The sequence below is a fragment of the Streptomyces sp. NPDC087428 genome, from assembly GCF_044744085.1.
Lineage (GTDB): Bacteria > Actinomycetota > Actinomycetes > Streptomycetales > Streptomycetaceae > Streptomyces.
The window spans coordinates 1-57671 of the sequence record NZ_JBIUXR010000025.1 but is presented as its reverse complement, the minus strand read 5'-3'; the positions used below and the strand labels follow the sequence as shown (position 1 = coordinate 57671).

The following is a 57671-nucleotide window of genomic DNA, read 5'->3' as shown; positions in this document are numbered from 1 at the left end:
GAACCGTTCCGCGGTCAGGGCCGGCCGGCCGACGTAACCCCGCCCCAGTGAGGCACCGGCCACGTAGATCTCACCGGCGACCCCGGCGGGGACCGGCCGGAGGCGTTCGTCGAGGACGTAGACACGGGCCCCGGGCACGGCGCCGCCGAGCGCCACCGGCTCGCCGGGGGTGAGGTCCCCGGTGGTCGCGTAGACGGTCACCTCGCTGGGTCCGTACGCGTTCACGATCCGCCGGCCGGGCGCGCTGAGCCGTCCGACCAGCTCGGCGGGGCACGCCTCGCCGCCGACCGCGACGGTCCGCAGGTCGGGCAGTTGTCCGGTGAGGTCGGGGAGCAGCATCGCGGCGGACGGAGGCAGGAACACATAGGTGATGCGGGAGTCCCGCAGCCGCTCCAGCAGTGCTTCGCCGATCCGCTCGTCCTCCCGCGGGATGTGCAGCTCCGCTCCGGCCACCCAGGGGAAGAACAGGTCGGAGACGGCGACGTCGAAGCCGAACGAGACGAACTGGAGCACGCGGTCGTCGGCGTTCACCGGGAAGGAGTGCCGGACCGCCCGGGTGAGATTGACCAGCGCCCGGTGCTCGACGGCGACGCCCTTGGGGACGCCGGTGGAGCCCGAGGTGAACAGGACGTAGGCGAGGTCCCCGGGCATCGGCGCGGCGGCCGGGGCCGGCGTGGGCATGACGGGGTCCGTGACGGCCGGGCGGTCGACCCGGATGCACGGCACCTCCAGACCCGCCCCCTTTCCCGCGGTGTCCCGGGCGGTCAGCAGCAGACCCGTGCCCGAACTCTCCAGCATGTGGCGGAGCCTGGCCTCCGGGTGGGCGTGGTCCAGCGGTACGTAGGCGCCGCCCGCGCGCAGGACGGCGAGGGCCGCGATGCCCTGGTCGGCCGAGCGGGGCAGGAGCAGGCCGACCCGGAAGCCGGGCCGCACCCCGGCCGCGCGCAGCCGGGCGGCCAGCGCGTCCGCCCGGCCGAGCAGTTCGGCGTAGCTCAGCCGGAGGCTGCCGCAGACCAGGGCCGTGGCGTCGGGGTGTTCGGCCGCCCGGTCGGCGATCAGGTCCGGCACCAGGCGGTCCGGCGGAGCGGCCTCGGCGAGGCGGTCGGCGCCGTCGAGAGTCCGGCGGCGCTCGTCGGCCCCCACCAGCTCCACGGCGGACAGCGGCGCGGAGGGGTCCGCGAGGAGCCCGGCCAGCAGGGTCCGGAAGTTGTCCGTCCAGCGGCGGACCGTCGCGGCCTCGAACAGGTCGCTGCGGTAGATGAACTGGGCGGCGAGCAGATCGTCCCACCGCTCCACGAACAGGTGGAAGTCGAACTTGGCGGTGTCCAGCGTCAGGGCGAGCCGCTCGGTCGTGGCACCGGCCAGCCGCAGACCGGGCGCGGCCTCGTCCTCGTAGCTGAGCGCCACCTGCACCACCGGGTCGTGACTGGTCTCGCGGACCGGGGCGAGGGTGTCGACCACCGCCTCGAACGGTGCGTCCTGGTGCGGCTGGGCCGCCAGCAGGGAGGCCCGCACGCGGCGGGTGAGCTCGTCGAGCGACGGATCGCCGGACACGTCCACGCGCAGCGCCAGGGTGTTGGTCAGCATCCCGACCATCTCCTGGAGCTCGGGCCGCTCGCGCCCCGACGCCGGGTAGCCGACGACCAGGTCCTCGCCGCCCGAGAGACGGGAGAGGAACGCGGTGTACACCGCGAACACCGTCATGAACGGGGTGGCGCCCTGGGCCGAGGCCACCTCGGCCAGCCGTTCCCTGATCCCGGCACCGAGCAGGAAGCGTTCGGTGCCGCCCGCGGCGGTGCGGACCGGCGGGCGCGGGCGGTCCAGTGGCAGTTCCACGGCGGTGGGCGCGCCGCGCAGCCGGTCGGCCCAGTGCTCCACCGACGCCTCGAACGCGCCGTCGGCGGTGCGCTCCCGCTGCCAGGCCGCGTAGTCGGGGAACTGGAGGGGGAGTTCGGCCGGCCGGTACGCCGAGCCCCGGCTCTCGTGCCCGTATCCCTCGGACAGCCCGTCCAGTATCAGGCCGAGCGACCAGCCGTCGCAGACCAGGTGGTGGGCGACGAGGAGCACCCGGTGGCTGCCGTCGTCCACCGCGTACACGGCGCAGCGCAGCAGCGGTCCCGCCGCGGTGTCGAAGGGGCGGGCGGCCTCGGCGCGGATCAGGGAGTCCACGCGGCCCGCGGGCACGTCCCGGTGGATGGCCGGCCGTACCCGCCCGGCGGCCGAGACGCGCTGCGCCGGGGTGCCGTCCTCGGCGGTCCGGAAGACCGTCCGCAGCGCCTCGTGGCGGGCGACGAGCGCGTCGAGCGCCCGGCCGAACGCGTAGGTGTCGAAGGGCCCGCGCACGGCGAAGGCGACCGGCACGTTGTACTGGGCGGTGCCCGGATTCAGCTGGTCGAGGACCAGCAGACGGCTCTGGGCGTCGGAGGCGGGGAACTCGTACTCCTCGTTTCCGCCGCCCTCCCCGGCGTAGAGGTCGATGAGATCGACGGTGTCGACGGTCATGGGTTTCAGTCCCTTCTGAGGGCGGATTCGAGGACCGCGGCGATCTTCGCCGCCGGGCCCGGGTTGAGGACGTCGCTGTGGCCGCAGTCCAGTTCGTGGACGTCGAGCGAGGCGGCCACGCGCCGCCAGGCGCCGGTCTTCTCGGCCGTGCTCGGCCAGGTGTCGTGGGTCGCGGAGAAGAGGGTGATCCCGCCCCCGTAGTCGGACGGCCGCCACCCGCGTACGAGCGCGCTGTGGTGCGCGCCGATGTCGACCAGGGTGTGCAGACGGGCCTCGGAGAGGCCGTCGAAGGCGCCCTCGTGGCTGGTGGAGAACACCGTGGTGCGGTTCAGCGGCCCGTCCGGGACCGGTGCGCCGGGCGCGTGGGAGTGGAGCAGGATGCGCAGCATCTCGTCCTCGACGGCGGCGGGGTCCAGCGGGGTGTCGAGGATCCCGTCCGGCATCGGCATGGCGTCCACCACGGCGAGCATCCGCACCTCCTCGCCGGCCCGGCGAAGCCGTACCGCCAGCTCGTGGGCGAGAGCACCGCCGAAGGACCGGCCGAGGAGCAGATACGGACCCCTCGGCTGGAGTTCACGGATGCGCGGCAGATACAGGTCCGCCGTCTCGCCCATGGACGGCGGGAGCCGGTCCACGCCGGTGAGCAGCGCCGGGCTCTGGAGGGCGTGTACGGGACGGGCCGGATCGAGGTGCGGCAGCAGGTTCACGTACGACCAGCCGAGGCCGAGCCCCGGGTGCACGCAGATGAGCGGGGTGAGGTCCCCGCCGGCCCGCAGGGTGAGCACGGGCGCCAGGCTGGTGTGCTGCGGATCTGCTGTCGCTGTCGCTGTCGCTGTCGCTGTCGCTGCGGCTGTGGCTGTGGCGGTCGCGGTGCGGTTGCGGGCGGGGCGCAGCGCGATGCGCGGCGCCGGGTCCTTCCCGGACGCCGGCGCGTCGAGCCGGGCGGCGAGAGCGGCCGGGGTGGGCGCGTCGAACAGCGCCGACAGCGGGATCCGGACCCCGAGCACCGTCTCTATCTTCGACTTCAGGCGCAGCGCGGTCAGCGAATGCCCGCCCGCCAGGAAGAAATCGGTGTCGGGCCCGACCGCCGGGATGCCCAGCACCGTGCCGAACAGGGCGCACAGTTCGCGCTCGCGCGGGGTGCGCGGAGTCCGGTGGACCGCCGGTTCACCGGTGGGACCGGGGTCGGGGAGCGCGGCCCGGTCGACCTTCCCGTGGCGGGTGAGCGGCACCTCCTCGATCCGGGCCCACAGGGACGGCACCAGGTGCGCGGGCAGGTGCTCCGCGGCGTGCGCCCGCGCCCGGTCGAGCGTGCGCCGCCACCGCTCCGCCTCGTCCGGGAGCGCACCGGAACCGTCCCGCACGCCCTTCGCCGGCACCAGCCAGGCGGCCAGCAGCTTGCCGCCCGCCGCGTCCGGCCGGGCGCCGGCCACGGCCCGCGCCACGCCGGGGCAGCCGGCCAGCACGGTCTCGACCTCGGCGGGCTCCACGCGGAAACCCCGCACCTTGACCTGGTCATCGGCCCGGCCCGCGAACTCCAGGGTCCCGTCGGGCAGTCGGCGCACCAGGTCCCCGGTGCGGTACATGCGGCTGCCCGGCGGCCCGTAGGGATCGGCGACGAACCGCTCGGCGGTGGACACCGGCCGCCCGAGGTAGCCCAGCGCGAGCCCGGTGCCGCCGATGTACAGCTCGCCGGTGGCGCCCGCCGGGACGGGACGCAGCCGGTCGTCCAGGACGTGGGCGCGGGTGTTGTCCAGGGGGCGCCCGATGGGGACGCCGCCCGGGTGGGCCGCCGACTCCTCCGTCGCGGTGTGCGCGGTGGCGAACACCGTCGTCTCGGTGGGCCCGTACCCGTTGACGACGACCGTCCCCGGGCAGTGCTCGTGGAGGCGGCGCACGGTGCCGGGCGCGAGGACGTCGCCGCCGGACCACACCTCGCGGAGCCCGGAGAGCGCGTCGGGCGCGATCTCCGCGACGGTGCGCAGCAGTTCGGGGGTGAGCATGAGCGCGGTGACCCCCCGGTCGGGGACCACCCGCTTGAGCAGGTCGGGGGTGATCGCCTCCGCGGGGGCGACGACCACGGTCCCGCCGTTCAGGAGCGGGACCCACACCTCGTACGTCGAGGCGTCGAACGTGTACGGGTTGTGCAGCAGCACCCGGTGGTGGGCGCCGCCCGCGAAACGGGCGTCGGCGGCGAGTTCGGTGATCGCCCGCTGCGGGACGACCACTCCCTTGGGCTCTCCGGTGGAGCCGGAGGTGTAGAGCACGCAGGCGGCGGCCCCGGGATGGATGGTGACCCCGTCGAAGGGCGCCGGGCCGGACTTCTCCGTGACGTCCAGTACCGCGGTACCGGCGGGCAGCCGGGTCGCGGTGGAGCCTTCTCGCGCGGTGAGGACGAGGACGGGCGCCGCCGCGGTCAGCAGCCTGGCCAGCCGCTGCGGCGGATGCGCCGGGTCGAGGGGGAGCCAGCAGGCGCCCGCCTTCAGGACCGCGAGCTGGGCGACGACCATGGACGCGGAGCGGGGCAGCAGCAGGCCCACGGTCCGCCCCGGCGCCACACCGGCCCGGACGAGCCGGCCCGCCAGTTGGTCGGACGCGGCGTCGAGCCGGGCGTAGCTGAGGATCTCGCCGTCCGCGTCGACGGCCGGCGCGTCCGGGGTACGGGCCGCCTGGGCGGCGAACCGACCGGTCACGGTGGCGGGCGCGGCGAGCGCTCTGTCCGGTCCGTCGGCCAGTGCCAGCAGCGCGTGCTGCTCCGCCACGGGCAGCGCGTCGATGCCGTCCACGGGTGACCGCGGAGAACGGGCCAGCTGCTCCAGTACGTGGGCCAGGCGCCCGGTGACCGCTGCCGCCGAGATGCCCCGCCGGCAGCTCACCGAGAGCAGCAGCCGGTCCTCTGCGACCACCGCGATCGTGACCGGGTAGTGCGTCGCGTCCGTCACCTTCGCCAGGCGCACCGCGTCGGGTGCGTCCTCGCTCCCGTCGGTCCGGGGGAAGTTCTCGAAGGCGATGATCGAATCGAAGAGCTCACCGACCCCCACGGCGCGCTGCACCTCGGCGGCGCGGGCGTGGTGGTGGGCCAGCAGCCGGGACTGCTCGTCCTGGATCCTGCGCAGCAGCTCGTCCACCCGCTCGCCGTCCCGCAGCCGGACCCGTACCGGCAGGGTGTTGATGAACAGGCCCACCATGGACTCGACGCCGGGCAGGTCGTGCGGGCGCCCCGAGACGACCGCGCCGAAGACCAGGTCGCGGGAGCCGGTCAGTCTGGCCAGCACCAGCGCCCAGGAGACCTGCACCAGGGTGTTGAGGGTGACGCCCGCGTCGGCGGCCCGCCGGACCAGCGTCGCGGTGAGATCCGTGGTCAGCCACATCCGGGAACGGTCGGGTGCCGTGTCCGGCCCGGTGGGGGCCAGCAGCGCGGGCCGTTCCAGGCCCTCCAGCGCCTCTGCCCACGCGGCCTCGGCCCTGTTCCGGTCCTGACCGCCCAGCCACACCAGATAGTTCCGGTAGGGCGCGGCGGGCGGCAGCGGCCGCCCCGCCACCAGGGCCGCGAGATCCCGTTCGACGACCGGCATCGACCAGCCGTCCAGGAGGATGTGGTGGAAGGACACGATCAGTTCGCCGCCGGTGTCGTTCCGCAGGAACGTGGCACGCACCAGCGGCGGGCGGGCCAGGTCGAAGCGGAGTGCCGCGTCCTCGCGCAGCGCCTCCTCGGTCCGTACGTTCACCTCGTCCGGGGCGAGGCCCGTCAGGTCCACGTCGGCCCACGGCACCGTGACCGCCTTCGGCACGACCTGGACCGGCCGGTCCAGGCGCTCGTGCCGGAAGCAGGAGCGCAGGTTGGGATGCCGGTCCAGGAGTGCGGCGACCGAGGCCCGTACCGTCTCCCGCGCGGTTCCCGGTCCGGTCCGGAACCGGGCCTGCACCAGATAGGGGTCGGGTCCTCCGGTCTCCCGGGCCGCGTGGAAGAGCAGGCCCTCCTGGAGCGGGGAGAGCGGCAGTACGTCCGCGATGCGCGCGTTCATCGTCGATCCCCTTCTTCTTCGTCGTGCACGGCGTCGAGGCCGTCGAGATCACCGAAGTCCATGTCCTGCGCGAGCAGTTCGAGCTGGTCGCCGGTGAGGTCGACGAGCGGGAAGTCGGACGGGGTGTGGACGGCTCCGCCGTCCGGCCCGCAGTGGTCGGCGAGGACGCCGAGCGCCTCGGACCACGCCCCGGCCAGCGCGTGTGCCTCGTCCCGCGTGAACACCCCCGACGGGTACGAGAAGCTCGCCTCCACCAGGAGCTCGCCGTTCTCCTCGCGGGCCAGCACATCCACCTCCAGGGTGTGCGCGAGCGGCACGGCGTCCGGCCCGAGGTCGAGCAGCCGCCCGCCCGCCGCGTCGGTCGCGGTGAACCGGCCCAGGTAGTTGAAGCGCACATCGGGTGCGGGCAGTGCGGCGAGTGCCGGGCCGGTCTCCGGGTGGAGATGGCGGAGCAGTCCCCAGCCGAGTCCGCCCGAAGGCACCTCCCGCAACTGCTCCTTGACGGACTTCAGGGCCTCGCCCGGCCGGCCGCCGGGCTCCACCGAGGCGGCGCCGAGGTCCAGCCGGACCGGGTACTGCGTGGTGAACCAGCCGACGGTGCCCGACACATCGACCTCGGTGGAGATCGCCTCGCGCCCATGGCCCTCCAGATGGACGAGCAGAGCGGATCCCGTTCCCCGCCGCTGGACGGCCGCCGCGGTCAGCGCGGTCAGCATCACCGCGTCAGGACGGCAGTTGAAGTCGGCCGGCAGGGTCACCAGGACACTCCGGGAGAGCTCGGGGCCCAGCTCGAAGGTGAGCGTCTCGCGGTGCCCGCCCGGCTCCCGGCCGCCGGTGAGCCGTGCCGCACCGTCCGCCAGCTGCCTATCCCACCAGGGGAGTTCACCGGTGCGCAGCGCGGCCTCCCGGGACAGCAGCCGGGACCACCGGGTGAACGAGGCGGTCCTCGCGGGCGCCGTCCCGTCCCCGGCGCGCCGGTCGAGCGCGGCGGCGAGTTCCTGGCCGAGCACCCGCCAGGAGAACCCGTCGACGGCCAGGTGGTGCACGGTCAGGACCAGGGCCCCGGGCCGGCCGGACCCGGGGTCCAGCCACACCGCCCGGACCATCTCGCCGTCCTCGGGGCGCAGCGTGGCGGTGCGGGCCAGCTCCGTCGCCCGGGAGTGCAGATCGGTGTCCGCCGCGACGGCCAGCCGGACGGCTCGCGCCCCGGCCGGTGCGCCCTCGGCGGGCACCTCCAGCTCCCATCCCGCGTCGCCGTCGCGCACCAGCCGCATCCGCAGCGCGGCGTGCCGCTCGGTCAGGGCGGCGACGGCCTCCTCGACCGCGGCGAGTCCGGTGCCTGCCGCCAGCGGGAACAGCATGGACTGGGTGAACGCCGAGGTGTCCACGGCCTGTTCGCGCCACCAGTGCATCACCGGGGTGAGGGGCAGCCGCCCCGTTCCGGTGTCCGCCTCCGCCGGGGCGTCGGCGTCGGGCGTCCGCGCCAGCACGGCCAGCCGGGCGGGGGTGCGGACGGTGAACACGTCGTGCGGCGAGAGCACCAGACCGGCCGCCCGCGCCCGCGCGGCGAACTGGATCGCCATGATGCTGTCACCGCCGAGACGGAAGAAGTCGTCGTCGGCACCGGCCTGATCGAGATCCAGCAGTTCGGCGAAGAGCCCGCACAGGATCTCCTCGCGCGCCGAGCCCGGGAGCCGGACGCTGTCCCCGGTCCGCTCCGCCGGCGCCGGCAGGGCGGACCGGTCGAGCTTCCCGTGGGACGAGAGCGGCAGCGCGTCCAGAGTGACCACGGCCGCCGGGACCATCGCCGCGGGCAGGCGCTCCGCGGCGTGCAGGAGCAGCGCGTCCGCGTCGCTCCCCGCTCCCCGGGCGGGAACCACGTACGCGACGAGCTGCGCGGTGCCCCGGTCGTGCCGCACGACGGCCACCGCCTGTTCCACGGACGGGTGTTCCACCAGGGCGGCGGCGATCTCGCCCGGCTCGATCCGCAGCCCGCGCAGCTTCACCTGTTCGTCGCCGCGCCCGAGGTAGTACGTGAGGCCGTTGTCGTCCCGGTGCACGAGGTCGCCGGTGCGGTACATGCGGCTGCCGGGCGGACCGTAGGGGTCGGCGACGAACCGCTCTGCGGTGAGCGCGGCACGCCCCAGGTAGCCGCGGGCGAGCGCGTCACCCGCCAGGTAGAGCTCGCCGCCCGTCCCGGCCGGTACGGGCCGCAGCCGCTCGTCCAGGACGTAGGCCGTGGTGCCCGCCACCGGTGTGCCGATGGGCGGCACGGTTCCGTCGGCGTCCAGCGGCCCGGAGACCGTGGAGACGACGGTGGATTCGGTGGGCCCGTAGGCGTTGTGGAAGCGCCGTCCCCGGACGGCCCAGCGGGCCACCAGGTCGGGCGGGCAGGCCTCCGCGCCGACGACGAGCGCGCGCAGCCGCGGGTGCGGTCCGGCCGGCACCGTCGCGAGCACGGACGGCGGGACGAACGCGCAGGAGATCCGCCGCTCCTCCAGCACCGTCCCGAGGACGGCGCCCACGAGCGGTCCGGGGGGCGGCAGCACCAGGGTGCCGCCCGAGCCGAAGGCCAGGCACAGTTCGCCGACGGAGATGTCGAAGGAGGGCGGCCCGAGCTGGAGCACCCGGCTGCCGGCGTCCAGTGCGACGCCGTCCACCAGGCTCCGGGTGAGCGCGGCCACCCCGGCGTGGGTGACCAGCACGCCCTTGGGCGTGCCGGTGGAGCCGGACGTGTGGATGACATGGGCGACGTCGTGGGCCGCCGGGCCGCCGGGCGGCAGCGGTGCCCCGGCCCAGGCGTCCTCGTCGAGGACCAGCGTCGGGAGGTCCGTCCCCAGGGACGCGGCGCCCGGTTCGGTGATCAGGAGGACGGGCGCGGCCTCGGCGAGGACCCGGCGGATGCGCCCGGCCGGGTGGGCGGGGTCGAGCGGCAGATACGCGGCGCCGGCGCGCTGCACGGCCAGCGCCGCCACCGGCCAGTCGCTGCCGCGGGCGAGGGCGAGCGCCACGGTCCGCCCGGGGCCCGCGCCGAGGCGCACCAGCCGGCCGGCCAGCCGGGCGACCCGGTCGTCCAGTTGGGCATAGCTCAGGGTGTGCCCCGCGGACTCGACGGCCGGCGCGTCCGGCGTGCGGGCCGCCTGCCGGGCCACCAGACCGGGCAGCGAGAGGGGGGCGGGGGCGGCGGCCCCGGCGGAGCCGGCCAGGAGTTCACCGCGCATGGCCGCGGGCACCAGGTCGATGTCCCCGACGAGCGCCGTGGGGTCGGCGGTGATCTGCCGCAGCAGCTCGACGTAGCACTGCGTCCAGCGGGCCACCGTCGCCGGGCTGAAGACGTCGGTGCGCAGACCGAAGCTGCCCTCCATGCCGTCGCCGCTGTCCTTCACCACACCGACGAGGTCGTGCTCGCCACCGGTGTGGATGCGCTCGGGCTCCGCGAACTCCTTCATCACCGTGACGCTGGGCTGCTGCGTCAGGTGCATGAACACCCACTGGTAGAGCGGGGCCCGGCCCGCGCTGCGCTCGGGCGCGGCCGCCGACACGATCCGGCCGACGGGCACGTCCGCGTTGGCCATCAGGTCCGGGAAGTCGACGGCGAACCCGGCGAGCACATCCGCGAACGACCGGTCGGGGCGCACCTGCCAGCGGGTCGGCACGGCGTTCATGACGTACCCGATGACCTGGTCGAGGCCCTTGGCCGCACGGTTGGCGATCGGGGTACCGATCACCAGGTCGTCGGCGCCGCTGACGCGGTGCGCCAGGACGGCGAAGGCGGCCATGAGGACGACGTAGACGGAGGCGCCGCGCTCCCGGGCCAGGGCCCGTACGGCGGCGGTGGTCGCCGCGTCGATGTGGAAGGGGACGTTCGCGATGCCGTCGCCCCCGGTGGTGGTGCCGGTGCCGGCACCGGGCACGGTCAGCGGACCGGGCGGGTCGGCGAGGTAGCGGCGCCAGAAGTCGAGCCGGTTCCCGAAGACCCCGGCCTCCACCAGTTCGCTCTGCCAGGACGAGAAGTCGGCGTACTGGACCTCCGGCCGGGTGAGGGGCGGCTCCAGACCGTCGCGCAGGGCGCCGTACGCCTGGGCGAACTCGTTCTGCAGCACATCGAACGACCACCAGTCGCTGATGGTGTGGTGCAGGCTCAGCATCAGGGTGGAGCGCTGCCCGCCGACCCGGACGAACCGGGCCCGGATCAGCTTGTCCCGGCCCAGGTCGAAGGGGCGGTTGCGGAAGGCCTCGAAGGCCTCGTCGATCGTCCCGCCGGTGCCCCGCAGATCCTCGTGCTCCAGGGCGAAGGCCCCGTCGTCGGGGAACTCGACATGCAGCTCTCCCGACGGGTCCGTCACGATCCGGGTCCGCAGGATGTCGTGGTGACGCTGGATCAGCGTCAGCGCCGCCTCCAGATGCGCCGGGTCGACGGGCCGCTCGAAGTGGTAGGCGGCGCACAGATTGAGGGCCGGGGTGCCGGGATACAGCGAGTCGTACACCCACAGGTCGTGCTGCGCGGGGCTGAGCGGCACCCGGCGGGCCGGGTCGCGCGGCGGTATGACGGCGGGTATCTCACGGGCCCGCCCCGCCTCCAGGAGACGGCGCATCAGCCGGACCCGTTGTTCGCGGCCGAGCGCGCCGAACCGGTCGGCCATGGAGGGGGATGCCGCGCCCGGAACGGGTCGCGAGACGGTGGGGGCGCTCATCACAGGTTCTCTTTCAGTTCGGCCAGCCGGTGCAGCCCGGCCAGTACGTCGTCCCGTCCGATACCGAAGTCGATGAAGCAGGCGACCTCGTCGACGCCCAGCTCGGCCAGATCGGCGAGCATCTTGGCGCAGTGGCCGGGAGAGCCGAGCAGACTGCCCCAGCTCAGATAGCGCTCGAAGGCGAAGTCGGCCATCATCGCGGTCTGTTCCTCGGTGAGCTGTGCGGTCGTGGGGTCCGCGGACCGGTTGGCCGCCGTCTGGCGGACGTACGAGGCGAGATAGGTCTTGAGCGGGGCGCCCGCCATCCGGCGGACCTCCGCGTCGTCGGCGCCGACGTAGGTGTGGGCCATGAGCGTGACCCGGCCGTGTGCGTCGGTGCCCCGCTGGTCGGGGGCCGCGGCACAGGCGGCGCGGTAGCGGGCGATCTTCTCCGCCAGCTCCTCCCTGCTCTGCCCGACCGTCGCGCCGAGCACTCCCGCGCGCAGCCCGCCGGCCGCCTCCCAGGTCTCCGGGTTGCCGGACGTGGTGACCCACAGCGGCAGGGTGTCCTGCACGGGCCGGGGCTGGGGTGTCACGGATACCGGGGTGCCGGTGCCGTCGGGGTACTCGGCTGCCTCGCCCGCCCACAGCGCCCGCAGCCGGGGGATGGTCTCCAGGGCGGTCCGCCGCCGGTCCGCGTACTGCTCCGGGGCCAGCGTGAAGTCCTTGGAGTGCCAGCCGGTGGCGACGGAGAGGCCGACCCGCCCGTGCGAGAGGTTGTCCACGACGGCCCAGTCCTCCGCCACCCGCAGCGGGTGGTGGAGCGGCAGCACGACGCTGCCCGCCCGGATCCCGATCCGCTCGGTGGCGACGGCGAGTGCCGCGCTGAGCACCGGAGGGCTGGGGAAGACCTGCCCCACCTGCTGGAAGTGGCGTTCGGGGGTCCAGACGGCGTGGAACCCGAGCCGGTCGGCCGTACGGGCCACGGCGAGGATGTCCTCGTACGTCTCGGTGTGCCGGGCCTCGCCGGCGGTGGTGCTGTCCGCACCGAAGAACATCACACTGAGGTCCACTGCCGCTCCTCCTGCTTCCTGCTGGGCTGGGTCTGGGTCTGGGTCGGTGTCTCGGGGCGCCGGGGCACCCGGGGGCGGCGCGGGATGGGGGCGGGGGCGACCGGTCCGGGCAGGGCGGACGCCCGTTCCAGCTCGGCCGCGAAGGCGGCGACCGTGGGCGCGGCGAACAACTGGGCCACGGTCACCGGCCGTCCGGCGCCGAGCCGGGCGACGACGCGTACCGCCCGCAGGGAGTTGCCGCCGAGGGCGAAGAAGTCGTCGTGCGGGCCGGCGCCCGGCACGCCGAGGACCTCGCACCACACGGTGGCGATCTCCTGTTCCAGCGCGGTCAGCGGGCGCTCCGCGGTGCCTGCGCGCCGGGCCGGTGCCGTGATCCGGTCGTCCCGGCCGGCCCGCCGGGGCGGCGCGGTGAGCCCCAGCCGCGACAGCGGCGTGCCGGGAGCGGCCGCGGCCGCCTCCAGGGCCTGCGGGAGTGCGCGTGCGAGCCACTGGACGAAGTCCGCCTCCAGCGCCTCCCCGCGGTACTCGAAGGTCAGGGTCAGCCCGTCCGGCGCACCGTCCGCCGTGGTGGAGTCCGTGACGTCCACGAGGAGTTCGAACCGGGCGGCGCCGGTGCGCACGACCTCGACCCCGTGTTCGGCACCGGGCAGGGTGACCTCGGCCCGTGCGTTGTTCTGGAGCGCGAGGACCACGTCGGTGAACGGCTGACGGCCCGGGGAGCGCGGTGGGTTGAGGGCCCCGACCACGTCCTCGAACGGCACGTCCTGGTGGCCGAACGCGGCCAGGTCCGTCTCCCGCACCCGGGCGAGCAGCTCCGCGGCCGTGGGGTCGCCGGACAGATCGGTGCGCAGCACCAGCATGTTGACGAAGAATCCGACGACGTCCTCGACGCCGCCGTCCCCGGCCCGGCCGGCCACCGGTGCGCCGACCGCCACGTCCTCGTCCGCACCGGCCCGCACGAGCACCGTGGCCAGCGCGGCGTGCAGCGCCATGAAGAGGGTGGCGCCCCGGGCGCGGGCCGACTCGACGACCCGGGCGTGGGCCGCCGCGTCCAGCCGGCACACCACGGTCCCGGCGGCCGGGCCGGGTACGGCGGGCCGCCCGGCGCGACGGGGCAGCAGCGGACCGCCGGCCGCCAGCCCGTCCAGCTCCTTGCGCCAGTACGTGAGCTGGCGGGCGGCGAGCGCGTGCGGATCGGACGGCGAGCCGAGCCGGCCGAGCTGGTGACGGGCGTGCTCCCCGTACGGGACGGCGAGCGGCGGGAGTCCGGCGTCGGCGCCCGCGACCCGTGCCGCGTAGGCGCGGGACAGATCGCGGAAGAGCGGCCGCAGGGACCACCCGTCACCGGCGATGTGGTGGACCAGCACCAGGAGCGCGTGCTCGTCCGGCCGCTCCCGGGTGGTGAACAGGGTGGCGCGCAAGGGGAGTTCGGTGCTCAGGTCGAAGCGGTGGCGGGCCTCCCGCGCGATCTCCCGGTCCACCGAGTCCCCGGCGACGCGCAGGTGACGCAGCGGCGGCCGCGCGGCCGCCCCGCTCAGCACCCGTCGCACGGGGGCGCCGTCGGCCTCCTCGAAGACGGTCCGTAGCACTTCGTGCCGGTCGGCGACCCGGGCCAGGGCGTCACCCAGCGCGGCCGCGTCGACCGCGCCCCGCAGCCGCACCAGCATCGGCAGGTTGTACGCGGCCCCGGCCCCGGTCCGGTCCAGGAACCACAGCCTGTGCTGCGCGTGCGAGACCGGAAGCGCGCCGGAGGGGGTGCCGGGCGTGGGAGCGGCGACGGGCGCCGGGGGAGCGGTGTCGACGAACGGGGCGAGCAGCGCCGGGGTGGGCGCCTCGAAGAGCCCGCGGATGTCGATCTCGGCGCCGAGCACGGTACGGATCCGGCCCAGCAGCCGTGCGGCGAGCAGGGAGTGGCCGCCGAGCGAGAAGAAGTCGTCGTCCGGGCCGACCGCCTCCGTGCGGAGCACCTGGGCGAAGAGACCGCACAGATCGGCCACGGTCCCGCTCGCCGCCGCCCGGCCGGCCGGGGCCGCGGAGACCCCGGGCTCCGGCAGCGCGGACCGGTCCAGCTTCCCGCTGGGGGTCAGCGGCAGCGCGTCCAGCGGTACGAAGACCGCCGGCACCAGGTAGTCGGCCAGCACGCTGCTCGCGTACGCCCGCAACTCGGCCTCCCGGAAGCCCTGTCGGACGCCGCCGCGCGGCACCACGTACGCGGTCAGCTGGCGGTCGCCCGCCGGGTGTTCATGGGCGACGACGGCCGCCCGGTCGATGCCGGGATGCCTGGCCAGTACGTTCTCGACCTCACCCGGCTCCACCCTGAAGCCCCGGATCTTCACCTGGCTGTCGGCCCGTCCCAGGTATTCGAGGACTCCGTCCGCGCGGCGCCGTCCCAGGTCACCGGTGCGGTAGACGCGCTCACCGGACGGGGCGGCGACGAAGCGCTCCGCGGTCAGCGCGGGCCGCCCCCGGTACTCACGGGCGACGCCCGCCCCGGCGGCGTAGATCTCGCCGGTCCAGCCGTCCGGGACCGGACGCATCTCCTCGTCGAGGACGAGCAGCCGCTTGCCGGCCAGCGGACGGCCGATCGGCACCGGGCCGTCGCCGAGTCCGGCGAGGGTCACCGGGTGGACGGTCAGGAAGACCATGCACTCGACGGGTCCGTACCCGTTGCTCAGCCTCAGCTCCGGGCTGTGTTCCAGGGCGCGGGCCGCATGAGGTGCGGACAGCGCCTCGCCGCCCACCACGAGTTCCCGCAGCCCGTCCAGTACCCGCGGGTACTCGTCGACGACGACGTTGAAGAGGGAGGCGGAGAGGTACATGGACGTGATGCCGTGCTCGGCGACGAGCCGTGCCATCAGGAAGGGTTCGGGCCGCCGGCCCGGGTGCAGGACGCAGGTCCCGCCGTTCATGAGCGGCCCCCACAGTTCCAGGGCGAACGCGTCCCAGGACAGCGGTGCGCACTGGAGCCAGACGGCGCCGGGGCCGAAGGACGCGAAGTCCTGTCCGGTGAGGGTGGACGTGAGCGCGTGGTGCGACGCGGCGATGCCCTTCGGCCGCCCGGTCGATCCGGAGGTGAACATCACGCACGCGATGTCGTCCGGCCGGACCGGGACGGTGCCGCGCGGCAGCGGCCGCGCCCCCGGGGCGTCCTCGATGTGCACGTGTGTCACGCCGAGCCCCTCGGGCTCCGTGCCCCGGGCCGACACGACCGCGGCCGTTCCCGCGTCCTCGGCCATCGCGCGCAGCCTGGCGGCGGGGAAGCCGGGGTCGAGCATCACATAGCCGGCTCCCGCCTTGAGGATGCCGAGCACCGCCACGACGAGCGCGGCCGAGCGCTCCAGGTACACCCCGACCGTGTCACCGGAACGGATGCCCCGGGCGACCAGCAGCGCGGCCAGCCGGTCGGCCCGTACGTCGAGTTCGGTGTAGCCGATCCGCTCGTCGCCGTCGATCAGCGCGGTCGCGCCGGGCGCCAGCGCCACCTGCTCCTCGAACAGTTCATGCGCGCACCTCATCGCGTTCACCTCCCAGGCGTTCGCTCGGTCCGACCGGCTCGCCAGGGGCGTCGAGATCGGGCAGCAGGGTGTCGATGTCCCTGATGGAACGGCTGGCGAGCCCCCAGATCGCGACCCCGGTCCCGCCGACGCCGGCCAGGAACAACATGGCCGCCATACCGCTGCCCGGTGAGTCGCCGACGAGGGGCCCGAGCACGGTGAAGAGGCCGGAGCCCTGGGCGGCCTGCGGTTCGAAGACGTGGTCGGCGAGCGGTCCGGAGATCGCCATGGCCACGGGCACGGAGATCTGCGACAGGAACATCACCGCGCCGAAGACCCGGCCCTGCCATTCGTGGGGGACCTTGGTCTGCACGATCGTCTGCATCGAGGCGTTGACGAGGGTCATGAGGAGCGCGCCGACCAGGATGGCCAGGCACCAGCCGGTCACCCCGCCCACCAGGCCCATCACCACCAGGCCGGAGAGGCACATGCCGACCACGCCGAGCATCATGCCCCGGCCCCGGTTCGCGGGGCCGCCCCAGGCGGCCATCAGCAGGGCGCCGGCCACTCCGCCGACCCCGACCGAGGTGTTGACGGCGGCGAGTGCGCCGTTCCCGGCCCGGAGCAGCACCATCGGCGAGATGAGGGCGAAGCCGAAGACCATGACCAGGTTGACGACACAGAAGTTGATGATCAGGTCGCGCAGACTGGGCACCCGGAACAGATAGCGCAGCCCCTCGACGGAGTCGGCGGTGATCCGTCTGCGCGGGGCGTCGGGCCTCTTCGCCGGCACGTGGTCGCCCGCGAAGCGCACGATCCGGACGCCGACGAGGGCGAAGGCGTAGCTCGCCACGTCGACCAGGAGGGTCGGGCCGATCCCGAAGAGCGCGAGCAGGAGACCGCCCAGTGCCGGGCCACCGATCCCGGCGGCGCTCTTCGCACCCGCCAACAGGCCGTTGGTGCGGTCGAGCTGGTCCTTGCGGACCAGCAGCGGAACGGCCGATGACAGGGCCGGGAACTGGAAGGCGGCGCAGACACCGAGCAGTACGGAGGCCGGATAGACCTGCCAGGCCTGGAACGCGCCGACGTAGTGGGACAGGGCCAGTGAACCCACGACGAGGAGCCCGCCGGCATCGGCTATCTGCAGCGCGGCGCGCTTGGATATCCGGTCGACGATTGCGCCCGCAATGGGACTGAACACGGCCTGCGGCAGCATCGCGCACAGCGAGAGGATCGTGACGGCGGTCGCCTTCTGACCGGACGACCACACCTCGACGATGAAGGCGAACCGGACCGCCGCGCTGCCCGCCAGGGATACCGCCTGACCCGACCAGACAAGGAGAAAGGGGCCCATTCCCGAGAAACGGCCGGGAATGTCATGTGATGTTCGGGCGCCCATCAGGATTCGGGTCCGTTGTGTACCGGCTTCCGGCACCTCGTGCCGCCGCCGTCGAATGGTTTGGTTACCACGCCTCAATCTCCCGGATGTCGCATCACCTGCGGATCACCACGGATCCCTGTCTCAATCGAACGGGGTCATCATGCGGCCACCGATTACCGCTGCGTTCCCTTAGCGAACGAGGGAACGGGAACGAAGCGGGAACGGATCGGGAGGGAAGCGGGAGCCGGGACGGCAAGGGTCGTTGCGTAGTTGTCTGCAGTGAGGAGTACTCAAGTGAAGGACCCCAGGGATCGCTCTCCCGACGGGACGGAGCTGCGCCAGGCCTTCCAGGACCTGACCACCGTGGAGCGGTGGGCCGAGCACGTCGCGTCCGGCGGTCATTCCCACCCGTACGCCGCGCCGGAGTCCTTGGAGGGCCCTCAGCTCAGCGTCGAGACCAGAACCGAGGACGGCATGCACACGGTGGCCGGGATCGTGGAGTGGCCGCCCGGGGGCGACGCCGGGGTGGCCGTCCTGGACGAGGCGGAGCGTGCGGTGCTCCGCTCCCTCGTGAGATCGCTGCTCGACCTGGCCGGCCACGAGTCGGGCGCCGCCCGCACCCGTGTGGTGCTCACGCCCGTCGGTCCCCGCGTCACCGCCTGCCAGCTCGACGTGGACTAGTCGTGTTCTAGAAGCCCCCTGGCACAGGCGATTCCGGTCCGTTCCCGCGGCAGTTCCCGGCGGCGGTATCGGGGCAGGAACGGACCGGGAACGCCTGTCAGCAACATCAGTGGTGTCGGGAAGCGGAACACCGCAAAAACCCACAAACACCACTTAGGGGCGGGACCATGGGACACAAGCTTGCTGGGCTCTTCGGAATCATCGCGGCGACGCTGGCCTTCGGTATCGGCGTCACGGTTGAGGCGGGGCAGTCGCACAGCCCCCGGAGCACCCAGCAGGTTGTGGCCGACGACAAGGGCCCGACGGTGATCGGCACCCACACGCTCGCTGACGACAAGGGCCCCACGGTCATCGTCGCCACCCCCAATGACGACAAGGGCCCGACGGTGATCGGCACCCACATACTCGCTGACGACAAGGGCCCCACGGTCATCGTCGCCACCCCGAACGACGACAAGGGCCCGACGGTCATCACCGACACGACCAACGACGACAAGGGCCCGACGTCCCCCACTGTGTGAGATCCCGCGCCTCGACAAGCACGCCCCGCACCGGAGCCTCGGTGCGGGGCGCGGTGCTGTTCCGGGGCGGTGGGACGACGTGCGGTGGCGGGGTGCCGCGACGGTGGCCGGCCGTCAGCCGCGACGGTGGCCCTTCAGCACGCCCATCTCGGCGAAGAGTTTCTCGGCCTCGGCCCGGTACCGGACCGCGTCGGGCGTGTCACCGAGGGCGTCGGCCATGCCCGCCAGGGCGTAGGCCTCCTCGATGCGGTAGCTGAGGGACGAGGCGAGTTCATGGGCGTGGGTGTGCAGCGTGAGCGCCGCCGCCATGTCGCCCTGGCGCCGGCGCAGCCGGCCCACCACGTTCTCCACCTTGGCCCGGCGCAGGGGAGAGGAGTTCGTGCGCATCAGGCCGAGGGCCCGCTCCGCCTGGTCCGGGTCCCGGGCCGGCCGGCCCAGCAGGTTCTCCACATCGGCGGACAGCGCCAGGGTCAGGGCGAGGTTCACCTCGTTGCCGGCGTCCCCGTACAGTCCGCGGGCCTCCGCCAGGCAGCGGTCGGCCTCCTCGTAGGCGCCCAGGCCGACATGGGCGAAGGCGAGGTCGGTGATGGCTCCGGGCAGTCCCTCGTGCTGCCCCAGCTGCCGGCTCAGTTCGGCCGACCGCAGCGCCGCGTCCCGCGCCTCCTCGTACCGTCCCCACTGTTCGTAGAGCGTGCTCAGGATGGTCAGGCTCTCGGCCTCCGCGCGCGGCATGTCCAGGTCGCGTTCGTGCGCGATCGCCGTCTCCATGTGGCCCAGGGCCGCGGAGAAGTCGCCGAGAAGGCTGTTGAACTGGCCGAGGATGCTCTCGCTGTGGGCCTGGGTGTGCAGATCGCCGAGCCGGATCGCGACGTCCCGGCTCTCCCGGGCGGCTTCGAGCCCCTCGGCGAGACGGCCGAGTTTCCAGCAGGCGACGCCCAGATTGGAGAGGCTCACCCCCAGCAGCGCCAGGTCCTGCAAGCGTCCGGCGGCGGCGACCGCGACCCGGCTCAGCTCGCCGAAGTCCTCCAGGAGACCGAGGTCGTTGAGCTGGAAGACGAGATTGCGCGACAGGCACACCACATAGCGGTCGTGGCCCTTGCGTTCGGCGAGCGTGACGGCAGCGAGGAGCGCCGTCTGCTCGCGCAGGAACCACTTGCGTGCCCGCTCCGCGGTGCCGAGGTCGGGCAGTTCGGCCGTGGAGGGCGGGATGCCGGTGCTGCGCCTGCGCCGCCCGGAATAGAGAAGGTCGCACGCCACTTCGGTGGCGGTCAGGTAGTAGCCCAACAGCCGCTCCACCGCACCGGAGTCCTCCGCGGACTCGACGAGCAGGCTCTGCGCGAAGCTGCGGACCAGGTCGTGGAAGGTGTAGAGGCCGATCTCCGGCTGCTGTACGAGATGGACGTCGAGCAGCATCTCCAGCAGGTCTTCCGCGTCCCGGGCACCCGTGCCGAGGAGCGCGCCGGCGGCGTGGATGTCCATGTCGCTGCCCGGGTGGAGCGCCAGCGTCGAGAACGCGTTCCGGCACTCCTCGTCCAGAGCCTGGTACGACAGGCGCAGGGTGGCGGAGACGCTGCGGGCGCCCGAGCTGAGCTCGTCGAGTCTTCGGGTCTCGTCGCGCAGCCGCTCGGCCAGGTACTGGAGGGTCCAGCGCGGGCGGTTGCGCAGCCGGGCGGTGGCGATCCGCAGGGCGAGGGGGAGGTGGCCGCAGAGCTGCGCGAGCTCGGCGGCCGCCTCGGGCTCGGCGGCGACGCGCTGGGCACCGAGCGTCTCCGCGACCAGCATCGCGCTGTCCTGGGGCGGCATCACCCCGATGGAGATCCACCGCGCGCCGTCCAGATCGACCAGCCGGGCCCGGCTGGTGACCATGATCAGGCTGCCGGGGGAGGCGGGCAGGAGCGGGCGGATGGCGGCGGCGTCCGCCGCGTTGTCGAAGAGGATCAGCAACTGCTTGCCGACCAGGGTGGCCCGCCACAGGGCGGTGCGGGCGGGTACGTCGTCGGGGATGAGGTTGCCGGGAACGCCGAGGGCCCGCAGCAGACTGTCGAGCGCCATGCCCGCGGTCACCGGCTGGTCGCCGGGCGTGTACCCGCGCAGGTCTATGTGGAGCTGCCCGTCCGGGTACTCCGGTGCGAGGCGGTGCGCCGCCCGTACCGCGAGCGAGGTCTTGCCGCAGCCCCCCATGCCGTCGATGGCCACGATCTGCGGGCCCTGCTCACCGCCGTCCTTGGCGGCACGCAGGATCTCGGCCAGTTCCCGGTCCCGTCCGGTGAAGTCCGCGAGGTCGTACGGGAGGGTGCTGGGGGGTTCGGCGGGCAGGGCCACGGACACGACCGGGGCGGCCGCCGGCTCGGGTCCGGCCAGTTCGGGGCTGTCCCGGAGGATTCCCTCGTACAGCTTGGTCAGATGGGGGCCGGGGTCGACGCCGAGTTCCTCCACGAGGAGCTCGCGCACCTTGCCGTACTCCTCCAGCGCCTCGGCCTGCCGCCCGGACCGGTAGAGGGCGATCATCAACTGGCCGCGCAGGGACTCGCGCAGTGGGTTCTGCTGGACCAGTTCCCGCAGTTCGACGACGAGTTCGGAGGCCTCGCCGAGTCCCAGGTGGAGTTCGAAGAGCTGTTCCGCCGCGGTCAGCCGGCGCTCCTCGATGGACGTGGACGCGGCCTCGATGACCGGACCGCCGTCGCCCGACAGAACGGGCCCCCGCCACAGGGCGAGGGCGCCGCGCAATATCTCGGCGGCCTCTGCCGTACGGCCCTCGGACGCCGTCTGCTTCGCTTTCCGGATCAGTAGGCCAAATTCAGCCAAGTCGATATCGCATTGTTCGTCGGCGACGCGATAGCCGGGCCCATCGGTGAGCAGGACGTCGGCACCCCCCGGTATCCGCCTTCGGAGATCCGCAACTGCCTTGCGCACTTGGTGCGGCGCCGTCGGCGGCGGTTCTTCGTCCCAGGCCGCCTCGACCAGCCGGGAAACCGGAAGCACCTTTCCGGGCTCCAGAAGCAAAGTGGCCAGAACTCGCTCCTGGATGACTCCCCCCAGCCGGAGCCGCGTCCCGTTCGACCACCCCTCTATCGGGCCAAGAATGTTGAAACGCAGACGAACCTCTTCCGCTGTTGACACGCATCCTCCCCCTCAACGCTGCCCACCCGCAGCTCTACCCAGGCGCGAGGCGATCGTAGCCCCTGGGTGCGGGAAGACGCGGTACTGCACCGGGAAGACTTCGGGAATGGCTCGATGGAAGCTGTTCATCGACGGCAGGCCTTCGCTGCCACGGAGAGTACGGAGCGTGAGCGGACCGGAAAGATCCCGTTCCCGGGCGCGTGTTCCGGACAGTCCTGGGAGGCCGGGCAACCGGCTATTGCATTTTCTGAGCAAGTGGAGACCGAGGAGACAATGATGAATTCCCAGCCTGCACCCGGGCTTGACGCTCTGCTGCAGAATGCGCGCAGACGTGCGGGGCTCACTCAGGAACAGCTGGCGGGGCTTTCCACGGTGAGCGTACGGGCCATTCGAGACCTGGAGCTGGGGAGGGTCCAGCACCCGCGCAGGGAAACGCTGAAGCTCCTCGCCAATGCCATGAGACTGAGTGACGCGCGACGCGTCGAGCTCGAACTCTCCGTCGACGCGAAGGCCGTGGGCCGGGTCTTCCAGGACATTTACGGGGCGGACCTCGCCACACCGCCCCCTCCGCTGCGTCCGCTGGTGGGGCGGCGCCCCGAACTGGAGGCGCTGACAGCCCGGTTGAGCACGGATCACGAGCGGCTGCTGACGCTGGTGGGCCTGCCGGGGGTGGGGAAGTCGCGGCTCGCCCAGGAGGCCGCCTCCCTCATTCACGCCCGGGACCGGGTTCCGGTGCTGTGGGTATCCCTGGACGACTCGGCCGAGACCGCGGAAGCGGCCCCCAGCAGCCCGCAGTCGACCGTGGCCGGCTGGGTGCGCTCCCTTGTCCGCGACGGCGAGGAATTCGAGGAGCTGGCCACACTCATCGGATCCAAGGCGACCCTGATCGTCCTGGACGGTCACGACGCGTCACCTTCCGTCACCCCTCGGCTGCTGAGCCTGCTGCGTGCCTGCGAGCGCCTGAAAATACTCACCACCACCGACCGGCCGGTGCAACTGCCCGGCGGGCGGCTGCTCCCACTGGCACCGCTCGCGGTGCCGTCCGCCGCCGATCTGGCCGTCGGGGTGGCCGGCGACACCCTCGTCGCGGACCGGCACGCCGTCGAGCTGACGCTCTCCCATGTCAGTTACATGCGACCCGACTTCCTCCCCACGGACGCCGTCGTCACCACCGTGGCCCACATCTGCCGGGCGCTGGACGGGATGCCGCAGGCACTGGAGGCCGCGGCCTCGTGGCTGCTGCTGTACTCCCCCCAGCAGCTCCTGGACATCGCCCGCACCACACCGCTGGTCCTGCTCGACGGCGTCACGCCCACCGACCCCGCCGCCGGCCCCACCCTGAGCGAGCGGCTCACCACCGCCGTGACCGGGCTCGCCCCGCAGGCGGCCGCCCTGCTCCGCACACTGGCGACCCTGGAGGACCCGTGGTCGGTGGACGACGCCGCGCGCGCCTGCGGAACCTCGCTGGCGGGCACCGCCCGTGATGTACACGCCCTGCTCGTCCGCGGCCTGATCCGCCGACTGCCCGCCACGGCGGGCGACTCGGTGGGCTTCACGGTGCTCAACCTGGTCCGTGCGGTGCTCGCGGCGGAGCGGGAGACGGCGCCCGCCGCTCCCGTCCCGGTACTCGTCGACTGAGGGCGGTCCGCCCGTTCCGGTCCCGTCCCCCCGTTCCCGTTCCCGTTCCCGTTCTCGCCACGTCCTCGTCCTCGTGAAAGGCACCCCACCCATGCGCAACCTGATCTCGCTCGCCGACCTCACGCCCGCCGAGCTGGACCACCTCGTCCGGCGCGCCGCCTCGTTCGGCCGCGACGGCATCGTCCAGAAGCCGCTGGCCGGAAGCCAGATCGGCCTCTACTTCCGCAAGTCCTCGACCCGGACCCGTACGTCCTTCTGGAGCGGGGCCACCCGGCTCGGCGCCGACGTGATCACCTTCGGTCCGAACGAACTCCAGCTCACCACCGGCGAGACGGTGGAGGACACCGCCCGGGTCCTCGGCCAGTACCTCGACGCGCTCGTCGTACGGACCAACGGGGACGTGGACGAGATCCGCCGGCTCGGCAGCAGCGAGGACCTGGCCGTCGTCAACGCCCTGAGCCTGGACGAGCACCCGACCCAGGCGATCGCCGACCTCGCCACGCTCACCGAGCGGTTCGGCTCGCTCGACGGTCTGCACCTGCTCGCCGTCGGCGAGGGCAACAGCTCCGGCGCTGCCCTCGCGCTCGCCGCCGCCCTCACCCCCGGCCTGCGCCTCACCCTGCTGTGCCCGCCGGGATACGAGGTACCCAAGGACACCCTGGACCTGGCGGCCGAACTCAGCGGCGGCAGGGCCCTGGTGACCCAGATCGTGACGCCCGACGAGGTCGAGGGCCCGGTGGACGCGGTGTACACCAGCCGGTGGCAGACCATGGGCGTGACGAAGGAGAACCCCGACTGGCTCAGCGACTTCGACGGCTTCCAGATCAACCGCGGCTTCCTGGAGCGCTTCGGCGGCCCGCGGACCGTCTTCCTGCACGACCTGCCCGCGGTCCGCGGGCAGGAGGTCACCGACGAGGTGCTGGACGGCCCGGCCAGCCTGGCCTGGCGCCAGGCCCACCACAAGATGACCGCCGCCGCGGCGGTCCTGGAATGGTGTGTCGCCGGCCCGCAGGACTGACCACCCGCACCGCGTCCGGCGGACCGGGCATACGACGAAGCTCCCGGCAGCCATGGGTTCCCCATCGAGAACCCCATGGCTGCCGGGAGCTTCGTGCGTACGCCCGCCGGTCATCCCGCACACGCACGGAAAGGGCGGGTACGAGACGCGATGAGCGCCGCGCACCCGCCCTTCCGGCACGGGACGAAAAGCCGGTTCAGCCACTCATCGCCGCGACGACGGAACGCGGCCGCATATCGGTCCAGTTCGCCTCGATGTATTCGCCGCACTCCTGCTTGCTGCCCTCGTCCTTCACCAGTTCCCAGCCCGCCGGCTGCTGGATCCGGGCCGGCCACAGCGAATACTGGCCCTCTTCGTTGGCCAGCACCACATAACGGCCCTGAGAGTCCTCGAACGGGTTGGTTGCCATGATTTCCACCTCGGTTGGACGAAGGTATGCATTCGGTCGTCGGGTCTGACGGAGTTCTTCTCGCCTGCATCACAGGCTAGGAGCCGCAGGCTGGTTCGCCGGGCAGAAGCCCAGGCAGATCGGCGGCACCACGGACCGCGGATCAGGCGAGCACGCGGGCCGTCTGATGCGCGTAGGTGAGGGCGACCCCGGTGGCCACGGTCGCCGCGCGCACCGCACCGAGCGCCTCCCGCACCAGCTCCGAACGCTCCACCGGCCCGCCCTCGAAACCGGTCTGACCGGCACGGACGATGGTCACCGCCGCTTCGAGCACGGCGATCTGCGCCTCGCCGAGCGCCTCCCTCCGGTCGACCCTCTCCCGCACCTGTGCCAGGACGTCCGCGAGCACGTCCGCCGCACGGACACTGTGGCCGGTCTCTGCCATGTCATGACTCCTCGGTCGTTCGCCGGCGGTGTGCACAGGGCCGGGCGGTGAATTCTGCGGGCGCAGTCCGGCCAGTCTCACGCCCCGCCACCCGCCCGGCACAGGGCTGTCGGCCAACTGCTCCCGTCCTGCCGCCCAGTTGCCGCCGGTCACGCCGGAATCGGCTCCGCGCCGAATCTACGGTGGTGGCCGAAAGGAAGTTCAGGTCACACCTGGACCTCTTTCTCCCCCTGTCATCCAATGATGTGGACGAAGCGAACAATGAAGCCTGCGGAATGGGCGGCTCGTCATCGATCCGGGCCGCTGGACGTTGTTGTCACCGGACTGCAATCCGATGCGCACACCTGGAATCTCATCTACATCCAATTGCTGCTCGAAGACCTCGGGCACAAGGTCGTCAATCTGGGTTCCTGCGTGCCCGAGGACGAGATCGTCGAGTCCTGCTGCAAGTTCCAGCCCGACCTGCTGGTCGTCAGCAGCGTCAACGGACACGGCTTCAACGATGCCCAGCCGCTGATCGGGGCCATCCGGTCGCGCTGGGAGCTGACCGGGCTGCCCGCCGTCATCGGCGGCAAGCTCGGCGTCCTGGGCGGCGGGGAGGAAGAGGCCGACGTCCTCAGGAGGGCCGGGTTCGACGCGGTCTTCCAGGACGGTGCCGATCTCACCGCTTTCGAGTCCTATGTCGGCTCACTGCCCAGAGAGGTGGAACGATGACCCCGCCGGTCCTCGCGGCAGCCCCGGAGAGCCGCACCACCGTGCACCGGCGCCCGCTCTCCTTCGGCCGCTTCGTCGCCGAGGCCCAGGACCGCGGCACCCTCGTGGTGCAGCCCCGCATGGGCTTCTCCGACCCCGCACTGATGCGGGCCGGCCTGCTGGCCACCAAGGGCGCCGCCGACGCGGTCGTCGGCACCATGACGATCGACAGCTACACCCGGGTGAGCGACGAGGCGTCCGCGGTCCGCGCGCTGAACAGCGGCGTCCCGCTCAACGGATTCCCCATCACCTCCTACAGCCCCCACACCTCGCGCTGGGTCCTGGACGGTGTCCGGGACGCCGGCTTCCCGGTCCAGATCCGGCACGGTTCCGCCCGCCCCCAGCGCATCGTCACCGCGCTGGCCCGGCTCGGCCTGGACGCGACCGAGGGCGGCCCGGTCTCCTACTGCCTGCCCTACGGGCGCACCCCGCTCCTGGACTCCGTACGCAACTGGCAGGAGAGCTGCGAGTTCCTCGCCGGACTGCGCGCCACCGGGGCCGAACCGCACCTGGAGACCTTCGGCGGCTGCATGCTCGGCCAGCTCTGCCCGCCCGGACTCCTCGTCGCGATCAGCGCGCTGGAAGCACTCTTCTTCCACCGGGCCGGACTGCGCAGCATCTCGCTCAGCTACGCCCAGCAGACCAACGCGGCGCAGGACCGCGACGCGGTGCACGCCCTGCGCCGACTGGCCGGCGAATTCCTGCCGGACACCGACTGGCACATCGTCCTCTACACCTACATGGGCCTCTACCCGCAGACCCGGCGCGGTTCGCTGGACCTCCTGGAGCGCTCGGCCGAACTGGCCGTGGAGACCGGCGCGGCCCGGCTGATCGTGAAGACGGCCGCCGAGGCCCACCGCATCCCGACCGTGCCGGAGAACGTCGAGGCCCTGCGGGTCGCCGCACGGGCCGCGTCCCGGCACCGCGCGGCGGCCGGGCCCCGGCCCACGTCCGTGCCGGTCGCGCACACCGACCCGGCGGACAACGCGGTCTACGCGGAGGCCCGCGCCCTGGTGGACGCCGTGCTGGACCTCGACGACGACCTGGGCCAGGCCCTGCTGAAGGCCTTCGCCCGCGGATACCTCGACGTCCCCTTCTGCCTGCACCCCGACAACGCGGGCCGCTCCCGGAGCCTCATCGACGGGTCCGGCCGCCTCGCCTGGTCCGAGATCGGGGCGATGCCCCTGGGGCCCGTCCGCGACCGCGGCCGCCGCCTCACCGCCGCCGGACTGTTCGACGCCCTGTCGTTCGTCCAGCGCCGGCACGACCGCACCCTTCCCCCGTCCGTTTCCCGCCCCCCGCTTCCCTCGGCGGCCCGACGCCCGGCAGCCCATCGGCAGCACACCCAGGAGGTAGCACCATGACCAGTACGATCGCCGAGCCCTACGGCCGCATCGCGCCCGCGTTCCCGGCCTCTCCCGACCAGCACCTGATGGCAGAGCCGACCCGCGCCACGCTGCGGGTGCAGAGCCGCATGCTCGCGGCCACCCGCTCCTTCCTGACCGCGCAGGGCTTCCAGGAACTGCTGCCGCCGGTCATCGGACCCGTCACCGACCCCGGCATCCGGGGCTCCAAGCAGGTCGACGTCGACTTCTACGGCCACAAGTACAAGCTGATGACGAGCGCGATCCTCTACAAGCAGGCATCGCTGATGGCCTTCGAGAAGATCTTCTACATCGCTCCCAACGTCCGCCTGGAACCGCTGGAGACGGCCGTCACGCACCGCCACCTCGCCGAGTTCCACCAGATAGACGTGGAGATCCGCGACGCCGGCCGCGAGGACGCGATGGAGCTCGCCGAACGGCTCGTGGCACACGTCGTCGACGAGGTCGTCCGCGGGATGCCGGGGGAACTGGAGCTCCTGGGCCGGGACCGGGACGCCTTCCGGGAAGTGGTCCAGGGGGCGTTCGCCCGCACCACGCACCGGGAGGCCACCGCGGACCTGGTGGCGCTCGGCCACCCGCAGGACCCGGGTGCCGAGATCGACTGGGAGGGGGAGGAGATCCTCTCCGCGAAGACCAGCCGCCCGTTCTTCGTCGTCGACTATCCCAAGGGTTCGCGGGGCTTCTACGACCAGGAGGACACCGACCGCCCCGGCATCCTCCGCAACTTCGACCTCATCGCCCCCGAGGGCTACGGCGAACTGGCCAGCGGCAGCGAACGCGAACACGACTACGCGGCCCTGGTCACCCGGATGCGCGAGACCGGCGAGAACCCCGCGAAGTACGGCTGGTACCTCGACCTGGCCCGCCGCGGCATCCCCGCCAGCGCCGGCTTCGGCATCGGCCTGGAGCGCTTCACCCGCTACGTCACCGGCCGCACCGCCGCCTGGGAGGCCAGCGCCTACCCGAAGCTCCCCGGAGTGGTGTCGGCATGAGCGTACTGAGCGCCGAAGGCTTCCCCGAGGAACAGGTGCGGCACCGGGCCAGGGCCGGAGCGGCGGCGGTCTTCCCCGCCCTGGACTCCTACGGCAGCAGCCTGCTGGGGGCGATCCCGGCCGGCCACGACCCGTACGACGTGCTGGAGCGCGCCAGGATCGTGCCCCCGGTGTTCATGCCGGAACGGCTGAAGAAGCTCATCGACCTGGCCCGCGAACCGCTGTACACCGATGTCGAACTCGGCACCTCCGTGGGCGGGTTCGCCTCCCGGCTGCCGCTGTACGTGTCCGCGTTCGGCTCCACCCAGGTCGCCAGCCACGACCTGGGCGAGGCGGCCGGGCGGCAGGCCGGACAGCTCGGCATCCCGATGGTCATCGGGGAGAACGTGGTGCCGGTCAACGGCTACCGCGCCGCCTCCGACTCCGCGGCCTCCCCGCTGCTCGGCCGGATCGCCGCCTACACCGCCGCCGCCGACGACGAGCACGGCGGGGTGGTGGTCCAGCAGTCCACCGAGGACGCGGACGCCGAGGTGTGGAACCTGGTCTACAGCGACCCCGTCTCCGAACCGCTGCTGGCCACCGGCCGGCTCGCCTTCGAACTGAAGGTCGGCCAGGGTGCGAAGCCTGGGCTCGGCGGCCTCACCGTCCTGGGCCGCGAGGCCGGCGGCAGGGTCGCCGAACAGTACGCCCTGGACGAGGTGTTCGGCGCGGACAGCGACTCGGTCCTGCGGATCAGCAGCCCCGGCACCTTCACCGAGGAGATCCTGCGCCAGCAGATCCGGCTGATGCGGAACAACTTCCCCCGCGTGAAGGTCTGGGTGAAGCTGCACCCCGGCCGCGACATCGCCCTCGCCGCGGCCACCGCCTGGGCGGCGGGCGCCGACTCCGTCACGGTGGACGGAGCCGAGGGCGGCACCGCCTGGGCCCCGACCGGCTTCCTCGGCCAGGTGGGGCTCCCGCTCGGCGAGTGCCTCACCCGCATCGGGGCCACCGACCACTGCCTGCTCGCCAGCGGGCGGATCTGGGAGGGCGGCCGGGCCGCGAAGGCACTCGCGCTCGGCGCCCGCGCCGTCGGCCTCGGCCGGGCCGCACTCCTCGCCGTCGACGAGGACGCCGACGCCGGCCTCGTCCGGCTGGCCGAGAGCATCGCCCTGGAACTCCGGCTGCTGATCAGCTCCGTCGGCAAGTACCACGCGAACGCCCTGGAAGCGGACGACATCCTGCTGCCCGCCGACGCCGCGACAGCATCCCGCACCGGCTGACTCCCAGCCCCACCGCACGACTTCGCACCATCCGCACGTCATCCACCGTGGCTCCGTCGGTCTCCCGGCACGCCGCGAGACCACGAGATCCGAGCTACCAAGAAGGTGTCGAGATGTCCCAGCCGCAAGCAGACCCAGCCCTCATCCTCGGCGTCGGCGTCCCCGCGCACGTCGCCACGTACAACGACACGGCCGAGGACCTTCCCGAGGGTGAGCTGCACACGCTCTTCGCCGCGCAGGCCGCCCGCACCCCGCGGGCCGTCGCCCTCGTCCGCGAGGACCGCAGCCTCACCTACCGGGAGCTGGACAGTGCGGCCAACGCACTCGCGCACCGGCTCGTCACCGACGGCGTACAGCCCGGCGACGCCGTCGGCCTCCTCTTCGACCGCTCGTTCGCGTACGTCATCACGGTCCTCGCCGTACTGAAGAGCGGCGGCGTCTACGTACCCCTCGACCCCCGCCAGACCGAGGAGCGGCTCAGCTGGATCCTCGGCAACACCGGCGCCACCCTCCTGGTGACCGACCGCGCGCCCGGGGAGACGGACTTCGCCGCGGACCTGCGCACCCTGCGGCTCGACGACGACAGCGCCACGGCCGGCAGCGCGCCCACGGCACCCGACATCACGGTCCACCCCGACCAGCCGCTGTACATCATGTTCACCTCCGGCTCCAGCGGCACCCCCAAGGGCGTCGTCAACACCCACCGCAACGTCGTCGAACTGGCCCTGGACCCCGGCTTCGGCGCCGCCGCCCACGAGCGGGTACTCGCCTACTCGCCCCTGCCCTTCGACTCCTCCACCTACGAGCTGTGGGTTCCCCTGCTGCGCGGCGGACTGGCCGTCATCCTGTCCGCCCCGAAGATCGACATCGGTGAACTGGCCGAGGCCATCACCCGCCACCAGGTGACCGCCGCCTATTTCACCACCGCCCTCTTCGACGCCATGGCCGGCGAGGCGATCGACGGGCTGCGGCAGCTGCGCGAGATCTGGACCGGCGGCGACGTCCTGTCCGGCGTCGCCCTCCAACGAGCCCTCGACCACTGCCCGGACACCACCTTCGTGCACGTCTACGGCCCCACAGAGGCGACCGTCTTCTGCAGCTACCAGACCTTCACCCCCGAGGTACGCACCCTCGACCGGCTCCACCTCGGCATCCCGATGGCGAACACCGCCATGTACGTCCTGGACGCGGAACTCCGCCACACCGCCCCCGGCGAAGCCGGTGAACTCTACGTCGCGGGACCGCACCTCGCCCAGGGCTACGGACGGCTGCCGGCCATGACTGCCGAGCGGTTCACCGCCGACCCGTACGGACCCGCCGGCAGCCGCATGTACCGCACCGGCGACCTGGCCGCGTGGAACGAGCACGGCGAGGTCGTCTTCCTGGGCCGCGCCGACCAGCAGGTCAAGCTCCGCGGCAACCGCATCGAACTCGGCGAGATCGAGACCGTGCTCGTCCGCCACCCCTCCGTCGCCCAGGCCGCGGTCATCGTCCGCGAGGACCGGCCCGGCGACAAGCGCCTGGTGGCCTACGCCGTGCCCGCCGAGCCAGGCGTCCTGGACGGCGCCGAACTCCTGCGCCACGTGGGCGAACACCTCGTCGAGTACATGGTGCCCTCGGCCGTCGTTCCGCTGGGAACCCTGCCGCTGACCCCGAACGGCAAGCTGGACCGGCGCGCACTGCCCGCACCCCGACTCGGCGCGACCCCCAACGGCCGGGCCCCGCGCAACCCCGTCGAGGAGGTCCTCTGCGGGCTGTTCGCCCACTCCCTCGGCCTGCCGTCGATCGGCATCGACGACGACTTCTTCGCCGTCGGCGGCCACTCCCTGCTCGCCACCCGGCTGGTCAGCCGGGTGCGCACCGTCCTCGACGTCCAGCTGACCCTGCGGCAGTTCTTCGAGTACCCGACCGTGGCCCTGCTCGCCGGATACGTCGCCACCGGCGGCGGCGAGTCCGCCCGCCCGGCCCTGACAGCCCAGGAACGGCCGGAGCCGCTGCCCCTCTCGGCGGCCCAGCAGCGGCTCTGGTTCCTCGACCAGTTGGAGGGCCCGTCGGCGACGTACAACATCCCGCTCGCCGTCCGGGTGCGGGGCGAACTCGACGTGACGGCCCTGGAATCGGCGTTCATCGATGTCGCCGGACGGCACGAGAGCCTGCGCACCGTGTTCGGCCAGGCCGACGGCCGGACCTACCAGCGGATCCTGCCGGCCGACAGCGTCCGGGTCGAACTGCCGGTCACGCCGGCCACCGAGGACACCGTCGCCGCGCTGCTCACCTCCGAGTCAGAGCGCATCTTCGACCTGGCAGCCGATCTGCCGTTCCGCGCACGGCTGTTCAGCCTCGGCGAGCAGGAGTACGTACTCCTGGTCGTCATGCACCACATCGTCTCCGACGGCTGGTCCTACCAGCCGCTCATGCGCGACCTGAGCACCGCGTACGCGACCCGCTCACGCGGTGAGCGCCCCGCATGGGACGCGCTGCCCGCCCAGTACGCGGACTACGCCCTCTGGCACCGCGGCATACTCGGTGACCCGGCGGACCAGGAGAGCGTCGCCGCACAGCAAATCGACTACTGGAAGCAGGCGTTGGCCGAGCTCCCGGAGGAAGTCACCCTGCCCGCCGACCGGCAGCGGCCGGCCGTCGCCTCCTACCGCGGCGCCACACACACCGTGCACTGCGCAGAGGCAGTCCACACCCAGCTCGCGGAACTGGCGAGCGAGTCGGGCGCCTCGGTGTTCATGGTGGCCCAGGCGGCGGTGTCGGCGCTGCTGTCGCGGTCCGGCGCCGGGCACGACATCCCCCTCGGCTCACCGATCGCCGGCCGTACGGACCAGGCCCTCGACGATCTCGTCGGGTTCTTCGTCAACACCCTGGTCCTGCGCACCGACACCAGCGGGGACCCGACCTTCCGGGAGTTGCTGACCCGGGTCAGGGAGACCGACCTCGCCGCATGGGGGAACCAGGACCTGCCCTTCGACCGGCTCGTGGAAGCCCTCAACCCGGACCGCTCTGCGGCCAGGCACCCGCTGTTCCAGGTGATGCTGACACTGACCGACGCGGACACACCGACACTCGTCGCCGGTGACCTGGACACCGAGTCGGAGTTCACCTGGCTGCGATTCGCCAAGTTCGACGTCACGTTCTCGTTCGCGGAGCATCGTGGGGTGGATGGTCGGCCGGGTGGGCTGGACATCACGATCGAGTATGCGACGGATCTGTATGACGCGCGGTCGGTGGAGTTGGTGGGTGAGCGTCTGGTGCGGTTGCTGGGTGCCGCGGCGTCGGCTCCGGATGTGCCGTTGGGTGAGCTGGAGTTGTTGTCGGCTGATGAGCGTGGGGTGTTGTTGGGGGAGTGGGCCGGTGAGGTGACCGGTTCGCCGGGTGTGGGGCTTGCGGAGTTGTTCGCGGCGCAGGTGGTGCGGACGCCGGATGCGGTGGCGGTGGTGGGCGAGGGGCGTGAGTTCTCCTACCGTGAGGTGGATGTGCTGGCCAATCGTGCGGCGCGGGTGCTGATGGGTGAGGGTGTGCGGCCGGGTGGTCGGGTGGCGTTGTTCCTGGAGCGCTCGGTGAGTGCTGTGGTGACGACGCTGGCCGTGGTGAAGGCGGGTGCGGTGTATGTGCCGTTGGATACGCGTTATCCGGCGGAGCGGGTGGAGTTGATTGTTGGTGGGTCGGGTGTGTCGCATGTGGTGACGGATCGGGGTGCGGGTTCGTTGGTGGTGCCGGCGGGGGTGCGGGTGCTGGGGCCGGTGTGGGGTGGTGGGGGTGATGCGTCGGATCCGTTGGTTGCGGTGCATGTGGATCAGCCGGTGTACGCGATGTTCACGTCGGGTTCGACGGGGGTGCCGAAGGGTGTCGCGGTCACGCATCGCAATGTGGCGGACCTGGCCGCGCAGACGATGTACGCGAACGGCGGTCACGGGCGGGTGCTGTTCCACTCCGCGATGGCGTTCGATGCCTCGACGTACGAGATGTGGGTGCCGTGGCTGAACGGCGGCACCCTTGTCGTCGCCCCCGCAGGACACCTCGACGCAGCCGCGTACGAAGGACTGATCGCCGAGCACGGGATCACGGCCCTCTGGCTGACGGCCGGGCTGTTCCGCGTGATGGCGGAGGAGGCGCCGGAGGCGTTCGCGGGGGTGCGTGAGGTGTGGGCGGGTGGTGATGTGGTTCCGCCGGAGGCGGTTCGCCGGGTGATGGACCGTTGCCCGGGGGTCACCGTGGTCAACGGTTACGGTCCGACGGAGACGACGACGTTCGCTACCACGCACCGTGTCCACCGGCCCCTGGACTATGCGGGTGCGATCCCCATCGGGGAGCCCTTGGACAATCACCGGGTGTATGTGCTGGACGAGGGGCTTCGGCTCGTCGCTCCGGGTGTTCCGGGCGAGTTGTACATCGCGGGTGCCGGCCTGGCGCAGGGGTATCTCGACCGCCCGTCGCTCACGGCGGACCGTTTCGTGGCCGACCCGTACGGTCCCTCCGGGACGCGGATGTACCGCACCGGTGATCTCGTGCGGTGGAACCACGAAGGTTCCCTCGAATACCTCGGCCGGGCCGACCAGCAGGTCAAACTCCGCGGCTTCCGCATCGAACTCGGCGAGATCGAGACGGCGTTGACCGCCCACGAGAGCGTGGGGCAGGCGACCGTCGTCGTCCGGGAGGACCGGCCCGGCGACAAACGCCTCGCCGCCTACCTCGTCGCCGCCGACAGCGCCCGGATCGACACCGAGTCCGTGCGCCGCGCCATGGCCGGCGCCCTCCCCGAGTACATGGTCCCGTCCGCCTTCGTCGTCCTCGACGAGATCCCGCTCACCGTCAACGGCAAGGTCGACCGACGCGCCCTTCCCGCACCGCAGTTGAGCGGCGAGGCCGCCGGGCGCGCGCCTCGGGGGCCGGGCGAGGAGGTCCTGTGCGGTCTCTTCGCGGAGGTCCTCGGGCTGACCTCGGTCACCATCGACGACCACTTCTTCCACCTCGGCGGGCACTCCCTGCTCGCCACCCGCCTCATCAGCCGCATCCGGCAGGCCTTCGGCGTCCAGATCACGGTCAGGGACCTCTTCCAGGGCCCGACAGTCGCCGCTCTGGCCGAGTACGTCGAAGCGGGCGGCGAGGAGACCGTACAGCGCCCCGTCCTGCGGGAGGCCGTCCGGCCGGAGCGGGTGCCGCTCTCCTCGGCGCAGCAGCGCCTCTGGTTCCTCCACCACCTGGAGGGGCCGTCCGCGACGTACAACATCCCGCTGTCCCTGCGCCTCACGGGCGCACTCGACACGGACGCGCTCCAACTCGCGCTCACCGACCTGGTGGTGCGTCACGAGTCGCTGCGCACCCTCTTCGGAATGGCTGACGACGCCGCCTACCAGTGGCAGCTTCCGGCGGCCGAGGTCCGGGTGGAACTGCCCGTCATCGCGGCGACCGGGGACACGCTGGAGGCGGAGCTCGCCGACCACGCCGCGCGGAGCTTCGCCCTCGAATCCGAACTGCCCGTCCGGGCAGCCCTGTTCGCCCTCGGGGCCGAGGAGCACGTCCTGCTGGTGGTGATGCACCACATCGCCTCCGACGGCTGGTCCACCACCCCGCTGCTGCGGGACCTCACGGCCGCCTACACGGCGCGCACCCAGGGCGCCGCCCCCGACTGGGAGCCGCTGCCGGTCCAGTACGCCGACTACACCCTCTGGCAGCAGGAACTGCTCGCGGCGGACGGGGAGCGGCAGGAGGAGTTCTGGCGCGCCACGCTGGACGGGCTGCCCGACGAGGCCACCCTGCCGGCCGACCGCCCGCGCCCGGTGGTGGCCACCTACCGCGGCACCACTCACGGCGTTCACGTCCCCGCGGCGCTGCACGCCGGGCTGACCCGGCTGGCCCGCGAGACCGGCAGCACGCTGTTCATGGTGGCTCAGGCCGCCGTCGCCACCGCGCTGTCCCGCTCCGGCGCCGGGGAGGACATCCCGATCGGTGCCCCGATCGCGGGCCGCTCGGAGCAGTCCCTCGACGACCTGGTCGGGTTCTTCGTCAACACCCTGGTGCTGCGCACGGATCTCACGGGCGACCCGAGCTTCCGCGAACTGCTGACCCGGGTCCGGGAGGCCGATCTCGCCGCCTGGGCCCACCAGGACCTGCCCTTCGACCGGCTGGTGGAGGCCCTCAACCCCGAGCGTTCCACCGCCCGCCACCCGCTCTTCCAGGTGGTCCTCACCCTTCAGGAGGCGCTCACCCCCACGGTCGAACTCCCGGGAATCACAGCCGAGTCGGGCTTCACTTCGCTGGACATCTCCAAGTTCGACCTGACCTTCTCCTTCCACGAGCACCGCACGGCGGACGGCAGCCCGGACGGTCTGGACATCAGGGTCGAGTACGCCACCGACCTGTACGACGCCGGCACCGTCGAGGCAGTCACCGACCGACTGGTCCGGCTGCTGGGCGACGCCGTCGAACGCCCCGAAATCCCCGTGGGTGAACTGGAGTTCATCGGTCGTGACGAGCGTCACCAGTTGCTGGAGGGCTGGAACGGCGCGGTCACCGGTTCCTCCGACGCCGGTCTCGCGGAGCTGTTCGCCGCGCAGGCCGCCCGCACCCCGGACACGATCGCCCTGGTCGACGGCGACCGCGAGCTGACGTACGCGGAGCTGGACGCGGACGCCAACCGGCTGGCCCGCCACCTCGTGGGCCTCGGCGTCCGGCCGGAGAGCGTCGTCGCCGTCCTGATGGAGCGGTCGGCGGACCTGCTCACCGGGCTCCTCGCGGTCGTCAAGGCCGGAGGCGTCTACGCCCCGCTCAACACCGCGGACCCCGACACCCGCCTGCTGCGGATCCTCGCCGAGACCGGGGCGCCGGTCCTGCTCACCGACAAGGTGCTGGCCGATCACCCGGTCGTGGCCCGGACCACCGCGCGGACCGTCGTGCTCGACGGCACCGTGGGCTTCGCCCACCTCCCGTCGACGCCGCCGGCCCAGCCGGCCCATCCCGACCAGTGGCTGTACGTGATGTTCACGTCGGGTTCGACGGGGGTGCCGAAGGGCGTCGCGGTCACCCACCGCAATGTCGCGGACTTGGCCGCCCAGGGCATGTACGCGAACGGCAGCCACACCCGGGTGCTCTTCCACTCGCCGCACACCTTCGACGCCTCGACACACGAGATCTGGGTGCCGTGGCTGAACGGGGGCACGGTCGTCGTCGCACCTCCGGGCTACCTCGACCCCGGGACCCTGGGCGGGCTGCTGACCGAGCGCGGCATCAGCTCGCTTTGGCTGACGGCCGGGTTGTTCCGGGTGATGGCGGAGGAGGCGCCGGAGGCGTTCGCCGGGGTGCGTGAGGTGTGGGCGGGCGGTGACGTGGTTCCGCCGGAGGCGGTACGCCGGGTCATGGACCGCTGCCCGGAGGTCACCGTCGTCAACGGTTACGGTCCGACGGAGACCACGACGTTCGCCACCACCCACCGCATCCACCGCCCCCTCGACCACGCGGGCGCCATTCCGATCGGTGAGCCCCTCGACAACCACCGCGTCTACGTGGTGGACGAGAACCTGCGGCTCGTGCCTCCGGGCACCCCCGGCGAGCTGTACATCGCCGGAGCCGGTCTCGCCCGTGGCTACCTGGGCCGGCCGGGCATGACGGCGGAGCGCTTCGTCGCGGACCCGTTCGGTCCGCCCGGCACGCGGATGTACCGGACCGGCGACCTGGTCCGGTGGAACCTTGAGGGCTCCGTCGAGTACCTGGGCCGGGCCGACCAGCAGGTCAAGCTCCGCGGCTTCCGTATCGAACTCGGCGAGATCGAGACGGCGCTGGCCGCCCACGAGAGCGTGGGGCAGGCGACCGTCATGGTCCGGGAGGACCGGCCCGGCGACAAACGCCTCGCCGCCTACCTCGTCGCCACCGACGGCGCCCGGATCGACGTGGCGGAGCTGCGGGGGCACGTCTCGGCCGCCCTGCCCGAATACATGGTCCCGGCCGCCTTCGTCGTCCTCGACGAGATCCCCCTCACCGTCAACGGCAAGGTCGACCGACGCGCCCTGCCCGCACCCCAGGTCGCGCACGCCACCAACGGGCGCGCACCACGCACACCGCAGGAAGAAGTCCTCTGCGGACTCTTCGCGGCCGTGCTCGGACTGCCGTCGGTCACCATCGACGACCACTTCTTCCACCGGGGCGGCCACTCGGTGCTCGGCACCCGGCTGATCAGCCGCATCCGGCGGGCATTCGGCGTCCAGCTCGGCGTGAAGGACCTGTTCCGCAACCCGACGGTGCTCGCCCTCTCGGAGTGCGTCACCGCGGGCAGCGGCGAACTGCCCCGGCCGGCACTGATGCCGGAGGAGCGGCCGGAGCGTGTTCCGCTCTCCTCCGCCCAGCAGCGGCTGTGGTTCCTCGACCAGATGGAAGGCCCCTCCGCCACCTACAACATCCCCCTGGCCCTGCGGCTCAAGGGCGCCCTCGACCAGCGGGCCCTCGCCCTGGCCCTCACCGACCTCACCACCCGGCACGAAGGCCTGCGCACCGTCTTCCCCACCCACCAGAACATCCCGTACCAGCACGTCCTGCCCCCGACCACCACCGACCTGCCCCTCATCAGCACCACCGAGGACGCCCTCACCGCACAACTGGCCGCCCTCTCCGCGGCCACCTTCGATCTGGCCGTCCAGCCCCCCATCCGCACGCATCTGCTCTCGCTCGGCGAGCAGGAGCACATCCTGCTGGTGGTCATCCACCACATCGCCTCCGACGGCTGGTCGAACGGCCCGCTCTTCCGTGACCTCGCCACCGCCTACGCGGCCCGCACCGAGGGCACCGCCCCCGCCTGGGAGCCGCTGCCGGTCCAGTACGCCGACTACTCCCTCTGGCAACAACGCCTCCTGGGAAGCGACGAGGAACGCCAACTCGACTACTGGCGCTCGGCACTGGCCGAGCTGCCGGAGGAGGCCACGCTGCCGGCCGACCGGCCCAGGCCGGCCACCGCGTCCAACCGGGGCACCACACACACCGTGCACTGCCCGCCCGCCCTGCACGACTCGCTCACCTCGCTGGCCCAGGACACCGGCAGCACGCTCTTCATGGTGGCCCAGGCGGCGGTGTCGACCCTGCTGTCGCGGTCCGGCGCCGGGCACGACATTCCGCTCGGCTCACCCGTCGCCGGCCGCACCGACCCGGCGCTCGACGACCTCATCGGATTCTTCGTCAACACCCTCGTGCTCCGCACCGACACCAGCGGCGACCCGAGCTTCCGGGAACTGCTGACCCGGGTCAGGGAGACCGACCTCGCCGCATGGAGCCACCAGGACCTGCCGTTCGACCGGCTGGTCGAAGCACTCAACCCCGAGCGCACCACCGCCCGGCACCCCCTCTTCCAGGTCATGCTCACCGTCGGCGACATGTCGGCCGAGGAGCCCGAACTCCCGGGGCTGGAAGCGGCGTACGAGTTCTCCAAGGTGGAGATCGCCAAGTTCGACCTGACCTTCGGCTTCGCGGAGCATCGTGGGGTGGATGGTCGGCCGGGTGGGCTGGACATCACGATCGAGTATGCGACGGATCTGTATGACGCGCGGTCGGTGGAGTTGGCGGGTGAGCGTCTGGTGCGGTTGCTGGGTGCCGCGGCGTCGGCTCCGGATGTGCCGTTGGGTGAGCTGGAGTTGTTGTCCGGGGATGAGCGTGGGGTGTTGTTGGGGGAGTGGGCCGGTGAGGTGACCGGTTCGCCGGGTGTGGGGCTTGCGGAGTTGTTCGCGGCGCAGGTGGTGCGGACGCCGGATGCGGTGGCGGTGGTGGGCGAGGGGCGTGAGTTCTCCTACCGTGAGGTGGATGTGCTGGCCAATCGTGCGGCGCGTGTGCTGATGGGTGAGGGTGTGCGGCCGGGTGGTCGGGTGGCGTTGTTCCTGGAGCGCTCGGTGAGTGCTGTGGTGACGACGCTGGCCGTGGTGAAGGCGGGTGCGGTGTATGTGCCGTTGGATACGCGTTATCCGGCGGAGCGGGTGGAGTTGATTGTTGGTGGGTCGGGTGTGTCGCATGTGGTGACGGATCGGGGTGCGGGTTCGTTGGTGGTGCCGGCGGGGGTGCGGGTGCTGGGGCCGGTGTGGGGTGGTGGGGGTGATGCGTCGGATCCGTTGGTTGCGGTGCATGTGGATCAGCCGGTGTACGCGATGTTCACGTCGGGTTCGACGGGGGTGCCGAAGGGTGTCGCGGTCACGCATCGCAATGTGGCGGACCTGGCCGCGCAGACGATGTATGCGAACGGCGGTCACGGGCGGGTGCTGTTCCACTCCGCGATGGCGTTCGACGCCTCCACCTACGAGATGTGGGTGCCGTGGCTCAACGGCGGCACACTCGTCGTCGCCCCCGCAGGACACCTGGCCTCGGCGGACTACCAGCGGCTGCTGGCCGAGCACCGGATCACCGCCCTCTGGCTGACGGCCGGGCTGTTCCGCGTGATGGCGGAGGAGGCGCCGGAGGCGTTCGCGGGGGTGCGTGAGGTGTGGGCGGGTGGTGATGTGGTTCCGCCGGAGGCGGTTCGCCGGGTGATGGACCGTTGCCCGGGGGTCACCGTGGTCAACGGTTACGGTCCGACGGAGACGACGACGTTCGCCACCACGCACCGTGTCCACCGGCCCCTGGACTATGCGGGTGCGATCCCCATCGGGGAGCCCTTGGACAATCACCGGGTGTATGTGCTGGACGAGGGGCTTCGGCTCGTCGCTCCGGGTGTTCCGGGCGAGTTGTACATCGCGGGTGCCGGCCTGGCGCAGGGGTATCTCGACCGCCCGTCGCTCACGGCGGACCGTTTCGTGGCCGACCCGTACGGTCCCTCCGGGACGCGGATGTACCGCACCGGTGATCTCGTGCGGTGGAACCACGAAGGTTCCCTCGAATACCTCGGCCGGGCCGACCAGCAGGTCAAACTCCGCGGCTTCCGCATCGAACCGGGCGAGATCGAGACCGCCCTCGTCGGACAGCCGGGCGTGGCCCAGGCCACCGTCGTCGTCCGGGAGGACCGGCCCGGCGACAAACGCCTCGTCGCCTACCTCACCGCGGCCGACGGCGTGCGGATCGAACCCGGCGACGTACAGCGGCAGATGTCCGGGCTGCTGCCCGAGTACATGGTCCCGTCCGCCTTCGTCGTCCTCGACGAGATCCCGCTCACCGTCAACGGCAAGGTCGACCGACGCGCCCTGCCCGCACCGCAGATCGTCAACGACGCCACCGGGCGCGCACCGCGCACCGCCAAGGAAGAAGTCCTGTGCGGACTCTTCGCGGAGGTCCTCGGACTGACCTCGGTCACCATCGACGACCACTTCTTCCACCTCGGCGGGCACTCGCTCCTCGCCACCCGGCTCGCGGGCCGGATCCGCACCGTACTCGGGGTCGAACTCTCCGTGGCGACCCTCTTCGAAAACCCGATCGTGGCCACGCTCGTCGAGAAGCTCGACGGCGCCGCGGCCGCGCGGCCCAAACTTCGGCCGATGCGCCGGATGGGAGTGACCAAGTGATTCCCTTGTCCTTCGCCCAGCAGCGGCTGTGGTTCATCGCCCAGATGGAAGGGCCCTCGACCACCTACAACATCCCGCTCGCCGTCCGGCTGAACGGCCGGCTCGACCGCCTGGCGCTCCACTCGGCGCTCCTGGACCTCGTCGGCAGGCACGAGAGCCTGCGCACCCTCTTCCCCGACCAGGACGGCACCCCGTATCAGCGCATCCTCGCCGAGGAAGAGGTGGAGCTCCCGCTCGACGTCGTCCCGGCCGACACCGCGACGCTGCCGGTCGTCCTCGCGGAGCAGTCCGCCCAGGTCTTCCACCTCGCGGTGGACCTGCCCGTCCGGGCCCGTCTCATCGCCCTCGGCGCGCAGGAACACGTCCTGCTCATCGTCATGCACCACATCGTGTCGGACGGCGGTTCGACCGCGCCGCTGCTCCAGGACCTCGCCACCGCCTACGAGGCGCGGGTCGGGGGCGCCGCCCCCGCGTGGGAGCCGCTGCCGGTCCAGTACGCCGACTACACCCTGTGGCAGCAGGAACTGCTCGGCGAGGGCGACGACCCGGAGAGCGCCGGATCGCGTCAACTCGAGTTCTGGCAGCAGGCGTTGGCGGACCTGCCGGAGGAGGGGACGCTGCCGGCCGACCGTCCGCGCCCCGCCTCTGCCTCGTACGTGGGCGCCACCTGCGACGCCCGGCTGCCCGCCGACGCCCACACCGCGCTGACTCACCTGGCGCGGGAGTCCGGTGCCACCCTGTTCATGGCCGTCCAGGCCGCCGTCGCGACCGCCCTCTCGCGTTCCGGCGCCGGTCTCGACATAGCGATCGGCTCCCCGGTGTCGGGGCGCATCGACGAAGCACTCGACGGGCTGGTCGGCTTCTTCGTCAACACCCTGGTGCTGCGGACGGACGTCACGGGCGACCCGAGCTTCCGCGAACTGCTGTCCAGGGTCCGCAGGACGGATCTGGCCGCCTGGGACAACCAGGACCTGCCCTTCGACCGGCTGGTCGAAGTACTGAACCCCGAGCGTTCCGCCTCCCGCCACCCGCTGTTCCAGGTGATGCTGACCATGGGCGAGGCCGGTTCGGACGTCATCGGGTTCCCGGGGCTCGACGCCCGGACCGAGTACAGCGCCCTGCAGATCGCCAAGTTCGACCTGACGTTCGGCTTCGCCGAGCACCGCACCCGCGACGGCCGCCCGGACGGCCTGGACATCACCATCGAGTACGCCACCGACCTCTACGACGCCCGGACGATCGAGGCGCTCATGGCACGGCTGATCCGCCTCCTGGAAGCCGTCGTCACCTCGCCCGACACCCCGCTGTCCGTCCTCGACCTGCTCGGCGAGCACGAGCGGCGGCTGCTCCTGGAGGAGCGGAGCGGCGCCGCCACCGGCTCGTCCGGGAAGAGCCTGGCCGAGCTGTTCGCCGCGCAGGCCGCCCGGACCCCCGACGCGGTAGCCCTGGTGGACGAGGACCGCGACCTGACGTTCGCCGAACTCGACGAGATCACCAACCGGCTGGCCCACCACCTCGTCAACCTCGGGATCCGGCAGCACGACGTCGTCGCCGTCCTGATGGAGCGCTCGACCGACCTGCTCACCGCTCTGCTCGCCGTCGTCAAGGCCGGGGCCGTGTACGCCCCGCTGAACACCACCGACCCCGACAGCCGGCTCGTCCGGATCCTCGCCGACACACAGGCGCCGGTCCTGCTCACCGACCAGGCCCTGTCGGACCACCAAGTCGTCCTGGACGCCGACGCGCAGGTCGTCGTCCTGGGCGGTGCCACCGACCTCGGCCACCTTCCGGCCACCGCTCCGGCGTACGCCATCCACCCCGACCAGCCCGTCTACGCGATGTTCACGTCGGGTTCGACGGGGGTGCCGAAGGGTGTCGCTGTCACGCATCGCAATGTGGCGGACCTGGCCGCCCAGAGCATGTACGCGAACGGCAGCCACCGGCGCGTGCTGTTCCACTCACCGGCCGCCTTCGACGCCTCGACGTACGAGATCTGGGTGCCGTGGCTGAACGGCCGCACGGTCGTGGTGGCACCGCGCGGCCATCTCGCCCCGGCCGACTACCAGCGGCTGCTGGCCGAGCACCGGATCACCTCGCTCTGGCTGACCGCGGGACTCTTCCGGGTGATGGCGGAGGAGGCTCCGGAGGCGTTCGCCGGGGTGCGTGAGGTGTGGGCGGGCGGTGACGTGGTTCCGCCGGAGGCGGTTCGCCGGGTGATGGACCGCTGCCCGGAGGTCACCGTCGTCAACGGTTACGGTCCGACGGAGACCACGACGTTCGCCACCACCCACCGCATCCACCGCCCCCTCGACTACGCGGGTGCCATTCCGATCGGTGAGCCCCTCGACAACCACCGCGTCTACGTCCTAGACGCCGCCCTCCAGCTCGCCGCGCCCGGCGCTCCCGGCGAGCTGTACATCGCCGGCGCCGGCCTGGCCCAGGGATATCTCAACCGCGCCTCGCTGACGGCGGAGCGCTTCGTCGCGGACCCGTTCGGTCCGCCCGGTACACGGATGTACCGGACGGGCGACCTGGTCCGGTGGAACCTTGAGGGCTCCGTCGAGTACCTGGGCCGGGCCGACCAGCAGGTCAAGCTCCGCGGCTTCCGTATCGAACTCGGCGAGATCGAGACGGCGCTGGCCGCCCACGAGAGCGTGGGGCAGGCGACCGTCGTCGTCCGGGAGGACCGGCCCGGCGACAAGCGCCTCGCCGCCTACCTCGTCGCCGCCGACGGCGCCAGGATCGACACCGACGCCGTGCACCGCGAGATCTCCGTCGCACTCCCGGAGTACATGGTCCCGGCCGCCTTCGTCGTCCTCGACGAGATCCCCCTCACCACCAACGGCAAGGTCGACCGACGCGCCCTGCCCGCACCCCTGCTGAGCGCCGACGCCGGCGGCCGCCCGCCCAGGACGCCCGCCGAGGAAGTCCTGTGCGGTCTCTTCGCGGCCGTGCTCGGACTGCCGTCGGTCACCATCGACGACCACTTCTTCCGGCGCGGCGGGCACTCCCTGCTCGCCACCCGGCTCGTCAGCCGCATCCGCGCCGTGTGGGACACCGAGATCACCATCCGGGACCTCTTCCAGTACGCGACGGTCGCGCAGCTCGCCGAGCGGATCGCGGCCGAGGGCAGCGGGGAGCGGCGGCCGGCGCTGATGCCCCAGGAGCGGCCGGAGCGTGTTCCGCTCTCCTCCGCCCAGCAGCGGCTGTGGTTCCTCGACCAGATGGAAGGCCCCTCCGCCACCTACAACATCCCGCTCGCCCTGCGGCTCAAGGGCGCCCTCGACCAGCGGGCCCTCGCCCTGGCCCTCACCGACCTCACCACCCGGCACGAAGGCCTGCGCACCGTCTTCCCCACCCACCAGAACATCCCGTACCAGCACGTCCTGCCCCCGACCACCACCGACTTGCCCCTCATCAGCACCACCGAGGACGCGCTCACGGAACGCCTGGCCGCCGAGGCCGGCCGGACCTTCGACCTGTCGGCCGAGACCCCGTACCGGGCGAAGCTGCTGAAGCTCGGCGCCGAGGACCACGTACTCCTGCTCGTGATCCACCACATCGCCTCCGACGGCTGGTCGAACGGTCCGCTCTTCCGTGACCTCGCCACCGCCTACGCGGCCCGCACCGAGGGCGCCGCCCCCGCCTGGGAGCCGCTGCCGGTCCAGTACGCCGACTACTCCCTCTGGCAACAGCGCCTCCTGGAGCGGGACGAGGAACGCCAGCTCGGCCACTGGCGCGAGGTGCTCGCCGACCTGCCGGAGGAGGCCACACTCCCCACCGACCACGCCCGCCCCGCAGTCGCCTCCAACCGGGGCCGCACCCACGCCGTGCACTGCCCCGCCGAACTGCACACCGCCCTGATGTCCCTGGCCCAGGACACCGGGACCACGTTCTTCATGGTGGCCCAGGCGGCCGTCGCGGCGCTGCTCGCGCGGTCCGGTGCCGGGCACGACATCCCGCTCGGCTCACCCGTCGCCGGCCGCACCGACCAGAAGCTCGACGACCTCGTCGGGTTCTTCGTCAACACCCTGGTCCTGCGCACCGACACCAGCGGAGACCCGACCTTCCGGGAGCTGCTGACCCGCGTCCGGGAGACCGACCTCGCCGCATGGGCCCACCAGGACCTGCCGTTCGACCGGCTGGTCGAAGCACTCAACCCCGAGCGCACCACCGCCCGGCACCCCCTCTTCCAGATCATGCTCACCGTCGGGGACACCAGCAACGAGGCCCCCCGCCTCGCCGGGCTGGAGAGCGAGTTCGCCGCCCCGCCGGTCTCCGTCGCGAAGTTCGACCTCACCTTCGCCTTCGCCGAGCACCGCACCGCGGACGGCCGCCCCGACGGCCTCGACATCCTGATCGAGTACACCACCGACCTCTACGAGGCACGTACCGTCGAGGCCACGGCGGACCGCCTGGTCCGGCTCCTCACCGGGGCCGTGGCCGGCCCCGATCTGCCGCTGGCGGAACTGGAGACGGTCTCCGAGGACGAGCGGGTCCGGCTGCGCGAGTGGAGCGGCGCACCGGCGCCGGCGCCCGCCCTGGGGCTCGACGGACTCTTCACCGAACAGGCCGCCCGCACCCCGCACTCGGTGGCGCTGGTCCACGAGGAGCAGCGGGTGACGTACCAGGAGCTGGACATCTGGTCCAACCGGCTGGCCCGCCACCTGACCTCGCGCGGCGTCACCCCGGGCAGCGTCGTCGCCATCCACCTGGAGCGTTCACCGCAGCTCATCGCCTCCCTGCTCGCCGCCCTGAAGGCCGGGGCCGGATACACCCTGCTCGACCCGCAGTTCCCGGCCGACCGGCTGAACACCGTGCTCGGGCAGACCGGTCCGTCGGCGCTGGTCACCCAGGCCCACCTGACGGCCCTGTCGACCCCGGCCACCCTCGTCGACCTGACCGCGGAGATCCCCGCGATCAGCGGCCTGCCCGGGACACCGGTGGCGACGGGCGGGCACCCCGAATCCCTCGCCTGCGTGATGTTCACCTCCGGGTCGACCGGACTCCCCAAGGGCGTCGCCGCCTCGCACCGGGCGCTGGCCGCCACCTTCATCGGCCCCGACTACCTGGACTTCGGACCGGAACAGACCTATCTGCAGAGCTCGCCCGTGTCCTGGGACGCCTTCGCCCTGGAGGTCTTCGGACCGCTCCTGCACGGCGGCGTCTGCGTCCTGCAGCCCGGCCAGCACACCGACCCGCACCAGATCGCGGAGCTGGTCGAGCGGCACGGCGTCACCACCCTCCAGATGTCGGCGAGCCTGTTCAACCACATGCTCGACGAGCACCCGGTGGTCTTCTCCCGGATCAAGGAGGCGATGACCGCCGGTGAGGCGGCCTCGCCCGCCCACACCGCCAAGGCGCTCGCCGACCACCCCCACCTCCACCTGGTCAACGGCTACGGACCGGCCGAGAGCATGGGCTTCACCACCGCCCACGTCCTCACCCGGCCGGCGCCCGCCATCCCGATCGGACGGCCCATCACCGGAAAGCACGCCTACGTGCTCGACGAGAACCTCCGGCAACTGCCGCCGGGCGTCCCCGGCGAGCTCTACGTCGCCGGGCACGGCCTCGCCCACGGCTACATCGGGCAGCCCGCACTGAGCGCGGAACGCTTCGTCGCCGACCCGCACGGCGCGCCCGGCTCCCGGATGTACCGGACCGGCGACCTGGCCCGCTGGAGCCAGGACGGGGCACTGGAGTATTTCGGCCGGGCCGACCAGCAGATCAAGTTGCGGGGATTCCGCATCGAGCCGGGCGAGATCGAATCGGCACTGCTGCGGCACCCCTCCCTCGCGCAGGTGGCGGTGCTGATCCGGGAGGACCGGCCCGGTGACAAGCGCCTGGTGGCGTACGTGGTGCCCACCGAGGGCAGCGGCCGGCCCGACGTGTCCGAGCTGCGCCGGCACGCGGTCGCGGCGCTGCCCGAGTACATGGTGCCGGCGACGATCGTGCCCCTGGACGCACTGCCCCTGACCGTCAACGGCAAGCTCGACCGGCCCGCCCTGCCCGAACCGCCACAGGCCGACACCGGCGGCGGCCGGGCACCGCGCACCCCGGCGGAGGAAGTCCTGTGCGGCCTCTTCGCCGCGACCCTCGGGGTGCGGTCGGTCACCATCGACGACCACTTCTTCCAACTGGGCGGCCACTCCCTGCTCGCCACCCGGCTGATCGGCCGGATCCGCGGCATCTGGGAGACCCGCGTCACCATCCGGGACCTCTTCCAGTACCCGACGCCCGCACTGCTCGCCGAGCACATCGCCTCTGACACGAGCGGCGACCCGATGGAGACGCTGCTGCCGATCCGCGCCGCGGGCCCCGCCGCCACCGAGGCCCCGCTGTTCTGCGTCCACGCGATCTCCGGGATGAGCTGGTCGTACGCCGGACTGCTCCGGCACATCGGCGGACAGCGGCCGCTGATCGGCTTGCAGGCAAGGGAGTTGACGAGCCCCGCGGACCGGCCGGCCGGCATCGAGGAGATGGCCGACAGCTATGTGGCCGAGATCCGCTCGGTCCAGGCCCACGGCCCGTACCACCTGCTCGGCTGGTCGTTCGGCGGTCTCGTGGCGCACGCCATCGCGGCCCGGCTGGAGGAGCAGGGCGAGGAGGTGGCGCTCCTGGCGCTGCTCGACTCCTACCCGCTGCCCGACGGGTTCCGGCCACCCGCCGTCACCGGCCGCGAGGTCCTGACCGCCCTGCTCGGGGGCCGCGGCGCCGAACTCGACGTGCGGTGCGCCGACAGCGCCCCGGACGCGGCGGAGCTGGCCGCCGTGCTGCGCGCCGAGGACGCGATCCTGGGCGCGCTGGAACCGGCCCAGGCCGCCGCGGTCGTCGCCACCACGGCCGGGAACCTGGAGATGCGCTACCGGTACGTTCCGCAGCGGCGGTTCGGCGGCGACACGGTGTTCTTCAACGCCGCCCGCACACCCGCCGCGGCGACCGGCGCCGACTCCTGGGCACCCCATGTCCTGGGCCGGGTCGAGGAGTACGACATCGACTGCGAGCACTGGGACATGACCACCGCCGAGCCCCTGCGCGAGATCGGAAAGGTGCTGGCGGACGAGTTGCGCGGGGTACGCCACTGATCCTCACGACACGGCCCAGGTGCCCGGGACCGCCACCACGGCGGACCCGGGCACCTGCGCGTTCCCGGCCGGCCGCGGCCCCCCAAGTTGCCCGCGGGCTGCCGCTCTTGCCGCCGGGCGGCAGGTTCCGGCCTGCATAGCGTGAACCCATCCGCAGGCCATGGCTCCCGGCAACAGAAAGTCAAGGAAATGGTTGATCATTCCGGCTGGCGTGTCGGGGTAGCTTCAGCCCCCGTCCACCACGGTGAGATCCTGCAAGGCGTTTTCACCGGCGACAGCGGGCTCACCCGAGGTCTCGTCACTCTTCCCTGCACCATTCACGCGACCCGCGCGACGTTCATCCCCGCCCCCGGCGACGAGGTCACCGTCACGCCGGAGTGGAAGGGCAAGGCACGGCGCGCGGCCGAACTCGCGGTCCGCGCCGTGACTCCGCCGGGCGCCGAGCCGGCGGGCGGCCATCTGGACCTCACCGGCGACGTACCGCTGTGCCGGGGCTTCGGCTCGTCGACGAGCGATGTGCTCGCCGCGATCTGGGCGGTCAAGGACGCGTTCGTCAGCCCGCTGCCCCCGCAGGAGGTCGCCAGGATCGCGGTGCGCGCCGAGACCGCCTCCGACTCCCTCATGTTCGAGGAGTCCACCGTCCTGTTCGCCCAGCGCGAGGGCACGGTGATCGAGGACTTCGGCTACCGGATGCCGGCCCTGCGGATTCTCGGCTTCGGCTCCCGCCCCGAGGGCGGCGGGCGGGGCGTGGACACGCTGGCCCTCTCGCCGGCCCGCTACGGGCAGGACGACATCGACCTCTTCACCCGGCTGCAGGCGATGCTCCGGGAGGCCATCCAGATGAAGGACGTGGCCCTGCTGGGATCGGTGGCCACCGCCAGCACGGAGATCAACCAGCGCCATCTGCCGATCCCAGAGCTCGACCGCATCCGTGACATCGCGCGGACCACCGGAGCCGTCGGAATACAGGCGGCGCACAGCGGGGACATCGCCGGACTCCTCTTCGACCGGGACGACCCCGAGGTCGAGGCGCGGACCGACGTGGCCCAGGACCTCCTGCAAGAGCTCGGAATTCACGAGCAGTGGAACTACACAACGGGTGACTGACATGACGACGACGACTCTGCCCAAGGCTCACTCCTCGATCGTGGAGGCGACGGAGCTGCCCCGCATCATCAAGGTGAGCGACAACCTCTACGCGGCCGCCTTCAGCCTGATGAAGCTGCTGCCCGCCCGCTACATACTCGACCGCGCCGAGGCCGCCGGCCTGATCTCCCCCGGCACCCGGATCATCGAGACCTCCTCCGGCACCTTCGCCCTGGGCCTGGCCATGGTCTGCCGTCTGCGCGGCTACCCGCTGACCATCGTCGGGGACTCGGCGATCGACCGCGATCTGCGCACCCGCCTCGAAATGCTCGGCACGACCGTGGAGATCGTCGAGCACACCGGCCAGGCCGGCGGCATCCAGGGCGCCCGGCTCGCCCGCGTGGAGGAGCTGCGCCGCCAGGACCCCGAGGCCTTCGTCCCCGGCCAGTACGACAACCCCGACAACCCCGGCGCGTACGGCGTCGTCGCCGATCTCATCGGGGACACCGTCGGCGCCGTGGACTGCCTGGTCGGCCCGGTGGGTTCGGGCGGCTCCACCGGCGGACTCGCCGCCGCGCTGCGGCAGACCGGCCCGGCACTGCACCTGGTCGGCGTGGACACCCAGGGCAGCATCATCTTCGGCAGCCCCGACGGACCGCGCACACTGCGCGGACTGGGCAGCAGCATCCACCCGGGCAACGTCAGCCACAACGCCTACGACGAGGTCCACTGGGTGACCGCCCCCGAGGCGTTCCACGCGACCCACGAGCTCTACCGCGCGCACGGCCTGTTCATGGGCCCGACCAGCGGCGCGTCCTTCCAGGTGGCGTCCTGGTGGGCCGAGCAGAACCCGGAGAGCACCGTCGTGATGGTCCTCCCCGACGAGGGCTACCGCTACCAGTCCACCGTCTACAACGACACCTGGCTGAGCGAGCAGGGCATCGTCCCCGCCCCCGCCGCGGGCGGCCCCCGCACCGTCGAACACCCGCTGGACGCCACCGCCGCCTGGTCCCGGCTGCTGTGGGCCCGCCGCGGCTTCGACGACGTGGTGATGCCGGTGGTCGGCTCATGAGCGAGCGCCTGCTGCTCCTGGTGGAGAGCAACACCACCGGTACGGGACGGCTGTTCGCGCGGCGCGCGGCCGAGCTGGGTGTGGTGCCGGTGCTGCTCTGCGCGGACCCGGGCCGCTACCCGTACGCCGCGCAGGACCGGCTGCGGACGGTCGTCGTGGACACCTCCGACGAGTCCGCGCTGTGGGCGGCCGTCCGGGCGCTGGAGAGCGAGGCCACCGTCGCGGGCGTCCTGACCAGCTCCGAGTACTACGTACCCACCGCCGCCGCACTGGCCTACCGGCTCGGGCTGCCCGGCCCGTCGGCCGAGGCCGTGCGGGCCTGCCGCGACAAGGCCGAGCAGCGCCGGACCCTGACCGGCGCGGGCGTCGGCCCGGCGGACTTCGCCGTCGTCTCCGAGGTGGCCGGCGCGATCGACGCGGCCCGTGGCATCGGACTGCCCGTGGTGGTCAAACCCGTGCAGGGCTCGGGAAGTCTGGGCGTACGGCTCTGCGCGGACCTCGACGAGGTCGCCGAGCACGCCGGGACACTGCTGTCGGCCACCGTCAACGAGCGGGGCATCGCCGCACCGGGCCGGATCCTGGTCGAGGAGTACCTGACCGGGCCGGAGTTCTCCGTCGAGGTGTTCGGCACCGAAGCCGTCGTCACCGTCGCCAAACACGTCGGACCGCTGCCGGCCTTCGTCGAGACCGGGCACGACGTGCCGGCCGCGCTCCCGGGCGAGCAGGACATCGCCCTGCGCGAGACCGCGGTACGCGCGGTGCGGGCGCTCGGCCTCGGCTGGGGCGCCGCCCATGTCGAACTACGGCTCACCGGCACCCGGACCGCCGCGGTCATCGAGGTCAACCCCCGGCTGGCCGGCGGCATGATCCCCGAACTGGTCCGCAGGGCCTGCGGGATCGACCTCGTACGAGCCCAGGTGCTGGCCGCCCTCGGCGCCGCTCCCGAACTGGAGCGCGGCGGGTACGCCCGTGCCTCGATCCGGTTCCTCACCTGCGCGCAGGACGGCATCCTGGCGCCGTCCGCCGCTCTGGACGAAGCCGTGCACCGGGCCCGGACCGTACCGGGCACCGTCGAGGCGCTGCTCTACCGCGCCCCGGGCGAACCCGTCGGCCCCGCCCAGGACTTCCGGGGCCGCATCGGCCACGTCATCACCGTGGCGGACCGCTCGGGACGGGCCGCCGAAGCCGCCGACCGGGCCGTCGCCCTGCTCGGCGAGGCCGTGTCCTACGCGGATCTGCACACAGAGGAGGCATACGCATGACCACAGCGCCCGCGCACGGCGTCGACACCGGCCGGCTCAAAGCCGCGCTCGACGCCGAGGCGCACCGCATCGTCTACGACCAGTACCTGCCGGACACCGCCGACGGGCTCGGCGAGGAGCTGCGCAGCATCAGCGAGGTCGACCGGGCCCACCTGATCATGCTCACCGAGCGCGGGATCGTCGACGCCGACCGGGCCGCGGCCCTGCTGCTCGCCATCGAGGAACTGCGCGGGCAGGACTTCGCACCCGTCCGCTCCAGGCCGATGCCGCGCGGCGTCTATCTCGCCTACGAGGGACACCTCATCGAGCAGCTGGGCGACCGGACCGGCGGCATCCTGCACACCGGCCGCTCGCGCAACGACCTCAACGCCACCACCACCCGGCTGAAGACCCGCGGCCCCTACCTGGCACTGCTCGACGCCGTCGACCGGCTCGCGGGGGTACTCCTCGACCGGGCCGAGGCGTACCGGGACGTGGTCATGCCCGCCTACACCCACGGCCAGCCCGCCGTGCCGATCAGCTACGGCCACTACCTCGCCGGCGTCGCGGGCGCCGTACTGCGCGCGTACGAGGCACTGCTGGACGCCGGACGCCAGATCGACGTCAACCCGCTGGGAGCCGGCGCGATCGGCGGGACCTCCGTCCCCATCGACCCCCGGCGCACCGCCGAACTCCTCGGCTTCAGCTCCGCCGCGCCCAACTCGGTCGACGCCGTGGCCTCCCGTGACTTCGTCCTGGACCTGCTGTCGGCGTCCGCCGTCCTCGGCGTCGCGCTCGCACGGGCCGGCCGGGACCTGAGCACCTGGACGTCGGAGGAGTTCGGGCTGCTGCGGGTGGGCGACACCCTCGTCGGTTCCAGCTCGATGATGCCGCAGAAGCGCAACCCGTTCCTCCTCGAACACATCCAGGGCCGGTCCGGTGCCGGCCTGGGCGCCTTCGTCGGCGCGGCGTCCGCGATGACCACCGGCGGCTACACCAACGCCATCGCGGTCGGCACCGAGGCCGTACGGCACCTGTGGCCCGGCCTCAGCGGCACCACCGACGCCGTGACGTTACTGAGCCTGGTGGTCGCGGGCACCGAACCGGAGCGCGAGCGCATGACGGAGCGGGCCGTGGACGGCTTCACCTCGGCCACCTACCTGGCGGAGCGGCTCGTGCTGGACGGGATGCCGTTCAGGGCCGCACACCATCTGGTCGGTGAGACCGTGCTCGGCGCCCTGGACTCCGGCCGGTCGCTGGCGGACGCCGCCCGCTTCACCGCCGTCGACGAGGGCGGACTGGCCCCCGACCGGGTGGCCGAGGCGTGCGCCCACGGCGGCGGACCGGGCTCCACGGCCGACGGGATACGCACCCTCGCCACCCGGCGGGACGTGCTGAGAACAGAGCTGACCGGTCGGCGCACCCGCTGGTCGGACGGGAGCGCACTGCTCACGCAGGCCGTACTCAGGGCGGTGACGTCATGAACGCCCGGCTGACCGAGCGCGACAGCGACACGGAGCAGGGGCCGCCGCCGCGCGGCGGACTGCGCGCCAACCGCGATTTCCGGCTCCTGTGGATCGGGGAGACGACCAACCGCGTCGGCATCAACATCACCGCCGTCGCCATGCCCCTCGTGGCCACGGTGACGCTCAAGGAGAGCCTCTTCTCGGTGAGTCTGCTGGCCGCGGCCCCCTGGCTGCCCTGGCTGCTGATCGGTCTGCCGGCCGGCGCCTGGGTCGACCGGATGAGGCGACGGCCGATCATGCAGATCTGCAACCTGGTCTCGCTCGTACTCCTGGCGAGCGTGCCGGTCGCGGGCTGGCTCGGAATCCTGACGCTGACCCAACTGCTGTTCGTGGCACTCATCAATGGGTTCGCCGCGGTGTTCTTCGGAATCTCGTACAAGGTCTACGTGCCCTCCATCGTCGGACCCGAGGACCTCCAGGAGGCCAACGCCAAGCTCCAGGGCAGCGAATCGGTCGCCCAGGTCGCGGGGCTGGGCGGGGGCGGTCTGCTGGCCCAGGTGTTCGGCGCCACCTCCGGACTCCTCGTCAACTCGGCGACCTTCCTCGTCTCCGCGCTCTGCCTGTCCGGCATCCGTGAGAAGGAGCCGATCCCGGAGAAACCCACCGAACGGCCTGCCCTGATGCAGGACATCAAGGAGGGCCTCCGCTTCGCCTTCAAGGACCCCTACCTCCGAGTCCTCACCCTGTACGGAACCGTCACCAACCTGCTGCTCACGGCCGAGGCGGCGATCCTGCCCGTCTTCATCCTCCGTGGGCTCGGGGTTCCGGAAGGCGCCACCGGATGGCTCCTCGCGTCGAGCAGCATCGGCGGCATCCTCGGTGCCGCCAACGCGCAACGCCTGATCGCCCGGTTCGGCTCGGCCCGCGGACTGCTGGTCGCCACGGTCTGCAGCGCCCCGTTCGCCCTGCTCATCCCGCTGACCAACAAGAACTGGACCCTGTCCGCGCTGGTGGTCGGGAGCGCCGTGCTCTCGCTCGGCGTCGTGCTCGCCAACGTGATCCAGGGAGCGTTCCGCCAGCGCTACTGCCCGCCCCAGCTGCTCGGCCGCGTCTCGGCCAGCATCTCGGTCGCCAACTTCGGCGCCATTCCCATCGGTTCACTGCTCGGCGGAACCCTCGGCACCGTCCTCGGTATGCGGCCCACCCTGTGGCTGCTCACCGCCGGACTCGCCCTGACCCCGCTGCTCCTCCTGATCGGGCCGCTGCGCGGAAGGCGCGACCTGCCGGTCGCGCCGGCCACACGGTGAGACCCGGCTCGCCTGTCACTCTCGTACGAACAGGAGAGACCCCGTGGAACAAACCCTGCCGTGGGTCGTTCGTGAGCTGCCACCCCCCGGCTCACTGGACCTCTGGCTCCTGAGGGTCTCGGATGTCCCCCTCGGCATCCTGGACGAACAGGTACTCGACGCGACCGAGCGTCAACGTGCCGCCACCCTCATGCACGCCGCCGACCGGACCCGGTTCACGGCCGCGCATGTCGCCCTCCGCCGGCTGCTCGGCTCGTACCTGAGCCTGCGCCCCGAGGAGGTCCACTTCGGCCGGGACACCTGCCCCTGCTGCGGCGGACCGCACGGCCGGCCCACCGTGGTCGACGCCGACGACCGGCTGTTCTTCTCCCTGTCCCACCGCGGCGATCTCGCCGTCGTCGGCACCGCGGCGGCCCCCATAGGGGTCGACGTGGAACTGGTGGGCGACGAGGAGGGCACCGCGGAACTCGCCTCGATGCTGCACGTGGACGAGCAGGCCGAACTGGCCGCGCTCGGCCCCGCGGAACGGCCCCGGGCGCTGGCCCGGCTGTGGACCCGCAAGGAGGCCTACCTCAAGGGCCTCGGTACCGGTCTCGGCCGCGATCCCGCTCTCGACTACGTCGGCTCGGGCCGTCCCGAGGGCCCGTACCCGCCGTCCGGCTGGACCCTCCTCGACGTCCCGGTGGACCGGGGCTACGCGGCGGCGGTGGCGGTGCGCGGGGAGCTGAACGTGGACGGGCCGTTCGTCAAGAGGCTCTCCGGCCTCGATGTCGTACTGCACGCCCGCGACGCGCTGCGGACGGCGGGGACGCCGCCCTGACCCGGCCCGGGGTCCGCCGGGTGCACCGTTGCGGTGATCACCCGGCGGCGGGCACGTACCACCCGGCCGCTCCCGCGGCCGCCGATCACCGAAACGTCCTCGACAACACTCCTACGGACTTTTGGAACTGACGATGTCAAACGCTGTGCAGCAGGCCCCCGCGGCCCTCCTCCCGCAAGTGCGGACCCGTACCACCGGGCAGCCGGACACCGGCGCCGAGCAGGTGACGGGCGCCCAGTCCCTCATCCGCGCTCTCGAAGAGGTGGGCGCGGACACCGTGTTCGGTATCCCGGGCGGCTGCATCCTTCCGGCGTACGACCCCCTGATGGACTCGACCCGGGTCCGTCATGTGCTGGTCCGCCACGAGCAGGGCGCCGGGCACGCGGCCACCGGCTACGCCCAGGCCACCGGCAAGGTGGGGGTGTGCATGGCGACCTCCGGGCCGGGCGCCACCAATCTGGTGACCCCGATCGCGGACGCGCACATGGACTCGGTGCCGATGGTCGCGATCACCGGCCAGGTCCCCTCCAAGTCGATCGGCACGGACGCGTTCCAGGAGGCGGACATCGTCGGCATCACCATGCCGATCACCAAGCACAACTTCCTGGTCACCAACCCCGACGACATCCCGCGGACGATCGCGGAGGCCTTCCACATCGCCTCCACCGGCCGCCCGGGACCGGTACTCATCGACATCACCAAGGACGCCCTCCAGGCGGCCACCACCTTCCAGTGGCCGCCGGTGATGGAACTGTCCGGATACCGCCCGGTCACCAAGCCGCACCCCAAGCAGATCCGCGAGGCCGCCCGGCTCATCGCCGCGGCCCGCCGGCCGGTCCTGTACGTCGGCGGCGGGGTGCTCAAGGCGCGTGCCACCGACGAGCTGCGCACCCTGGCCGAGCTGACCGGGGCGCCGGTCGTCACCACCCTGATGGCGCTCGGCGCCTTCCCCGGCAGCCACCCGCAGCACGTGGGAATGCCCGGTATGCACGGGGACGTCGCGGCGGTCGCCGCGCTCCAGAAGGCCGACCTGATCGTCGCGCTCGGCGCCCGGTTCGACGACCGGGTCACCGGGAAGCTGGACGGCTTCGCCCCGCACGCCAAGGTCGTCCACGCCGACATCGACCCGGCGGAGATCGGCAAGAACCGGCTCGCGGACGTCCCCATCGTCGGCGACGCCCGCGAGGTGCTCGCCGCCCTGGCCGCCGCCGTGCGCGATGACCGGGAGGAGGGGAACGCCGGCGACTACGCCGACTGGTGGCGGGACCTGGACCGCTGGCGGACCACCTACCGGCGCGGCTACGAACTCCCCGCGGACCCGGGGCTGCTCTCCCCGCAGCAGGTCATCGAACGCATCGGCCAACTCGCGCCGGAGGGAACGCTGTTCGCGTCCGGGGTGGGCCAGCACCAGATGTGGGCGGCGCAGTTCCTCCCGCACGAGGAGCCCGGCACCTGGTTCAACTCGGGCGGCGCCGGGACAATGGGGTACGCGGTGCCGGCGGCGATGGGCGCCAAGGCCGGGATGCCGGACCGTACGGTTTGGGCGATCGACGGTGACGGCTGCTTCCAGATGACCAATCAGGAACTCACCACCTGCGCGCTCAACAACATCCCGATCAAGGTCGCGATCATCAACAACGGCGCGCTCGGGATGGTCCGCCAGTGGCAGAGCCTCTTCTACGGCGCACGCTTCTCCAACACGGTGCTGCACGACGGCGCCACCAACGCCACCACCGGCTCGACCCGCGGAGTGGGATCCACCACCAACCGCGGCACCCGGGTCCCGGACTTCGTACAGCTCTCCGAGGCGATGGGCTGTGTGGGCCTGCGCTGCGAGAACCCGTACGAGCTCGACGCGATCATCGACAAGGCCAACGCGATCAACGACCGCCCCGTCGTGGTGGACTTCATCGTCCACGAGGACGCGATGGTGTGGCCGATGGTCCCAGCCGGCACCTCCAACGACGACATCATGGCCGCACGCGACGTACGCCCCGACTTCGGCGACTCCGCGGACGACTGAGAGGACCTCCCGACATGTCCCAGCACACGCTCTCCGTCCTGGTCGAGAACACGCCCGGCATCCTCGCCCGGGTCGCCGCCCTGTTCTCGCGCCGCGGCTTCAACATCGACTCGCTCGCCGTCGGCACGACCGAGCACCCCGATCTCTCCCGCATCACCATCGTCGTCAGGGTCGACCACGAACTCGCCCTGGAGCAGGTGACGAAGCAGCTCAACAAGCTGGTCAACGTCCTGAAGATCGTCGAGCTGGAGGCCGACTCCGCCGTCCAGCGCGAACTGGTCCTGGTGAAGGTGAGCGCCGACAACGGCTCCCGCTCCCAGATCGTCCAGATCGCCGAGCTGTTCCGGGCCAGGACCGTGGACGTCTCGCCCGACGCCGTCACCCTGGAGGCGACCGGCTCCGGCGACAAGCTCGACGCGATGCTCCGGATGCTCGCGGCCTTCGGCATCAAGGAGCTCGTCCAGTCCGGCGCGATCGCGATCGGCCGCGGCTCCCGGGCCCTGGCCGACCGCACCGCGCGAGAGGCCCGGCCGATCCGCCTGACCCCGGCCGGCACCGCCACCGCGGCACGCGCGCAGAGCGCGTAGCACGCCCGTCCACCTCTATCGCGTCCGCACACCCTCACATCACAGGAACCAAGGAGAACTCCCCATGCCCGCCGAGCTGTTCTACGACGACGATGCCGACCTGTCCATCATCCAGGGCCGCAAGGTCGCGGTCCTTGGTTACGGCAGCCAGGGCCACGCCCACGC

The 57671-nt window shown here is 72.3% G+C and carries 28 protein-coding genes (1 of these 28 running past the window's edge); 19 read left to right on the top strand and 9 right to left on the bottom strand.

What is annotated here, in order from left to right; all coding sequences use genetic code 11:
• The 6 genes in view from ACIO3R_RS36930 to ACIO3R_RS36905 are tightly spaced (at most 5 nt apart) and all read right to left on the bottom strand, a layout consistent with a single transcriptional unit that may run on beyond the window.
• On the bottom strand, positions 1–2502 hold the 5' portion of the coding sequence (locus tag ACIO3R_RS36930) for an amino acid adenylation domain-containing protein (RefSeq protein ID WP_402111396.1). 792 nt of this gene lie to the left of the window's left edge; only the first 2502 of its 3294 coding nucleotides appear in the window; its start codon is at positions 2500–2502; the stop codon falls past the left edge of the window.
• 5 nt (positions 2503–2507) lie between these two features.
• Positions 2508–6527, bottom strand: a complete 4020-nt coding sequence (locus ACIO3R_RS36925; protein WP_402111394.1) for an amino acid adenylation domain-containing protein — start codon at positions 6525–6527, stop codon at positions 2508–2510.
• Positions 6524–11221, bottom strand: a complete 4698-nt coding sequence (locus ACIO3R_RS36920) for an amino acid adenylation domain-containing protein (protein WP_402111392.1) — start codon at positions 11219–11221, stop codon at positions 6524–6526. The genes ACIO3R_RS36925 and ACIO3R_RS36920 overlap by 4 nt, the downstream gene beginning before the upstream one ends.
• Entirely contained in the window at positions 11221–12273 is a 1053-nt protein-coding gene (locus ACIO3R_RS36915; RefSeq protein WP_362961850.1) for a MupA/Atu3671 family FMN-dependent luciferase-like monooxygenase, read from the bottom strand. Before ACIO3R_RS36915 ends, ACIO3R_RS36920 begins: the two co-directional genes overlap by 1 nt.
• A complete protein-coding gene (locus tag ACIO3R_RS36910; RefSeq protein ID WP_402111390.1) occupies positions 12258–15788 on the bottom strand; it encodes an amino acid adenylation domain-containing protein in 3531 nt (1176 codons plus the stop codon). The genes ACIO3R_RS36915 and ACIO3R_RS36910 overlap by 16 nt, the downstream gene beginning before the upstream one ends.
• Entirely contained in the window at positions 15772–17121 is a 1350-nt protein-coding gene (locus tag ACIO3R_RS36905; RefSeq protein ID WP_402111389.1) for an MFS transporter, read from the bottom strand. Before ACIO3R_RS36905 ends, ACIO3R_RS36910 begins: the two co-directional genes overlap by 17 nt.
• A gap of 321 nt (positions 17122–17442) precedes the next feature.
• Here ACIO3R_RS36905 and ACIO3R_RS36900 point away from each other — a divergent pair, with 321 nt between their 5' ends.
• Together ACIO3R_RS36900 and ACIO3R_RS36895 are read left to right on the top strand one after the other, a co-directional pair.
• Positions 17443–17829, top strand: coding sequence for a hypothetical protein (locus tag ACIO3R_RS36900; RefSeq protein ID WP_385034425.1), 387 nt, complete (start codon positions 17443–17445; stop codon positions 17827–17829).
• Positions 17830–17996: 167 nt separating this feature from the next.
• Positions 17997–18350 (top strand): hypothetical protein, encoded by a 354-nt coding sequence (locus ACIO3R_RS36895; protein ID WP_385034427.1) that lies wholly within the window; start codon positions 17997–17999, stop codon positions 18348–18350.
• 114 nt (positions 18351–18464) lie between these two features.
• Here the strand turns inward: ACIO3R_RS36895 and ACIO3R_RS36890 are convergent, their stop codons facing one another.
• On the bottom strand, positions 18465–21155 hold the full coding sequence (locus ACIO3R_RS36890; RefSeq protein WP_385034429.1) for a BTAD domain-containing putative transcriptional regulator: 2691 nt from the start codon (positions 21153–21155) through the stop codon (positions 18465–18467).
• A gap of 429 nt (positions 21156–21584) precedes the next feature.
• On the opposite strand from ACIO3R_RS36890, the gene ACIO3R_RS36885 reads away from it, so the two are divergent.
• Both ACIO3R_RS36885 and ACIO3R_RS36880 read left to right on the top strand, forming a co-directional pair.
• A complete protein-coding gene (locus ACIO3R_RS36885; RefSeq protein ID WP_402111386.1) occupies positions 21585–23108 on the top strand; it encodes a helix-turn-helix domain-containing protein in 1524 nt (507 codons plus the stop codon).
• 91 nt (positions 23109–23199) lie between these two features.
• The gene (locus tag ACIO3R_RS36880) at positions 23200–24126 is read left to right on the top strand and encodes an ornithine carbamoyltransferase (protein ID WP_402111384.1); all 927 of its coding nucleotides are present in this window, start codon (positions 23200–23202) and stop codon (positions 24124–24126) included.
• A 196-nt stretch (positions 24127–24322) separates the two neighbouring features.
• Here the strand turns inward: ACIO3R_RS36880 and ACIO3R_RS36875 are convergent, their stop codons facing one another.
• Together ACIO3R_RS36875 and ACIO3R_RS36870 are read right to left on the bottom strand one after the other, a co-directional pair.
• Positions 24323–24535, bottom strand: coding sequence for an MbtH family NRPS accessory protein (locus ACIO3R_RS36875; RefSeq protein ID WP_123468105.1), 213 nt, complete (start codon positions 24533–24535; stop codon positions 24323–24325).
• Between the two features lie 142 nt (positions 24536–24677).
• Entirely contained in the window at positions 24678–24959 is a 282-nt protein-coding gene (locus ACIO3R_RS36870; RefSeq protein ID WP_363028976.1) for a hypothetical protein, read from the bottom strand.
• 261 nt (positions 24960–25220) lie between these two features.
• Here ACIO3R_RS36870 and ACIO3R_RS36865 point away from each other — a divergent pair, with 261 nt between their 5' ends.
• From ACIO3R_RS36865 to ACIO3R_RS36795, 15 genes are all read left to right on the top strand, one after another.
• Positions 25221–25673 (top strand): cobalamin B12-binding domain-containing protein, encoded by a 453-nt coding sequence (locus tag ACIO3R_RS36865; protein WP_385354730.1) that lies wholly within the window; start codon positions 25221–25223, stop codon positions 25671–25673.
• Positions 25670–27076 (top strand): methylaspartate mutase, encoded by a 1407-nt coding sequence (locus tag ACIO3R_RS36860; protein ID WP_402111382.1) that lies wholly within the window; start codon positions 25670–25672, stop codon positions 27074–27076. The genes ACIO3R_RS36865 and ACIO3R_RS36860 overlap by 4 nt, the downstream gene beginning before the upstream one ends.
• Entirely contained in the window at positions 27073–28089 is a 1017-nt protein-coding gene (locus tag ACIO3R_RS36855) for an asparagine synthetase A (protein WP_402111380.1), read from the top strand. The genes ACIO3R_RS36860 and ACIO3R_RS36855 overlap by 4 nt, the downstream gene beginning before the upstream one ends.
• Entirely contained in the window at positions 28086–29351 is a 1266-nt protein-coding gene (locus ACIO3R_RS36850) for a glutamate synthase-related protein (RefSeq protein ID WP_385354725.1), read from the top strand. The genes ACIO3R_RS36855 and ACIO3R_RS36850 overlap by 4 nt, the downstream gene beginning before the upstream one ends.
• A gap of 113 nt (positions 29352–29464) precedes the next feature.
• Complete coding sequence (locus ACIO3R_RS36845) at positions 29465–40819, top strand: amino acid adenylation domain-containing protein (protein WP_402111379.1); 11355 nt, start codon at positions 29465–29467, stop codon at positions 40817–40819.
• Entirely contained in the window at positions 40816–47904 is a 7089-nt protein-coding gene (locus ACIO3R_RS36840; protein WP_402111377.1) for an amino acid adenylation domain-containing protein, read from the top strand. The genes ACIO3R_RS36845 and ACIO3R_RS36840 overlap by 4 nt, the downstream gene beginning before the upstream one ends.
• A gap of 189 nt (positions 47905–48093) precedes the next feature.
• On the top strand, positions 48094–49011 hold the full coding sequence (locus ACIO3R_RS36835) for a kinase (RefSeq protein WP_385039905.1): 918 nt from the start codon (positions 48094–48096) through the stop codon (positions 49009–49011).
• A 1-nt stretch (position 49012) separates the two neighbouring features.
• Positions 49013–50062, top strand: coding sequence for a PLP-dependent cysteine synthase family protein (locus ACIO3R_RS36830; RefSeq protein ID WP_385039907.1), 1050 nt, complete (start codon positions 49013–49015; stop codon positions 50060–50062).
• Positions 50059–51324 carry an ATP-grasp domain-containing protein gene (locus ACIO3R_RS36825; RefSeq protein ID WP_402111375.1) on the top strand — a complete coding sequence of 422 codons (1266 nt, stop codon included), beginning with the start codon at positions 50059–50061 and terminating at the stop codon, positions 51322–51324. The genes ACIO3R_RS36830 and ACIO3R_RS36825 overlap by 4 nt, the downstream gene beginning before the upstream one ends.
• Positions 51321–52787: an argininosuccinate lyase gene (gene argH, locus ACIO3R_RS36820; protein WP_402111373.1), complete on the top strand. Its 1467-nt coding sequence runs from the start codon at positions 51321–51323 to the stop codon at positions 52785–52787. The genes ACIO3R_RS36825 and argH overlap by 4 nt, the downstream gene beginning before the upstream one ends.
• The gene (locus ACIO3R_RS36815) at positions 52784–54076 is read left to right on the top strand and encodes an MFS transporter (protein WP_385355365.1); all 1293 of its coding nucleotides are present in this window, start codon (positions 52784–52786) and stop codon (positions 54074–54076) included. Before argH ends, ACIO3R_RS36815 begins: the two co-directional genes overlap by 4 nt.
• A gap of 43 nt (positions 54077–54119) precedes the next feature.
• Entirely contained in the window at positions 54120–54896 is a 777-nt protein-coding gene (locus tag ACIO3R_RS36810) for a 4'-phosphopantetheinyl transferase family protein (protein WP_385039918.1), read from the top strand.
• Positions 54897–55029: 133 nt separating this feature from the next.
• Positions 55030–56919: an acetolactate synthase large subunit gene (locus ACIO3R_RS36805; protein ID WP_385039921.1), complete on the top strand. Its 1890-nt coding sequence runs from the start codon at positions 55030–55032 to the stop codon at positions 56917–56919.
• Positions 56920–56933: 14 nt separating this feature from the next.
• Entirely contained in the window at positions 56934–57506 is a 573-nt protein-coding gene (ilvN, locus tag ACIO3R_RS36800) for an acetolactate synthase small subunit (protein WP_385039924.1), read from the top strand.
• Between the two features lie 64 nt (positions 57507–57570).
• On the top strand, positions 57571–57671 hold a 101-nt coding region (locus ACIO3R_RS36795), incomplete at its 3' end, for a hypothetical protein (RefSeq protein WP_362967579.1).

Excerpts from the sequence above, each read along its gene's own strand:
- ACIO3R_RS36925 (WP_402111394.1), bottom strand. The coding sequence starts at position 6,527 with ATGAACGCGCGCATCGCGGACGTACTGCCGCTCTCCCCGCTCCAGGAG.
- ACIO3R_RS36920 (WP_402111392.1), bottom strand. The coding sequence starts at position 11,221 with ATGAGCGCCCCCACCGTCTCGCGACCCGTTCCGGGCGCGGCATCCCCC.
- ACIO3R_RS36910 (WP_402111390.1), bottom strand. The coding sequence starts at position 15,788 with ATGAGGTGCGCGCATGAACTGTTCGAGGAGCAGGTGGCGCTGGCGCCC.
- ACIO3R_RS36905 (WP_402111389.1), bottom strand. The coding sequence starts at position 17,121 with ATGGGCCCCTTTCTCCTTGTCTGGTCGGGTCAGGCGGTATCCCTGGCG.
- ACIO3R_RS36895 (WP_385034427.1), top strand. The coding sequence starts at position 17,997 with ATGGGACACAAGCTTGCTGGGCTCTTCGGAATCATCGCGGCGACGCTG.
- ACIO3R_RS36885 (WP_402111386.1), top strand. The coding sequence starts at position 21,585 with ATGGAAGCTGTTCATCGACGGCAGGCCTTCGCTGCCACGGAGAGTACG.
- ACIO3R_RS36880 (WP_402111384.1), top strand. The coding sequence starts at position 23,200 with ATGCGCAACCTGATCTCGCTCGCCGACCTCACGCCCGCCGAGCTGGAC.
- ACIO3R_RS36875 (WP_123468105.1), bottom strand. The coding sequence starts at position 24,535 with ATGGCAACCAACCCGTTCGAGGACTCTCAGGGCCGTTATGTGGTGCTG.
- ACIO3R_RS36870 (WP_363028976.1), bottom strand. The coding sequence starts at position 24,959 with ATGGCAGAGACCGGCCACAGTGTCCGTGCGGCGGACGTGCTCGCGGAC.
- ACIO3R_RS36865 (WP_385354730.1), top strand. The coding sequence starts at position 25,221 with ATGAAGCCTGCGGAATGGGCGGCTCGTCATCGATCCGGGCCGCTGGAC.
- ACIO3R_RS36860 (WP_402111382.1), top strand. The coding sequence starts at position 25,670 with ATGACCCCGCCGGTCCTCGCGGCAGCCCCGGAGAGCCGCACCACCGTG.
- ACIO3R_RS36855 (WP_402111380.1), top strand. The coding sequence starts at position 27,073 with ATGACCAGTACGATCGCCGAGCCCTACGGCCGCATCGCGCCCGCGTTC.
- ACIO3R_RS36850 (WP_385354725.1), top strand. The coding sequence starts at position 28,086 with ATGAGCGTACTGAGCGCCGAAGGCTTCCCCGAGGAACAGGTGCGGCAC.
- ACIO3R_RS36845 (WP_402111379.1), top strand. The coding sequence starts at position 29,465 with ATGTCCCAGCCGCAAGCAGACCCAGCCCTCATCCTCGGCGTCGGCGTC.
- ACIO3R_RS36835 (WP_385039905.1), top strand. The coding sequence starts at position 48,094 with ATGGTTGATCATTCCGGCTGGCGTGTCGGGGTAGCTTCAGCCCCCGTC.
- ACIO3R_RS36830 (WP_385039907.1), top strand. The coding sequence starts at position 49,013 with ATGACGACGACGACTCTGCCCAAGGCTCACTCCTCGATCGTGGAGGCG.
- ACIO3R_RS36825 (WP_402111375.1), top strand. The coding sequence starts at position 50,059 with ATGAGCGAGCGCCTGCTGCTCCTGGTGGAGAGCAACACCACCGGTACG.
- argH (WP_402111373.1), top strand. The coding sequence starts at position 51,321 with ATGACCACAGCGCCCGCGCACGGCGTCGACACCGGCCGGCTCAAAGCC.
- ACIO3R_RS36815 (WP_385355365.1), top strand. The coding sequence starts at position 52,784 with ATGAACGCCCGGCTGACCGAGCGCGACAGCGACACGGAGCAGGGGCCG.
- ACIO3R_RS36805 (WP_385039921.1), top strand. The coding sequence starts at position 55,030 with ATGTCAAACGCTGTGCAGCAGGCCCCCGCGGCCCTCCTCCCGCAAGTG.
- ilvN (WP_385039924.1), top strand. The coding sequence starts at position 56,934 with ATGTCCCAGCACACGCTCTCCGTCCTGGTCGAGAACACGCCCGGCATC.